This is a genomic window from Mucilaginibacter sp. UR6-11 (assembly GCF_020880695.1).
GTDB lineage: Bacteria > Bacteroidota > Bacteroidia > Sphingobacteriales > Sphingobacteriaceae > Mucilaginibacter.
In genome coordinates this window covers 288,356-346,026 of record NZ_JAJIWO010000003.1, presented here as the reverse complement: position 1 = coordinate 346,026, position 57,671 = coordinate 288,356, and the positions used below count along the sequence as shown (strand labels likewise).

Below are 57,671 nucleotides of genomic sequence, written 5' to 3'. Positions count from 1 at the left end.
GGCGTGAAGAGCTGATGCCGGTATCGTACTGCCGCACCGGATCGCTGCCCAGCATCCTGAAAATTGGCACGGGTATTTGTTTATCGGCGTGTTGCGCCGGCATATATGAGTTAATTTTGCTTGGGTAATAAGCCTGGTTCCAGTAGCCGCCCCAAAGTGTATAGCCATCGGTGCCGTATTGGTCCTTACAATTAGCCGATGCCACGATATGGTACTTTTCATACATATAATTTAAACTATGAGCGTCAATAAACCACGAGGCTACTGATTTTGGATAATAACCAAATATCTTCCTGAAATCGGCAAAATATACATCTATGATTTTTTCGCGCTCGGCAGGGGTATACCCGGTTGAGAAGCCGATGTTTGCGCGCCAGTCCCACGGGTAGCGGCCGCGCCATTTCATGCCCGCATTTTCAACCAGTGGCTGGGGGATCTCCCACCAGGCACCTATCTCAAATGTCCCTTTGGGCAAACTGGCCAATAAAGTTTGATAGCGTTTATCCATCAAAGCATCATACTGCAATAAAAAAGTGCCGCCTAGGTGGTACCGCTTCATTATCTCTACCTGTTTTACCACGGTCTGGTAAAGAACATCCTCGGTGATTTTTTCGTCGCGCGGCTCCAGCAGCCTGATAAAGTTTACTATATTGACGATTTTGGGCGATGGCTGTTGAATCTTGACGCGCTGCGCCATTGAACAAAATGAGCCCAGGCAAAAAATGCTGCATGCCAGGTAAGTTATCAGCATTTTACTGATATCGGTATTTTTAAAGGTCATAAGTGTAGCCGTATGTTGCTAATGGTTATTGAGAATTATGGTATGGTTAGCAAACTTAACATTAGCCAGGTAAAATGCCGTCCTGTACTGTCCTGATAAGCCGGTAACCGTTTTTTTGAATAAAAGTGCGTATTATTATCCGGTTTTTACCGCAAAGCGATTTACTAATCATACCACCGTTTTAAATGCAGGCAATAAAAATATATTCTATCGGTTTGCTAATTTTTATGGCGGGGATCTGCTTCGCCCAGCATCCTGTTTCGGTACAGCCGGCGGTTGAGGGTATCCGTATTGCATGGGACTATAATACATTAACCAAAGTATCGTCAAATACCGCCGGAAGATACTCGGGTTATGCCCGTTTAATACAACTGGCTGATCAATCTTTATTCTGTGTTTATGAAGCAGATGGTAATATCGTGGCCGTGAAGAGTTATGACACAGGTAAAACCTGGTCGGCACAGATCATGATCGCCCCTCGGGCAGATCATGTTAATATGTCTGCACCGGATATTTTGCAATTAAAAGACAGGTCGATATTGGTTTGCTATAACCCCAGGCCGCAGCGTGGCAGCGACACCTCCAAACACTTTGCCATTAAAACCACGAAAAGTTATGATGGCGGCCAAACCTGGACCGACGAGCGCACCCTTTACCGGGCCGATTACCGTTTTGAGAATGGCTGCTGGGAGCCATCGGTTATACAGCTGTCTGACGGCCAGCTACAGCTTTTTTTTGCTAATGAGGGCGTTTACTTAAAATCAAACGAACAAAATATTTCTATGGTGAGGTCAACCGACGGGGGCCTGCGCTGGTCGGCCAGGCCGCGGATAGTAAGTTTCAGGCCGCATTCGCGGGATGGGATGCCGGTGCCGGTATTGCTGCAAAATGGTAAAGAGATTGTCTGCGCGATAGAGGATAATGGCTTTAAAAACTTTAAACCCTATATTATCCGTAGCACTGTGAAAAACGATTGGCTGGCAACAGTGGGCGCTTCTGACCCAAACCGTCACTATGCCCTTGCCGAACCTATACCGGACAGTATTTACGCTGGGGCTCCATACCTGCGGCAGTTAAAAACAGGCGAAACGATCTTATCTTATCAAGGCACCGAGGGCCGTATCAATAACATGAACCACAGCGAAATGAAGGTAGTAATTGGCGATAACCGTGCGATGGACTTTAACCGTAAAACCGTGCCTTTTCATATCGCGCCCGGGAAATCAGGGCTGTGGAACAGTTTAAGTGTTTTAAATGACAGCAGTGTAGTGGCACTTACCAGTACCGGCAGCTTTAATGATGGCCACCGAGCTGAGGTGTGGATGATACGCGGCTATATTATCCCCGAACTGTCAATTAAAAAAGGAAAGATAGACATTGACGGAATGGAAAAAGAAAACGTGTGGAAAGGAGACATGCCCGTATTTATAGGTCATGAGGGCCCCGCCAACCTGGAGGCGGGTTTCGTTTATGACGATAATTACTTATATCTGTTTACCCAGGTAAATAAAGGGGCAGACGGTTCGTCGGCTATCGGCTTGTATCTCGATCCGCAAAATAAAAGTTATGATGCGCCGGCAAAAGGCGTTTATAAATTAAATATATCCGCAGACAATAAACTGGCAGTTTTTGACGGTGATAAGGGCGAATGGGCAATTCAAAAATCCACCGGGATTAAATCGGTGGCCATCATTAAAGTTGATGATTATGTGGTCGAGGCGGCTATTCCCTGGGCAATGCTTGGCGGCAGGCCATCCATTAACAAACGCATCGGATATAATATATCTTTAACCGCAAATACCGGCTATACAGAAAATATTGCAGCTAATGAGGCAGATAAGCCTTTTACCTGGTCGACACTTAAACTACATTAGTAACAAAATATAACACAACCATTTTAAACCATAATGAAAAAAATAACAAACCTGGTATTAGCCGGCGCAATATGCGTTTTAGGCAATTTAACCGCAAACGCGCAATCAGCACAAAAATTAAAAATCTGGTCGGCAGAGAAAGCAAACGAATGGTATGCGCAACAGCCCTGGGTAGCAGGGGCCAACTTTACCCCGAGTACAGCCATTAATCAGTTAGAAATGTGGCAGGCCAGCACGTTTGACCCCAAAACGATCGATACCGAGCTGGGCTATGCCGAAGGCATCGGCTTTAATACCATGCGGGTATTTTTACACAGCGTTGCTTATACCGAAGATCCGAAAGGATTTAAATCAAGGGTAAATCAATATTTAACCATCGCCGACAGGCACCATATCAAAACCATCTTTGTGTTTTTTGATGATTGCTGGAACCCCGAGCCCAGGCCGGGTAAACAGCCTGATCCAAAACCGGGCATCCATAACTCGGGTTGGGTGCAGGACCCGGGCATATCAGCACTTAAAGACCCAAAAGAAATGCCATTGCTGGAGCATTATGTGAAAGATGTACTAACCACTTTTGCACATGATAAACGCATTTTACTTTGGGATTTATTTAATGAACCCGGTAACAGTGGTAAAAGAGACGCTTCAATGCCTTTGCTTGCCGCGGTATTTAGCTGGGGACATGAAGTGCGCCCTGATCAGCCGTTATCGGCCGGATTATGGGATTGGAGCTTCGAAAAGCTAAACGCGTTCCAGGCGTTAAACTCAGATGTTATTACTTACCATAATTACGATGAAGTGCCGGCGCACCTAAACGTGGTGCGTTTGCTAAAAACGCACGGAAAACCACTGATCTGTACAGAATATATGGCCCGCCCGCGTAAAAGCACCTTCGGTACAGTTATGCCTATGCTGAAAAACGAAAATGTGGGCGCTATAAACTGGGGTTTTGTAGCAGGGAAAACCAACACCATTTATGCCTGGGATACCCCGATACCAAGCGGCGCCGAGCCTGCTTTATGGTTCCATGATATTTTCCGCAAAGATGGGTCATCTTATAAAACTGATGAAACTGAGCTGATTAAAAAGTTGACTTCAGAACCTAAAGTTCAAAAATAACATTACTGCAAACAAGAGCATGACAGTACAGGATGGATGATAATTTAACTAGTATTATTTTTGGTAAACTATAATGCACCGATATTGTAGTTTTGATTTATAAACCAACTCCATTATTATTAAATTATAATCTCATGAGCTTAAACAAAGCCTTATTGAAGTGCTCTTTTGTTTGTTTGTTATTTTCAGGATTTGCCGTTGATAGCGGCGCACAGGTTAAACAGGTGCCCAATGCCGCGATGACCAATTTTAAGTCGGTTGAAACCGGTTTCATTACCGTGCCTGATGACATCCAAACCAGTGTTTACTGGTACTGGCTGTCAGACAATATCTCAAAAGAAGGCGTGATCAAGGATCTGGAAGCTATGAAAAAGGTAGGGATTAACCGCGCCTTTATCGGTAATATCGGGATTGATGATACCCCCTTTGGCAAAGTGAAGATATTTACCACCGAGTGGTGGGATATCGTTCACACTGCTTTAAAAACAGCAACCCGGTTAAATATTGAAATAGGCTTGTTCAACAGCCCCGGCTGGAGCCAGTCTGGCGGCCCGTGGGTTAAGCCGGAGCAGGCTATGCGTTACCTTACCTCATCACAAACTATGGTGAAAGGCCCGTCTGTTTTTAATAAGACGCTGGACAAACCTAACCCCGTTTTTCAGGATGTAAAAGTGATTGCCTACCCGGTAGCGGCTGATTATGGTAACAGCATTAATGATTTAAAACCTGCGCTGTCATCAATACCCGAAGCCGGGTCATTAAACAATTTGATTGATAATGACGAAGCAACCAGCTTAAAAATACCCGGTGGACAGCCGTTTGTTTTAGATTTTAATACCAACCGGCCATTTACCGCGCGCAGCATAGTGATTACCCCCAGCCATAACGGGCTTAATTTTGAGGGCGAGATCCAGGTAAAAGTAAATGGTGCGTTTACCGGCATAAAACACTTCTCAGTCGACCGAGGTAACACGGCGCTTAATGTTGGCTTTTTGCCATTTGGCCCGGCGGCTATTTCTATACCGGTTACTACGGGCACTGATTTCAGGATAGTTTTTAACCATGTATCAAACAACTGCAAAATTGCGGAGATCAGGGTATCGGCAACGCCGGTGGTTGAAAACTATATTGAAAAAACCGAAGCTAAAATGTGGCCTACACCACACCCGTTCTGGGATGCGTACCAGTGGCAGCCGCAGCCGGTAATTGATAACGATAAATATGTGGTTGACCCGAATAAGGTTGTAGACATTACTAAATATATGGCGGCGGACGGTACGCTTAACTGGAAGGTGCCTGCCGGTAACTGGATCATTGAGCGTACCGGCATGACACCTACCAACGTTAAAAACTCTCCGGCTACGCCTGAAGGCACCGGTCTGGAAACCGATAAGATGAGCATCAGGCATATCGAATCGCATTTTGACGCTTTCCTGGGCCAGATCATAAAACGCATACCTGCCGAGGACCGCAAAACCTGGAAGGTTACCGTTGAGGACAGCTACGAAACCGGCAGCCAAAACTGGACAGATGATTTAATTGCCGAATTTAAAGCGGCTTACCATTACGACCCTGTGCCTTATATCCCGGTAATGCAGGGTAAGGTGGTAGGCAGTGCCGATCAATCTGACCGTTTTTTATGGGATTTGCGCCGCTTGATTGCCGATGATGTTTCTTATAAATATGTTGGCGGCCTGCGCGATATCAGCCATAAATATGGCTTAACTACCTGGCTAGAAAACTACGGACACTGGGGCTATCCCGGCGAATTTCTTCAATACGGCGGACAGTCGGACGAGATTGGCGGCGAGTTTTGGAGTGAAGGCGATCTGGGAGATATTGAAAACAAAGCGGCTTCATCATCGGCACATATTTATGGCAAGACCAAAGTGTCCGCCGAATCATTCACCGCGGCGGGAGATGCCTTTTGGCGCTACCCGGCCATGTTTAAAAAACGTGGCGACCGCTTCTTTACGGAGGGGATCAACAATACGCTACTGCATGTTTATATAGAACAGCCTACCGATAAACTGGTTGGCTTAAATACCTGGTTCGGGGTTGAGTTTAACCGGTTAAATACGTGGTTCTTTGATATGGACGTGTTTTTAAAATACTCCAAGCGTTGCAACATGATGCTGCAACAGGGGATTTATGTAGCTGATGTGGCGTACTTTATTGGTGAGGACGCGCCAAAGATGACGGGGATTGTTGATCCGGCATTGCCACAGGGCTACTCATACGATTATATCAATGGCGAAGTAATTAAGAACCGGCTGACCGTTAAAAACGGAAAGTTGACATTACCCAACGGCATTAATTACAGCATACTGGTACTGCCAAAGCTGGAAACCATCCGGCCGGAATTGCTTTTGAAATTGAAGGAACTGGTTGCACAGGGCGCGGTTATTTTGGGGCCAAAACCTAGCAGGTCGCCAAGCTTACAGGGGTTCCCGGCTGCTGATAAACAAGTGCAAAGCCTGGCTGATGAGCTTTGGGGCAAAATTGATGGCAAAACCACCAAAGTAAACCATTATGGTAAAGGCATGGTGCTATCGGGCATGGATATGCAGCAGGCGTTAAACTTGGTTAAAGTAGTACCTGACGCCAAAATAACACAAAGCGATTCTATCCTGTTTATCCACCGTGCTTTGGCTGATGGCAATATCTATTTTATATCTAACCAAAAAACAAGTACCGTAAAGATCTCTCCCGAGTTCAGGATCAGCGGTAAGCAGCCAGAGTTGTGGAACGCGGTTACCGGTGATATCCGAAGCCTGCCGTCATATTATCAGAAAGACGGCACAACCGCCGTTCCGTTGAAGTTGGCGCCGTATGAAAGTGCTTTCATTATCTTCAGGAAAGATGGCGCGAAAAAAGATACCAGCCTGACTAACTATCCGCAGGCAAAAAGCACCATCGCTATAAATAAACCATGGACCGTAAATTTTGACCCTGCCATGCGCGGCCCGGTTAACCCAGTAGTTTTTGAAACGCTGACAGATTGGTCTTTAAATAAAAATGATAGTATAAAATATTATTCGGGCACGGCTTTTTATCATAATAAATTTAATATAACTACTTTAGTAAAAGGAACCAATTATATCCTTGACCTGGGCCTGGCCCGGGCCATTGCAAAAGTTAAAGTTAACGGCGTTGATGTAGGTGGCGTATGGACACCTCCTTACCAACTGGATATTACCAGCGCCCTAAAGCCCGGTGTAAATACCATTGAGGTTAAGGTGGTAAACACGTGGGTTAACAGGCTGATAGGTGATAGTAAATTACCTGAGGCCCAGCGGCGGGCAACGGCAATTGTAATGCCTAATATGGGTAAAGGTTTAGAGTCGTCAGGATTATTGGGGCCGGTACAAATTTCAGCAGTTAAATATTAATCGCGACGGCGATTTATTATAAACTTAAATTGCCATGATATCCCTAAAAAGGTTAATGCTTGTTGCAGGGCTCTGCGCTGCGTTGTTGCCGGCTGCGGCCCAACAAAATAAACAACCGATTGATTATGCCGACCCGCTATTGGGTACGTCCGAATCGCGCTGGATGCTCAATCCGGGGGCTACCATGCCCTTCGGGATGGTGCAGCTGGCACCCGATAACCAGGAAGCTGTCTGGAAATCGGGCTATGAATATTCTATCAATAATATTGGCGGTTTTAGTCACATCCACTCGTGGACAATGGCAGGGCTGTCGGTAATGCCGACGGTAGGTATCTTAAATATTAAACGGGGTTCGGCAGATAACCCGACAACGGGCTGGACAACAGGCTACCGTTCACGCATCTATAAAGAAACAGAAAAAGCCAGCCCCGGCTATTATGCGGTTAAGCTGATGAACGGCGATATCACTACCGAGTTAACCAGCACTACCCGGGCCGGCTTTTTCAGGTTTACTTATCCTACTGACCTGGACGCTCATATTTTATTTAACCTTGACGTTCCTTTTGAGAACACGGCCGAGATACTGGATGCCAGATTTACTAAAATAAGTGACACCGAGATTGAAGGCTACTCGCACCAAAAATGGGGCTGGCAGGAATACACCGTACATTTTGTGGCGCGTTTTGATAAACCGATGGAAGGTTTTGGCGGCTGGGTAGGAAACAAAATATCCAGAGATATCAAAGAACTTAGCGGCAAAGGCCAAATGGGCGCTTATGCCGATTTTAAAACAAAAGCCGGTGAGGTAATACAACTGCAAACGGCTATATCACTGGTAAGCATTGAACAGGCGCGGCTGAATTTAAAAACCGAAATGGATCCGTTTAAATGGAGCTTTGCCGCGGTGCATAACAATGCCCGCATGGTTTGGAACAACCTGCTCAGTAAAATAAAAGTTGATGGCGGCACCGAAGAAAATAAAAAGAAATTTTACAGCAACCTATACCGCTCATACGTAGCGCGTACCACCTGGAGCGATGTAAACGGCAAATGGATCGATCCTAACGAAAAAGAAAGGCAGTCAGACCCTAACTCGCCCATCCTGGGTTCGGATGCGTTCTGGAACACTTTCTGGAACTTGAACCAGTTATGGGCGCTGGTTAACCCGGACATTGCCAGTAAATGGACCCGCTCGTTTTTGGAGATCTATAAAGCCGGTGGCTGGCTGCCCAAGGGCCCTGCGGGTATTGAATACTCCGGAATTATGGAAGCCTCGCATGAAATAGCTTTAATAACCAGTACCTATCAAAAAGGTATCCGTGATTTTGATGCCAACCTGGCTTTTGAGGCCATGATGCACCAGCAAACTACACCGGGTGTGGTAACGCCCGAAGGTGGTTTTGCCGGAAATAAATATTATAAATCGTACCTGGAGCTGGGTTATGTTCCTAACGAGGATGGCCAGGTTTCAAACACATTAGAATATGCTTATGATGATTGGTGCGTGGGGCAGTTTGCCAAAGCACTGGGCAAGACAAAAGAGGCCACCATGTTTATGGAACGAGCCGATGCCTTTAAAAAAGTCTGGGACCCATCGGTTAAATATATCCGTATGAAACACCGCGACGGCACCTGGGTGAAAGACTGGAGCCCGCTTTGCTGCACCGCTTTTAACGGGCCCGGATATCTGGAAGGTAACGCATGGCAATACAGTTTTTTTAAACCGCATGATGTGCAGGGCATTATTAATTTAATGGGGAAAGATGAATTTAACAATCGCCTGGATTCTGGTTTTGTAAAATCATCCAAATTTAGTTTTAATGCCGATGGTGATATGTATGACCTGGTGCCGGTTAACCACGGCAACCAGCCCAATATGCAGGCGGCCTGGTTGTTTAACTATTCGGGCAAGCCCTGGCTTACCCAAAAATGGACCCGCGAGATCATGACCAAATATTACGGCTCAACGCCTTATCACGGCTGGCTGGGCGATGAAGACGAGGGGCAAATGGGATCGTGGTTTGTAATGACAGCCATGGGTTTGTTTGAGACAGATGGCGGATCATCCACCAAACCATTTTATGAGATTGGCAGCCCGTTGTTTGCTAAAACTACCATCACTTTAGATAATCATTATTACAAGGGCAAAACTTTTACCATTGAGGCTAAAAATACATCGGCGGTAAATAAATACGTACAATCCGCTACCTTTAACGGCCGGCCGCTCACCAAACCCTGGATCTATCACCAGGATGCCGTAAACGGTGGGCACCTTGTACTGGTAATGGGGCCAAAACCAAATATGAACTGGGGCAGCAAGCCCGGCGATGCACCGCCATCAATGTCGGCGCCTGTTAATTAATAAATCATGAAAAAAATAAGGTATTTAACGCTGTTGATCATTAATCTTGGGTTGGCAGCTTACCGGCCATTGCCGGTAATAAATACGATTGCAGCAGGCAAACAGCCGCAGGTAAGCGTAGATAAGATCGGAACGGTAAGGGTGGTTTACGGATTAAATGACAATATATTTTGTGCCACATCCGGGGACCAGGGGCAAACTTTTTCAAGCCCGGTATTGGTTGCGCATGTGGCCGACATGCACCTGGGTATGGGTAGGGGGCCGCAGTTAAGCAGCTCGGCTAATTTTTCGGTAATAACGGCGATAGATAAAGCCGGGAACATCCACTGGTTTAAATTAAAAAACGGTTCAGAAAAATGGCAGGCCATGGGTGTGGTTAATGACCTGAAGGGCTCGGCGCCCGAAGGGATGATGGCAGTTGGCGCCGATAAAAAAGATAATTTTTATGCCGTTTGGCTGGATATCCGGTTGGGGCAGAAAAATCAAATATGGTTCTCGTCGTTATCCGCCCAATCCAATAAATGGTCGGCAAACCGCCTGGTTTATAAATCACCGGACATGCATGTTTGCGAATGTTGTAAACCCGGTATCTCGGTATCAGGCAGTGCGGTAGCAATTATGTTCAGGAACTGGTTAAACGGGTCAAGAGATCTGTATGTGGCCAGATCAGCTAACGGCGGGCAATCGTTTACCGCGGCGCAAAAAATGGGACTTGGTACCTGGAAACTGGATGGCTGCCCTATGGACGGCGGCGGGATCATCATCAGCCCGTTAAACATTGTTCAGACTGTATGGCAGCGAAAAGGCGAGATCTATTTTGCGCAGGGCGCCGATCCGGAAGTTTATATAGGCAAAGGCAAAACTTGCACTATTGCAGGTAACGCAATGCATACAGTTATAGCTTACCAAAGTAATGATACCCTAAAATTGGTTACCATTCCTGATAAAAAGATGACCACAATAGGCGAGGGGAATTTTATCAAATTAACGTCGCTGGCAAATGGCCATAATTTCTGTGTTTGGGAGCAGGATAGCCACATCAAATACCGATTATTATAAATTAGCTGGTAGAAATTTCTTAACGGCTATATTGCGTTACCATTAATAATTTTTATGAAGAATAACCGCAGGCAATTTCTGCAAAAGGTCGGGCTGCTTACTACTGCCGCGGGATTAAGTTATGTAACACCTGCTGTAGCGGCAATCCGTCCTCAGGAAACGCCGAAGGATAATAAGGTATTTGCATCAGCAGGTAACGCGGTTGCCAATACCAAACATGGTAAAGTACGCGGTTATACCCGCAATAATATATTAACTTTTAAGGGGATACCTTATGGCGCGCCAACCGGCGGCGCTAACCGGTTTATGCCCCCGCAGAAGCCAAAGAAATGGAAAGACACCCGTGACTGTTTGGTGTACGGCCCCATCTGTCCGCAAAAACCGGATATGGGTTGGTTGCAGCAGGAATATGGTTTTTTATACCAGTGGATTGACGGCATGCAGGATGAGGACTGCCTGCGTTTAAACGTTTGGACACCGGCGTTGGACGGTAAAAAGCGCCCCGTAATGTTTTGGATCCATGGTGGTGGCTTTGCATCGGGATCAAGCCAGGAACATCCGTCATACGATGGCGAAAACCTAACCAGGCTGGGCGATGTGATAGTGGTGTCTGTTAATCACCGCTTAAATATTCACGGGTTTTTAGATCTGTCAGATTATGGCAGCCAATATGCTGCATCGGGCAATGTGGGTATGCTGGATATTGTAGCGGCACTTGAGTGGGTGCGCGACAATATCGCCAACTTTGGCGGCGACAAAAACAACGTCACTATTTTTGGTCAGTCGGGCGGTGGCAGTAAGGTCATAACGTTGATGGCTATGCCCTCGGCAAAGGGACTGTTTCACCGGGCCATTTCACAAAGTAATTCTATTGTGCAAATGTCAACCCATGCCTACGCCACACAATTTACGGCTATTGTTTTGGCCGATCTGAACATCACCAAAGAAAACCTAGCCGACCTGCAACAGGTTAAACCGGCCCGTTTGCAGGAAGCGCTTGCTGTGGCCGAAAAAAAAATGGGTGGCACGGTCCCGGCGGACGTTGGTCGGGCGGGCTTACAGCCTGTTGTTGACGGGAAGATACTGCCAACGCACCCGTTTGACCCGATTGCGCCGGCCATGACCGCTAATGTGCCGTTTATGGTAGGCACTACCCGCAATGAAGCATCATACAGCATTAACAATGCACCGTTAGAAAACCTGGACGATAAGGGCCTGATAACTCGCCTTGCAGAAAAATATAAAACTAAAGCTGATTATATTTATCAAACACTGCGTAAAGCGCATCCTGATGATAAACCTATTGAACTGTTATCCTACGTAAGTGCGCAAAATCCAATGGCTTATTTACAGGCCAGCCGTAAAGCAGCGCAAAATGCCGCGCCGGCCTACCTGTACCTGTTTGCCTGGCATACGCCGCAACTGGATGGCAGGCCGCGATCTTTCCATTGCAGCGAGATCCCTTTCGCCTTTGCCAATACCGACGTTACCGAAAATTATACCGGCGCCAGCGAGGAGGCCCGTAAACTGGGCGATAAGGTAGCCAAAGCCTGGATAAATTTTGCGCGCCACGGCAACCCTAACCATGATGGTTTACCGGAATGGCCCGCGTTTACGGATACCAACGGAGCCATGATGGTATTTAACAATACCTGCGAGGTGCAAAATGATCCTGATGGCGAGTCGCGCAAAATGTTAACCCGCATATTTTATAATAAAGAGGTATAGTCTGCAATTAAATAATAACAAATAAAATCCGGTTATTGCGTTTATTGGTACTTGCATTACAATTTAAACCGTTTGCCAACCGCTGGCTGATAACTCAAGCGCCAAAAGAAATAACGCTGGTGCACAAAAAAAGGTGAGCCTTTCGGTCACCTTTTTGTTATTTAACAGGGGTATTGTATTATTATTTTTTCTGTTGTGAAAGAAACGTAACCAACGATGCCAGTTCTTTATAGGATAGCGGATTGGCCAGCCCGGTTGGCATCATAGAGGTTTCAAGTTCCTTACGGGTCAGGATATCGCTGGTTTTAACCGTGTAAACATCGCCGGTAATATTGCGCAGTACAATCTTATCTGCTGTTTGCTCGGTTACAAAGCCCATATAAGTTTTATTGCCTTTGGCGGTGATTACGTTGGTAGCAAAGCCCTGCGAAATAGATGCGTTAGGCTTCAGAATAGATTCGGCAATCTGCTCCTTGTTCATGATACCACCTATCTGGCCCATAAATGGCCCTTTTGGCTTATCACCCCTGTTAAGGCTATGGCAGCTGATACAGCCCTGGCGGGTAAACAAGGCGCGTCCTTCAACCGGATCACCCTCTATTTTGGCAACGGCTAACAAAACATCTTCGATAGAAGACTTGCCAACCTGCCCTTTTTGGTTCTTGATCTTCTCAAGGTCGATCTTTGGCTCATTAGCTGCTGCGACAGGTTTTTCTTCTACGCCAAATTCTGTTATCTCCATCCGGTGACGGAAGTTCAGGTCAGTAATAAACTGCCTGCCATTGGCATTTGATTTATCCCATTCGGTTTTTAAGAAACGTTCGATAACCGGCGACTCGCTCCAGAGCACGGCTTTGTAATACGGGCCATGAGAATCCGGGCGGGTACCCCACCACCATGAAGCATCATAAGGCGCTTCCTCTTTATAAAGACGTGATAGCGTAACCATGATCTGTGCTTTCAGGTTCTTGTCATTTGATTGCTTATAGGCTGCAATTAACCCGTTAACCGCCCGTTCATCATGCATATAACGCAATGCCCATAACGCAAGGGTCGAATTTTCTGTACCGATAGCGGCTACACAGGCATCAACAGCATTAAGCGCCAGCAAAGCCCTTACTGCCAGGTGGGGCAATACAATAGGCGAGTTAGGGGTGGCATGCGGGCCTTCGGCAACATCTTTGGCCGGCGCCACAAATGATGCCGGTACCGGGGTTTTTAACAGGGTTGATGCAACCCCGGGATTACCTAAGCGACCTAAACCTATAATTGAAACCGCCCTGACACGAAGATCAGGATCATTAAGCCCTTGTAAAAAAGGTTGGTCCGGTACGTTTTGCAAATAACCTTTTCTGTCGGTAAGCGCGCGTAACGCAAATTCGCGCATGGTGGCCTCCCGGGTGAAGTTAACCAAAGCGGGTGTAGCTGTTTCGCCTGCGGTTTGTGCGTAAGTATATAAGCCGGCTACACGGCTGTATAGTTGTAAGCTTTTGTCGGATGCGATTTTTAAAGCAGCCGCTGCAGACTGTTTGGCCGGCCGGTCCAACAGCTCCTGCGAGGCATTTAGGCGTGCCACGGCACTTGGCCATTTCAGCATTTCCGCCAGTTCTTTTACCGATAGTTTGGTAAGGTTAGGGAAGGCTTTGTATTTCCAGTCATTAGGTACTACCCTTACCACATAGCCTTTACTTGGGCTGCCGCTATAACCGGCTCCGTCCCATGCTGACAGGTATAACCTGCCTGACCCGTCGACGTCAAGGTCAGTGATCTGCGGCAGCTTGATAAACTCTTCGTCCTGTTGGGTAAAGGTTGGTCCGTCGGGCGTTACTCGGTGGATATAAAGCATGCTGCGTCCCCAGTCGGCCATCATAGGTACGTTGGTATATTTCTCGGGCCAGTTTGGTTCGGCCATATATAAAGCACCGGTTCCGGAGCCGCCGCCAACATCAACCAATGCTGGTAATATTTCATCGGTAAAATGCTGAAATAAGGTTGGATAACCATACTCGCCCGATTGGATATGGTGCGAAAAACGAATATTCCAGCCACCGCCATCATTGGTGTTTTCACGGGTAAAAATATTCATATACGGGTCTATAGCCAGGTCATATACATTTCGGGTTCCATGGGTATAAATTTCCATCTCCGTACCATCCGGCCTGACCCGTACAATGCCGCCGCCCAGCATGGTTAACTTTTTGCCTGATGCATCAACCGCGTTATAAAAACCAAAGTCGCCTACACCAATGTAAATCCAGCCGTCTATACCCATTCGTATGCCGTTTGTGGCATGGTCGGTTCCCCGTTCCTGCAGGTATTTGGTATTGCTAAAGTTACTGATCAATGTTTTTTCCGGCCCGTCTGCTTTTCCGTCGCCGTCTTTATCTTCAAAAACTACCAGCGCCATACCCGTAGCCATTTTTGTTTCTTTTGAAAAGGTAGTATGCAGTACGTAAACCTTATCACCTTTAGCAATTATGCCGCGTGGGTTATCAACCTCGGCAAATTCAATATGCTTATCTAATTTACCGTCATTATCGCTGTCAATCAGTTTAACAATTCGGCCCTTACCCGGGTCCTTGCCCAATGAGCCAATCATGTCCACCCCTACATATACCTCGCCGGTAGGCGCTACGGCCAAACAAGCCGGGCTTGGTGTAATATCAGGTCCGGTAAATTGTGTAATAGTTAATTCGGGTGGGTCAACCGGTTTGGGTTTGGTAAAAAAACCTTCCAATCCCATAAAAAGTATCAGGCTTGACGCCAGGCTTATCGATAATTTAAACATTTTATTTATTGTGTTGCGTGGTTATTGTTTTGCTACTCTTTTTTCTGACATCAGTTTCTCCACAACATCGTGAAGTTTTTTAGGGTCTTTGGCGTAGGGCTCTAAATCTATGATCTCAATTTTTCTGAAATCAGTAGGATGGCTTTCGCTTTGGATAGAAATAGAACCGCTTTTTAAAAACGTGCCTTCTTTCTGGCCTTTGACAGGGTCTGTTTGCGGCTTTTCATAGCGCATCACTTCCTCGCCGTTTACATAATGTATCACCAGCGAATCGGCCAGCACCAATACCTCAACGCGCACCCATTGGTCGCCGTTAAATGTTTTTGAATTAGAGTTGGTACAGTGCTGCGTAATGATTTTGCCGTCCCTTTCAAACTGGGTGCCGGGGGTACATAAGTTTGCCGTAGGGCGTTCGCCGCTGCCCGAGCCGCCAAGCAATTGAGCTTCCATTGAGTTTGGGAAATCCTGGTCCTTTTTCATGGTTTCGGGCGGTTGGCCATGAAACATGATACCGTTATTACGGTATGCCCAGCCTGGCCCGCCTTTTACCTGATCACCAACAAAACGATATTCAACGCCTATCAGGTAATGCGAATAAGGTTTTTTATAAAACAGGTGGCCGTAACGCTCATCAAATTTATCATACTGGTCATATCTTATTTCCAATAATCCATTTTCTATCCTGAAGGTGTTGCCGAAATTATCGTCAAGATCATGGTACCTGATTTTTGGGTGCCAGTCTTTAAGGTCCTTGCCGTTAAACAGCTGCTCCCATTCAGGGCGCGGATCTGCCGTTTTAACAGCAACGCCGGAAACTATAAAAAGTAAGCTTAAAAGAACCAGGTTTTTAAGCATAGGATATGTAAACATTGACTGGTGCGGTTAATAATTTTATAATAATTTTTTAATATTGGTAAGGGTAAACTTACAAATAAAAATCATATATCATTTTATCCTGCCGTTCTTGCCTGCTTCAGGATTTACGCAATCGATTGCATAATATACGGTGCGTGTTTCCCTTGCCTGTTATTCGCTTGTAGCATAATGATGAATTATAATGCAAAATGATTTAATTTCAGGCCATCAATATTTAAATATAAAACATGAACACTCCTGACGAAAATTTCGCGCAAACGGGTTTAAATCTCCCGCCTGCACCGACGCCACTGGGCGTTTATAAACCTTACCTGATAGATGGTAAATACTTGTATGTATCAGGCCATGGTACCGTTCGGGATGATAAAAGTTTGATCATAGGCCGCATTGGCGATACCATTAATATGGAAGATGGCAAGCTGGCAGCAAGACAAGTTGGTTTGGCCATTTTGTCAACCATTAAAACAAACTTAGGCAGTTTAAATAAAGTAAAAAGGGTAATTAAGGTTTTGGGCATGGTTAACTGTACGCCCGATTTTGAAAAACACCCCTATATCATTAACGGGTGCAGCGAATTGTTTGCCCAGGTTTGGGGGCCGGAGAATGGCATCGGTGTGCGCAGCGCGGTAGGTTTCGGGTCATTACCGGATAATATCCCCGTTGAAATCGAAGCCATGTTTGAGTTAGTATAACTGCGAACTGAAGAAGATTGGTTAACCATAACTGCAACCGCACGATCAATATTTAAAAACATGTTTATCATAGACGCCCACCTTGATTTGAGTATGAACGCGCTGGAGTGGAACCGCGATCTGACGCAGCCCCTTGTTGCGATTAACCGGCGCGAAGCGGGACTAACGGACAAACCCGACCGCGCAAAAGCCGTGGTGTCTCTTCCTGAATTACGTAAAGGCAATATAGGCCTGGTAGTAGCAACACAAATTGCACGGTTTGTAACGCCGGATAATATCCTGCCCGGCTGGCACTCGGCACAACAAGCCTGGGCCCAAACCCAGGGACAACTGGCCTGGTACCAGGCTATGGAAGAAGCCGGTGAAATGGTGCAGATAAACAACCTGGCTGCGCTTGATGCGCACCTTAAACTTTGGGCCGGTGATGATGACAATATGCATAAACCGGTTGGCTACATACTGAGCCTGGAAGGGGCAGACTCGTTGGTTACCGTTGGGCACCTGGAGCGTGCTTATAACAACGGACTGCGGGCGGTTGGGCCGGCACATTATGGCCCGGGCCGGTATGCGCAGGGTACAGATGCTACCGGTTTTATGGGGACGAAAGGCCACGAACTGTTAAAAGAAATGGAGCGGCTGAATATAATTTTAGATGCCACCCATTTATGCGAGGATAGTTTTTGGGAAGCCCTTGATCATTTTAACGGCCATGTTTGGGCAAGCCATAACAATTGCCGCGCGCTGGTAAACCATAACCGCCAGTACAGCGACGGGCAGATTAAAGTGCTGATTAACCGCGGCGCGGTAATAGGCGCGGCGTTGGATGCCTGGATGATGGTGCCGGGCTGGATCAGGGGTGAATCAACACCTGAGGCAATGAACTGTAGCCTTGAGGTGATGATTGATCATATCGACCATATTTGCCAGCTAGCCGGTAATTCGCTGCATATAGGCATAGGCAGCGACCTGGATGGTGCCTTTGGCCGCGAACAATGCCCTTACGATCTGGAAACCATAGCCGGCCTGCAAAAAGTTACCGGGCTGTTAGCGAAACGGGGTTATAGCAGTGCGGATATTGAAAATATTATGCATGGTAACTGGTTGCGCTTTTTAAGGAAGGCGTGGGGATAAAGTTACAGGTTGCCGTGAAAGTGGGTGTCATGACGCCGGTATAGGAGATGCCATTATCTACGGCCTATTTACATATCGCTGTTGCCGATTGTTGTTTAGCGGGGCTTAAATATGGGATATTTAAATTCAATCCTCTTAAAACAAACCAAAAACCCAGGCATATCATTAAATAGGGCATAGCGCTGTTAATTCTGCGTCGTACCGCCGGGCCCATGAAGCCCGAGCTAATTGTAGCCAGCAACATCAGCGGAAAGGTACCCAACCCAAAAAAAAACATGAATCGCGCTGCTGTTAACGGTGACACCGTATTTACCGCGCCGGCTAATGCAAGATAAACAAATCCGCAGGGTAAAAAACCGTTTAACAGGCCAACTATAAAATGACCGGCCTTATGCTGTAAAGCGTATTTTAATGATTTGTTTACCGGGATCAATAAAACCGACAGCGTTTTATTGCGGGCGAGACGTATCCGGAACAATCTGGCTATGCCGGCCATAATTACCAATAACCCCGTTAACAAACTTACGCCCTGTTGCAAACCCGATAACCATAACTGCCTGCCGGCAAAACCAATTAGCAGCCCTAAAAAAGAATAGGTAATTATGCGGCCCAGGTTATAAAGTAATTTATCTGCAACTATTAGCCACCAACGCGTGTGGAGGCTTGGTACAGCAAACGCCAGCGGGCCACACATGCCTATACAATGCACACTGCCAAACAATCCGATAAAAAAAGCTATCCAGTTAATGCTCATTTTATAAATACTTCTTTTTGAAACAGATAGGCCTTACGGTCACTTTCCCATTCAATTAGCAACTGCCATTTGCCTTTTTCAATCGAATTAAGTGGTAAATAGACTAACGGGCCGGCAAGGGTATCGATCTTAAAAATCCTGTCCTGGTATTGGTTTGACGGGCGCAGCCAGGTAATAGTGCCCACCGCAGGGCGCGCGAAAGCCAGCCTCATCACCTGGTTACGTATGGTTATTTTGGGCTCTGCATGGTCTTTTATAACCTGCACCTCTTTGTTATAGTCTTTATTAAAAGCTAACCCCTTTTCATAATACTGATGGTCATAATCGTCAGCAGGCAGCGCAAACATATAAATGCACATGCTGATGATAAAAAGCATAAACAATATCATGCCGCCAATAATTCCTTTTCCCCAGTTCATAATAATATTAATCGTTTGCCGGCCCAACAAAAGTTGTGCTTACGGTTTGTATAATTTTGTTGTCGCTAATCAGCTGCAGCCTTACATCAGTTTTGGGCGCGTGCAGGTTGCGTGCAGGTATGATGATAAAAAATACAGCTTTGGTCTCTTCACCTTTTTTTATAACGGCCGGTGGCTGTATATATTTAATGCTTATTGCCGGGTCGTCAGCCTTAATTATTACCGTTTTGGTTTGGTTGGTTTTATTAATGATCTCGGCATTATAAACATTGCTGATGTAGTTGCCTTTTTGCTCCTGATATAACATTCCCGCGCCACGCATAATGGTCATATCCATATCCTTGCGGCTGAAAATAAAAAAGCATAAAACGCCAATTAATATGGTAATTACTGCTGCATAACCCATCATACGCCCGGTAAAGGTTGGCTTTTCGTTGTTGTGGATCATGTTTTCGGAGTAGTAGCCTATCAAACTGCGCGGCCTGTGGATCTTATCCATTACTTCATCACATACATCAATACAAGCGGTGCAGTTTACGCACTCGATCTGTGTCCCGTTGCGGATATCTATCCCGGTTGGGCACACGGCAACACATAAACCGCAATCCACGCAATCGCCTTTTACATTAAATGGGTAGGGGTTTCTGGATAATTTTCCGCGTGGCTCTCCGCGGGTATCATTATAGGCTACTACCAGTGTATCCTTATCAATTAAAACACTTTGCAGCCTTCCGTACGGGCAAATTACGGTACAAACCAACTCACGCACCTGGCTGTAAACCAGGTAAAATACGGTAGTGAACACGCAGATACTGGCAAAGCCAACCCAATGCCGGCTAACCGGTTCGGTAATTATTCTGATCAGGCTTTCACTGCCAATAATATAGGCCAGGAAAGTATTGGCGATTAAAAACGACACGATAAAAAACACAATGTGCTTTACCCACTTTTTAATGATTTTTTCGTTGGTCCACGGGCCGGCGTCCAGCTTTTTGCGCTTGTTGGCATCGCCCTCTATCCATTCCTCTATTTTACGAAAAACCATTTCCATAAAAATGGTTTGCGGGCATATCCAACCACAAAACATACGGCCAAATGCAATGGTAAACAATACAATACAGACAATGAAAACCAACGATGCCAGCATAAACAGGAAAATATCCTGAGGCCAAAATACCTGGCCGAGTATTACAAAATGCCGGTTAATAAAATCAAGCAATAAAAACGGCTGCCCGTTTATCCGTAGAAGCGGTCCCGCAAAAAAAAACACCAAATAAAAATAACTTAGCCAGCTGCGCCAGCGATAATATTTACCTTTACGAAGGAGTGGATATTGCCATTTCCTCTCTCCTGATCCATTTCCTGCAACTAATCCGTCCATCGTTATGTTATTTTGAAGCTAGTTTATCATCTGTCTCTTTGGTTCCCTGCGCTTCTTTAGGATTTGCAGGATTGGTACCGTGTAATGATTTTACGTAGTTGGCAACATCAGCTATTTGTTTTGGCGATAGCTGTTTTTCCCAGGTTGGCATACCTTTATTCAGCACACCATATTTAATGGTTTTAAACAGGTCGGTTATTTTGCCACCGTGTAACCAGTAGTCGTCGGTTAAATTAGGTCCCACAACCCCTTGCGCGTTCTCGCCGTGGCAGGCTGCGCAATTCTGCTTAAAGATTGCTTTACCTGATGATAGTACGGCCGGATCAGTTACCAGTTTAACCGTAGTTTCATCAACGCGGTTGGCGCTTTTACTTAAAAATGCTTTTTTGGCGATATCAGCCTGGCTAATCTCTGTTTGATACTCTTCATACTGTAATTGGCCGGTATGGAAAACATGGTAGTTAAGTAAATAACCTATGGCAAAAAATATGGTTCCGTAAAAAAGGTACATGAACCAAGCCGGGGTAGGGTTATCCAGTTCCTGGATGCCGTCATAGGCATGCTCTATGATCAGATCTTTTTCTTCGGATAAAGGGCGCAACGACATGAGTTTAATCCAAACGTCGCCTTTAGCTTTTTTTACCGCTTTCTGGGGCTTTATTTCAGCTGCTATTTCCTGCTCGGTATATCCTTCTGATTTTAAGATGATGCGGGTTAGTATCAGGGTGGTTTTTAACAATACCAGCAATACAATAATGATTAGCAAAAGCGCAAATACAACGGCCCCAAAGCCTATATAATTCATTAAATCGCCAGGGATAAGATTATCGTCTGCGGCCCGGGCCGGCATATTTATAAATAGCAGTAATGCAATCGGTATAATTACCCTGTCGTATTTCATTTTATCAGGAATTAGTTGAATCAATTTGGTTGTCACTTAAAGGCAGCTGACTCATATGGTCTACATGTGGTTTCCGGATACGAAAAAGGACTATCGAAACCACGATGAAAAATACCAGGAATATAGCCAGCGAAAAAAGCAGGTATGCCTGATGTCCCGAAATGTTTTCTGTGAATTGTTTAAACATGATCTTATTTATTAGCGGTTTTATTGGCTTTGATATCCATGCCTAATCTTTGCAGATAAGCGATAATGGCGATAACCTCTTTATTACTTTTAACCTTGATATGATCCTTTGCCAGATCGGCAGCGATGGCCTTTGCCTGTTTATCTAAATCGGCATTTGCCTGGTTTTCATACCCAACCGGATACGGAACTCCTAAGGTGCGCATGGCGTTGATCTTGGCTTTTGTGGTTGTGGTATCAAGCGGTTGGGTCAGCAGCCAATCATAGCCAGGCATAATGCTTCCCGGCGACATCAGCCGCGGGTCCATCAAGTGGTTATAGTGCCAGGCGTTGCCGTATTTGCTTCCCTCGCGGGCCAGATCTGGTCCCGTACGTTTTGATCCCCATAAAAAAGGGTGGTCATACACAAACTCGCCGGCTTTGCTGTACTCGCCGTATCGCTCGGTTTCTGATCGAAATGGCCGTACGGTTTGCGAGTGGCAGTTTGAGCAGCCTTCGCGGATATACAAATCACGGCCTTGCAATTCTAACGACGTATAAGGTTTTACACTTGCTATGGTAGGTATGTTTGATGATATGGTTAAGGTTGGCATTAATTCTATAAAAGTTCCTATTAATATCACCACCAGTGCCGCTATCATTAACTGGATAGGTTTACGCTCAAGCCTCCGATGCCATGATGCTTCCCTGGCAACGGCATGCAGCGGTTCAAGCGGCATAGCCTGCGCCGGTTCGTCCGCAAGCAGGTTGCCCTGCAATGCCGTTTTAGTAAGGTTATAAGCCATTACAATTACGCCCAGCAAATACATGGCGCCACCTACAGACCGCATAATGTGCATTGGCAATATCTGTAAAGTAGTCTCCAGGAAGTTTGGATATTTCAACATCCCTTCGGGTGTAAACTCTTTAAGCATTAAGCTTTGGGTAAAGCCGGCCCAGTACATGGGCACCGCGTAAAAAATAATACCCAGTGTACCTATCCAAAAGTGGAAAGACGCCAGTTTTTTTGAGAACAGCTCGGTTTTGTAGATGCGCGGTATCAGCCAATACAGTATACCGAAAGTTAAAAAGCCGTTCCAGCCCAGTGCACCAACATGTACGTGGGCAATGATCCAGTCGCTAAAGTGGGCAATACTGTTTACCTGTTTTAGGGATAGCATTGGCCCCTCGAAAGTTGCCATACCATACGCGGTTAATGCAACGACCATAAATTTCAGGATCACATCATCCCGCACTTTATCCCAGGCGCCACGCAGCGTTAGCAAGCCGTTAATCATGCCGCCCCAGCTTGGTGCTATCAGCATGATTGAAAAGGCAACCCCTAATGATTGCGCCCAACCAGGCAACGTGGTATATAATAAATGGTGAGGGCCGGCCCAGATATAGATAAATATCAGCGCCCAAAAATGGAGGATACTTAGTTTGTAAGAGTAAACGGGCCTGTTAGCCATTTTAGGCAGGAAGTAGTACATCATGCCTAAATAAGGGGTGGTTAAAAAGAAAGCTACTGCGTTGTGCCCGTACCACCATTGTACCAGGGCATCCTGTACCCCGGCGTAAACCATATAGCTTTTAAAGGCCGACACCGGCAGCTCAAATGAGTTAACGATGTGCAATACCGCGATGGTTACAAACGTGGCTATGTAAAACCAAATGGCAACATACAAATGGCGTTCGCGGCGTTTAAATATGGTGCCGAACATATTAATGCCGAACACCACCCATATGATAGTGATAGCAATATCAATAGGCCACTCCAACTCGGCATATTCATGAGATGTGGTGAGCCCCAATGGCAACGTTATTACCGCAGATACGATAATGAGCTGCCAGCCCCAGAAATGTATTTTACTTAGCGCATCGCTAAACATGCGGGCCTTAAGTAAGCGCTGTAATGAATAGTAAACGCCCATAAAAATGGCATTGCCCACAAAAGCGAAAATTACCGCGTTGGTATGCAACGGGCGGATCCGGCCAAAGGTGGTGTACTGGTTATTCATATTGGCACCGGGATGGAATAATTGTATGGCTGCAATTAAGCCTACCGTCATCCCAATAATGCCCCAAATTACGGTTGCTATACCAAAGTTGCGGACGATCTTGTTGTCATAGTAAAATTTTTCTGGCTGCATATAGAGTGATTTTATGACGGTAAAATTATTGCTGTTGACAGGATGACAGCGTGATGATAGTTAGACAAAAAAGTGATTGGTGTCATTTTTCATCCGGCGGCTCTGTTCCATCCGGCTTTTCTTCGTCGTCTTCAATTAACATGCGCATTGATGGTGTAAACAGGTCATCATTTTGGCCGTTGCCCTGTGCCCAAAAAAAAGCGCCCAGAAACCCAAGCGCCAGTAAAACGCTGCATCCGATAAGGAAATAGAGTATGGTCATATTAATTTTCTTCTTTTTGCGGTGAACCGGGTTGCCAGGCTGGTAAAAGATATAATGGTTACCGTACTCAACGGCATTAATACCGCAGCAGTTAATGGCGATAAATTACCAGTTACCGCATAACTTAAACCGGCCAGGTTATAGGTAAGGGATATCAAAAACGAACAATGTATAATAGCAACCGTGTCTTTTGAAAAACGCAAAAAAGCCGGCAGTTTATCAAATGATCGCCCGTCAAGTATGGCATCACTGCCGGGCGAAAAATTATTTACATTATCGGTTATCGCAATACCCAGGTCGCTTTGCTTTAAAGCCCCCGCATCGTTTAACCCGTCACCAATCATCATCACCGTATTACCCGCTTGTTGGAGGGCTTGTATAAAGTCAAGTTTGCTTTGGGGCGACTGGTTAAAATACATGCTGTTTGCTTTCGGGAAAAACCTCTCAAGCTCCCGGCGTTCATGATCCAGGTCGCCTGACAGTAAATACAGATCATAGTTATCAGCAAGCGCAGTTACATCGCTCATGCCTTCGCGGTACTGATGTGAAAAAGAAAAATAACCCAGATATTTCTCGTCGATAACCAGGTGTACTTTGGTTTTGGTTGATGGTTGTTCCGTGCAATCAAGCACAAATTGTGCATTACCTATTTTTACACCATGGTTATCAACAATCGCTGTTAAGCCGTTAGCGGCAATTTCCCGGTATCCCCATATTTGCAATTTGGCCGGGTTGCTTATATACTGGCAAATCATCCGGCTTAGCGGGTGGTTTGAATTACTGCAAAGGGTATAAACCAGTTGTTTTTGGTAGTCCGTCAGGTCTGCCTCCAGTTTAATGTTATCCGCTGCGCCCAGGGTTATTGTTCCTGTTTTATCCATCACAATGGTATCAATAGCGGCCAGTTGTTCAACCACGGCCGTGTTTTTCAGATAGAAATGGTTGCGGTCAAAAATGCTTAGCGCTGCCGACATGGTAAACGGTGTGCTTAAGGCCAGCGCGCAGGGGCAGGCAACTATCAAAACGGCGGTAAAGGCAGCCAGCCCTCTTTTTGCATCGGTTGGCAGCCAAAAAATCAGGGTAGCAAACGCTATTGACAGCAACACGATAGTGAAGTATTTGCTCACTCTTTCGTTAAAGGTTTGCATGCGTTTATCCCGGGTGCGGGCAAAGGCCTCATTGTTCCATAACTGGGTAAGGTAACTTTGCGAAACCGGCTTTACTACTTCTAATTCTATCGCCTCGCCGGTTTGCCTGCCCCCGGCATAAATAATTTCGCCAAGGGTTTTGTTAACCGGAATGGCCTCGCCGGTAACAAAGCTAAAATCAATCAATGCTTCACCTTTTAACAGGATGGCGTCGGCGGGTATGATCTCATTGTTTCTGATAACCATGCGGTTGCCGATATTTAAAGCGGAAAGCGGAAGCGGTTTTTCTCTGCCGTTTTCAATCACATGTACCGCTACCGGGAAGAAGGACCTGTAGTCGCGCTCAAAAGATATATGGTGGTATGTTTTACGCTGAACAAATTTACCCACCAGTAAAAAGAATACTAAACCACACAGCGTGTCGGCAAAGCCTGCCCCGCTATGGGTGAGGATCTCAATTACAGTACGGCCAAATAAAACAGCAATGCCAAGCGCCAAAGGGAAATCAATATTTAACACCTTGTTCTTTAGGTTTTGCCAGGCCGAAACAAAATACCCGGTGCCGCTATACAGTACTATCGGCAATGAAAATAAAATGTTTAGCCAGCCAAAAAAATGCCTGAATGTTTGTTCAAGTCCTGATAACCCAAAATATTCGGGGAAGCTTAGCAGCATTACATTGCCGAAACAAAAGCCCGCAACCGCAATTTTTGATACCAGGTTATCTTTATCGGCGGTGTTTTGTTTTTTGATCACATCATGCAGGCTTATCACCGGCTCGTAACCAATGCTGTCTAAAAGCTCAACTAATTGCTGCAGATTCATCCGCTCATGATCATAGCGGATATTGAGTTGTTTCTTTAAAAAGTCAACCCGGCAATATTGAACAGCCGGATTAATTTTGTTCAGCTTTTCTAATAGCCAAAGGCATGAACTGCAATGAATATGCGGAATATAAAAGGTGACAATAGATATGTGCCTGTCCTGGTAATCTATCAGTTCGGCAGCAATAGTCGGGTCGCTTAAATAATCAAAACGCTTGTCTGTACGCCCGCGTGTTGCACCGGGATGCTCGTTATAGCTGTAATAACTGCAAAGGTTATCGGCCGATAATATTTCATATACGCTTTTGCAGCCATGGCAGCAAAAGGTTTTGTCTTCGATTTGGTAGTCGGTGGTTAAGCAATCATCACCGCAATGGTAGCAGGCTGTTTTTTTAAGGACAGGGCTTTTAAGCATCGTAAATATCTTTCCCCAAAACTGCCTCGTTATATCACGATAAAGAATGACACCTAGCGCGTAAAAAAGTGACCTTCGTCAGTTTTATAGGCAACAAAGGTCTTATGTTGTCTCAGGCAGGTTGCGACCGAAAATTTTGAATTTTTTCCTGGAGAACTTGCGTAAAATGGTGTTTTAGAAAAACAATTCAATGATTAGCCGCGATCCCAGCCCATTCAAAAGCCTTCTGGTTGTTCGCAAATGAATGAAATTCTAAAACCCGGCTATCTTTTATCATAAACCCATCTGCTATTCGTGCGTCGGCCCATTCCGATTTATTTTTAAGCCGGACTTTAATATGAACGGTAACAACAATCTTATTTCCATTAGCAAAAAAATCGACAGGCTCACATGTTCCTTCTGCCCAGGTGCTCCTTCCGTTGATTAGATGCTGCCGCAAATCGGTGTGCCCCGTGTAGGTGCCGGCTGCCGGAAATCCTTCCGGTTCAATGCGAGTGATACCGACATCCATTAGATTCAATACAAAATCGATATCGTTTCGGTTTATACCGGAATAAACCTGCCTGATGATTTCAATATCTCCTTCAGACCCCGAATGTTTAAATGATGTCATTTGATCCATGTAAAGTTTGATTAGTCAAAAAGCAATTTTCGCAAATATCGTAATCTTTTCCTTGCTATGGCTTAACGGTATTTCTTACAATGCGCTTCCCCGATACCGCTGTTGATAACAATCCAAAAGATCATATAAAAGGAAATCAAACTATAAAAAAGCGGTTTGTCAAAATTGAGCTACAAAAAATCGCTTATAACTTTTTGATTTATGGCATTTACAGGCATAAAAAAAGGAGCCAACAAATATATGTTGTCTCCTTAAGTAGCGGGGAGCAGGATCGAACTGCCGACCTTAGGGTTATGAATCCTACGCTCTAACCATCTGAGCTACCCCGCCGGGGGTGGTATTATTGCTGATAGTAAGCCTCTTGACATTTTTATCATGATAGCTTTTCTTAGCTTACAACTTATTAAAGGTTGCGCTTTTCGGTCAGCGGAGCACAAAGGTAAGAAAACCCATGTTATATTCTAAATTTTTTCACTTTTGTTCCCATTGAGGTTCTTATTAACTTACCTGTATGGAAGTTAGTTGTTTTGAAGACAGGTCTTCTTTGCGATGATTGATAGATTGGAAACTTTCAGGCAAATAATTTCAAATACACAGGCCGACGTTTACTATCAGAGATGAAGAATAAATACCCGTAGAAAGACCAACTCACTTTTTGCAGATCTATTGTCTCATTATTAAAACCAAATATACTCCAATTTAATATAATAATAATATTAAGATCACTCTAAAATAGAATCTGTTAGCTATGTTAGTTTGAATAACATATATATCGTATATGACCCAAACCTTCTAAGCGCATGAAAAATAACTTCCTTATAACTCTTCTAATATGCGCGGTTTTTTTCATCTCGCCCTCGTGCAAAAAGAAGAATGTATCCCCTTTATCGAAACTGCCCGCTGCCACACAAACCGGCGCTAATACTTTTGGCTGCTTGATAAATGGAGCGGCCTTTACACCTCATAGAAGATTCTTTTTAAACAGCGATGTTCAAGCTAACTACATTTATTATAATGGAGAATATTATCTTACTATTGCTGCCTCTAATGATAGTGACGATAAAAATTTAATTTCCGTTGATTTAGGAACCACCAAATTACCAATCATTGAAGGCCAAACATTAAATCTGGCAAGATATAATATAACCGGGGAGGCATTTGGTCGACTAGCCTATATTCCGACCTTAGGAAACATAAACGAATATACCACAACATCCGTTTCAAGCGGCCAGCTACATATTACAAAGTTCGATCAAAACAGGCAAATTATATCGGCTACCTTTTCTTTCGATGCTCTTAACAGCAGCGGTGAAACAGCACATATCACGGATGGGCGGTTTGATATGAAATATACTCAATAGAAAAAAAATCAATCTTATCTTATCAGATAAAATACCTTTTAAAAACTGCTGTTAAACCTCTAAGCACATGAAAAATAACTTCCCTATTACTCTTCTTATATGCGCGGTTATTTTCCTCTCGCCCTCGTGTAAAAAGAAGAGTGTAGCCCCTTTATCGAAACTGCCCGCTGCCACACAAACCGGCGCTAATACTTTTGGCTGCTTGATAAATGGAGCGGCCTTTACACCTCATACCAAGTCGTTTTTAAACAGCGCTTTTCAAGCCAATTATGTTTATTATAATGGCGGATATAATCTACTGGTTTCAGCCTCAAATGATAGTAACACTGATTATGTTAAAGGTGTTTTTTTACAGACTACTAATTTAGCTGTTACCGAAGGTCAGACATTAAGTTTAGAAAATTATAACCAAAACGGGAAGGCGTTTGCTGTATACGGAATTTTTTACAACCTCCAGCCACCAAACCAGTATCAAACAACTGATAAAGTCAGTGGCCAGTTGCATATCACTAAGTTCGATCAAACAAGGCAAATTATATCCGGAACATTTTTTTTCGACGCAATCAACGGTAAGGGGGAAACTGTCCATATAACTGATGGCCGGTTTGATATGAAGTACACGCAATAGAAAAAATCTAACCATATATTTCAGGCAGGCCAAGTGATTAGACAGGGATTTAACCTTTGGGCTGAAAGGAGGATTTAAAGTCGCGTTTTGTTAACGGTTTAAGATGGCTTAACCTGAACGTAAGCTTATGAATACTACCCTCTAACCATCTGAGCTACCCCGCCGGGTACATTCGTCAAAACTTGTTTTGACTATGGTTTGTTTTTTAAGAATGCAATCAGGCTACCCCACGGCCTACCCTTAAAAAAGGTTTGCAAATATAGCAGAAATTCGTTTCCTTTAAAAAAAATGTTAATATTGCGACTTAAGCCTGATTTATAAACCCCGTATGTCTGAAAAGAAGAAGTTTAATATTGAGTATGAAATAAAGTCGTCACCACGAATATTATATACTTTCTTAAATGAGCCCAACGGGCTTACCCAATGGTTTGCTGATGATGTAAGTGTGCGGGACCAGGTTTATACCTTTACCTGGGATGGTGAGCAGCAAAAAGCTAAATTAATTGCTATTAAAGAAAACAAGCTGGTACGGTTTAAATGGGATGATGACGAGCCGCAATGCTATTTTGAAATGGAGATAATTCAGGACGAACTTACCAATGACGTTGCCCTGAGTATTACTGATTTTGCTACCGAAGAAACCATTGGCGAACGCAAATTGATCTGGGATAACCAGATCCAATACCTCATTAGCGTACTAGGCGCATAAAGGTTTGTTTTTTTCGTTAATTTTGTATTGTGAAAAAGCTGCACCTTTTACTGATCAAATCATTTATAAGGCCATTTTTGGTGACCTTTATGATAGTAATGTTTGTGTTGTTAATGCTGTTTCTGTGGAAATACATTGACGACCTGATAGGCAAAGGGTTTGAATGGTACGTTATACTTGAGCTGATGCTTTATGCGTCGGCTACCAACGTGGCCATGGCGCTGCCCCTGTCGGTACTGCTTTCCTCCATCATGACTTACGGCAGCCTTGGCGAGAATTATGAGCTGGTTGCTATCAAATCGGCCGGTATATCATTAACCCGGGCCGTAGCACCCATGTTTGTAGTGGTTATTTTTTTAAGTGTCGCTGCGTTTTTCTTTTCAGATTACATGCTGCCGAAAGCAAATCTCAAGTATTATTCATTACTATATGATGCCCGTGAGCAAAAATCAGCCAATTTCCTGCCTGAAGGGGTATTCAGCAACAGTTTCCCTGATTTTACCATACGTGTTGACCGGAAAGATGAAGACGGGCAAACACTGCACGGTTTAACTATCTACAAAAAAACAACCAATAATGATCCGGCTTACGTTTTAAAAGCTAAAACCGGTAAAATGTATCGCTCAAATGATAACCGTTTCCTGGTTATTGAGATGGAAGACGGGATCCGCTATGAAGAGCGGCCGGGGGGCAATAATTTTAATCCAAATCCACGGCAGATTTTGACACGGTTCAGGTTTAAATCGGCCCAGAACAAACTGGATTTAACCGGCCTGGCGTTTAAACGTACGGATGAAAATGGTTTTAAAGGCGCTTTCCAGATGATGGACCGCCGGCTGCTTCAGGATACGATGAAGCGGATAGGCCATTTTATTGACAGCAGTGGCCGGGTTAACCTGCCATTGCTTACAGCCTATATTAAATATTATAATATCCCCACAAAATCAGATGCGGTAAAAACTTATGCAAAATATAAGGCGGGGGTTATGGCCTATGGCACCAATCCGCAAAAAGCAAATTATGTTACTAATGCACTAAGCGAGGCCAGGTCAATCCATGACCTGATGCGGGTACGAGCCGACCGTATGGACGAGCTCGTAAAAAATATGCGCAGCGCCTACGCCCAATATCAGGTTAAGTTTACACTTTCGGTATCCTGTATCGCGTTGTTTTTAATCGGGGCGCCTATGGGGGCTATTATCCGCAAGGGTGGCCTGGGTTTGCCGGTAGTAATCTCGGTTATATTCTTCCTTTTATTTTATATCATAAAAACCATTGGTGAGAAGGCGGCTCATGAGGGCAACATGTCCGGCATAGCGGGGGCGTGGATCTCTATTTTCGTGATAACGCCCGTCGGGATATTCCTGTCTTATAAAGCTGCTACAGATTCTGCGCTGTTTGATATGGAGTACTATAAGCGGTTTTTTGACAAGCTTTTCAAGCGTAATAAAGACGATACTGTTTAAGCGCTGCTCAAGAGCATTGATGAACTCTTTTTTTAATGACAGCAAAATTCAATAGTAAACCTGTAAATAAGGTCTGGTGGCTTTTCGGGATTGTTTTACTGGTAAATATTGTTCAGTCATTTTCCTCGGCGCTATTAAATGATGAGCCTTATTATTGGCTTTATGCCCAATATTTGAGCTGGGGATATTTTGATCATCCGCCTATGATAGCGCTTTTAATAAAGGCGGGCAGCACATTGCTGCACGGCGAAATAGGCGTAAGGCTATTAACCTCCGTTATCGGTAGTTTAACGTTTTGGCTTATCTATAAAATTATTGAAGACGAGGCGGAGGGGCCGGTTAATTTCAAACTGGCGGCGCTATTGCTGGTATCGTCGATATTTTTAAATCTATACTCGTTTTTGGCTATTCCTGATACACCGATGCTCTTTTTTGCAACCCTGTTTCTGTATGCCTACCGTAAATATTTAAACGCTGATACTCTTTTAAACGCCGTAGCCCTTGGCGTGGTAGCGGCCTTGCTTTTATACTCAAAATACCATGGCATACTGGTGATTGGGTTTACGGTATTATCAAATCCACGCCTGGTTTTTAGGAAAACCTTTTATTTGATTATTATTATTACAACGGGCCTTTACCTGCCGCACATCAACTGGCAGGCTGAGCATGATTACCCTACCATTCGTTTCCAGTTTCTGGAGCGGGCCAATGCATTTAGCATCCAGCATGTTTTAAGTTATATAGGTGAACAGGCAGCAGTTACCGGGCCGGTTATTTTGTTGCTTTTTGGGATGTTATACCGGCCAAAAAACCAGTTCCAGAAAAGTTTAAAGTATAATGTAGCCGGGGTATTCCTGTTCTTTTTATTTTCTTCATTTAAAGACATGGTTAATGTACACTGGACAGCAATTGTCTGGCCGGCTATGCTTTGCCTGGCTTATTTATATATAGCTGAACTTAAAATATATAGGAAACCCATCGTGGGCCTGTTAATAGTTAACTTAATGGCAGTAATAGTTTTGCGGGTAAATCTGGCGATGGACCTTTTCCCTATCTCCAATTTTAATGATAAAAATCCACGGTTGATGGCGGCGACATTAAAAAAAGAGTCGGGAGGTTACCCGTTGGTTTTTGCCGATACCTATAACGATCCCGCCTATTTTAGCTTTTATAGTCACGAAGAAAGCTTCGCGGTAAATGATATCTGGTACAAAAAAACACAATACAATTATTTGCCGCAGCTTGAACAGAAGTTTCAGCATAAAACAGTTAACTATGTATCAGACGGGCCGGTTAGCAAAATAAGCCGTAAAATTATAATCCCCCACGGGAAAACATATTACCTGACCACGGTGCCCGATTTTTCATCTTTTACTAATTTAAAAGTAGATGTATTAGATGCCACCCCGTTCAGGGCCGGGGCACCGGGTATTGTCCGGTTATCTATTGATAGTAAACTAAGCTTTATTGAGCGTAAACAGTTTAAAATTAAAGGGGGTTACCTGGTGCTAACTTTTATCAATAATAAAACCGGTGCCGCCCTGTATTACAGATACCCTATGCCATTAGCTATTGCCGACAAGGCCCCTTTCAATTTTAAGTTTATAGCCCCGGCAATAAAAGGCAGTTACAGGTACCTCCTGTCTGTACTCACACAGGACCATATCGGTATCGGCTTCAACAGCAACGTGTATAATTGCCGGGTAGATTAACCCAGCCATCAGCAACATATTACAAAGCGCAGACGGGAATAATTTTATTAAGCGTTAACTTTGCTCATATAAGCTGCGTATTGATCATACACGCTATCAAATTATTAAAGATGCTAAACACCATACCAGAGGCTATAGAAGCAATAAAAGCGGGCAAAATCATCATAGTTGTTGATGATGAAGACAGGGAGAATGAGGGTGATTTTTTGACATCAGCGCGTTATGCTACGCCTGAAGCAATAAATTTTATGGTACGTCATGGCCGCGGATTGGTTTGCGCGCCTATTACCCAGCAACGCGCCACCGAACTGGAATTAGAGCCCATGGTTAGCCATAATACAACATCATACGAAACCAATTTTACCGTTTCTGTTGATTTGCTGGAAGGCTGTACCACCGGTATCTCGGCAACGGACAGGTCAAAAACAGTAATGGCTTTAATTGACCCGGCAACCAAACCGGAGGATTTAGGCAGGCCGGGACATATCTTCCCGCTGATAGCAAAAAACGGCGGCGTATTGCGTCGCGCGGGGCATACCGAGGCTACCGTTGACCTGGCTGTATTAGCAGGCCTGGAGCCAGCAGGAGTGATCTGTGAGATCATGACTGAAAATGGCGATATGGCCCGCTTACCCGATTTGTTGAAAATAGCAAAAGAGTTTGACCTTAAAATTGTATCAATAAAAGATCTTATCGCTTACCGGTTAGACGCCGAAACCATGATCAGAAAGGAAGTAGCCGTACGGCTGCCTACAGAGTGGGGAGATTTTGAAATGATAGCTTATACCCAGTTAAATACCGGCGAAAACCATATCGCCCTGGTAAAAGGTACCTGGGAGCCTGATGAACCCATCCTGGTACGTGTACATAGCTCGTGTGTTACCGGTGATATTTTTGGCTCATGCCGTTGCGATTGCGGCCCGCAGCTGCATAAAGCAATGGAGATGATAGCCAATGAGGGTAAAGGTGCAATTGTATACATGAACCAGGAAGGCCGTGGCATTGGATTGGTTAACAAACTAAAAGCCTATAATTTACAGGATAATGGCTTTGATACCGTTGAAGCTAACCTGAAACTGGGCTTTGATATGGATGAGCGCGACTATGGCATTGGCGCCCAAATATTGCGTAGCCTGGGGATCTCAAAAATGCGGTTAATGAGTAATAATCCGAAAAAACGGGCTGGGTTAATCGGTTATGGACTTGAAGTGGTAGACAATGTACCTATTGAGATAGCGTCAAACCCGCATAATGAAGCATATTTAAGAACAAAACGCGACAAGATGGATCATACCATTATGCGCGATCATTAATCTTCTTCTTCCTCTTTTTTTACAGGTTGCGTAGGCGTAACAGGTGTAGTTGTCGGCGTACCGCCCGATAATGGCGTGGTTGTAGGTGTTGGCAGCGGCGTTGCCGGTCTGTTTCGGTTATACCTGCGCCTGCTGAATATATACTTTATAAACTCACCAAAAGTATCAAAGTCACGCTGATAAACCAGGCCCAGGCCATTTACATATTGTGGGGCTAGCTGATCAATATAATTTAGCGTCGTGGTATTTAACACCCGGTATGAATAACGCGCGGTAAGCGAGCCATCTGAGCGCACAAGATATGATGTTTCAAAATCTTTGGTTAAGTTGCTAAAGTTTGAGTTGAGCAGGCTGGTGTTGTTAAACAAGTTTGCACCACCTGTACTGTTATTAAATAGGCTTCCGTTAATTACCAGCCTGTCATTTAAAAACTTCAGGGACGCGCTGGCGTCATTAAAAGATCGGATGTTAAAATCAAAATATTTAATATTTGATTGCGCTATCAGGCTGTTTATTTTATTAAAAGCAAACTCACTAACGGCGCTGCTCGCCGTGGCAACAACCTGGTTAGTTAAATTACTTCCCGTGCCCGAATTAAAGTTGCGTCGAACAATTACACTTAATGCCTGCTGGTTTCGGTTGTTGTTATCGGCCAGGTAGGTGCCCACGTCATCTTTAACCGAAGGGTCAGTCGGGAAGTTAAAATCAAAGTTAATATCCGGTTGTATCAGGGACTTCGTAAGCAGTAACTCGGCCTGTACAAGTACCTGCTCGTTTCCTTTAGGCGATTGCAGGCCGGCAGCAGTATAAAGCGGTGCAATGTCTGTACGTACCTCATAGGTGGCTTTTAAATTTATTTCGGCATTGGTTGGGTTGCCCGTCCAGCGGATGGTACCCCCCTGATTAACTGTAAAGTTTTTGCTGATAAAGTTTTTGGCCGTGAACTCAAACTTACCTGATGTAATGGTAAACTCGCCAAACATATCAAAATCGCCCAGGCTGTTGATCCGCAGCGCCAGGTTTCTGGCTTGCCCGCTGCCCTGCAGTACCCCATAATCAGTTGTTATTTTTACAATTGTCTTTTCATCAACGGTCAGGTTAAAGTTAAGTGTTACTCCGTTGAAGGCCTTTATTTTATCCGCTTTGGAGGTTGTGGTGTCTTTATGGCTAACAAATTTTATAAAGTCATAATCGCTTACGGTAGAGGAGGTATTAAGCGGAATATTAAATACGGTACCGGCCTGGGTAGATGCTGTGATATTAATATTCATGTTGTCAACCGGGCCGTTAAAGCTAAATTTCCCGGTGGCAAATGCGGTACCAAAGTAAAGGTGATTGTCTTTAAATGTTGTATTTAATGCCATCAGGTTGCGGGCAGTAAGGTCAATGTCAATAAGTGGATTTGACAAATTGTTCAGATCAACCTTGCCGGTAGCGGTTCCCTGCCCGCCGTGAATATCTGTCAATATCATGTCGTTAATATTGATCACGCTGTTGGTTACACTCAGCTTGTCATTTACTTTATAAGCCGTTTTTAAATAATTTACGGTGATACCTGTATTGGCCAAAGTGATATCGCCGTTTAGCTGGGGTTTTGACAGGGACCCCGTTAATTTAAGATTGGTGGATATGGTCCCGTTCAGGTCTGATACCAGGTTCTTAACAAAAGGCTCGAAAATTATAGCCTCGGTTTGGGTCATTTTAACATCAAAGTCAAGTTTGTCGTCAGTTCCTTTGCCGAGGTAATACGCACCGCCGATGTTAAGTGTTTCAAGCCCGCGGTTAAGTATGTTTATATTGACGTTGGCCTGGCTGCGTTCATTGTCCAAATTGGATACCACCTTTATATTGCCCACCATTGTTTGGTTCATCTTAAATGAATCAATATTTAAATGCGCATCAACCCCGGGCGACTTAATGATGGAGCTAAACAGGATGTCTCCGTTCAGCGTTCCGTTTAACTCAACACCGGATGCTTTAGTAAGCTCATTTAGCGTACTCATACTAAATTTGATAAACGACAGCTTTAACTTATCCGCTGGATTGTCTGAAATGAAACCGTCTATCCTGGCTCTTTGCTCCCCGTTTGAAAGTTCAAAGCCAGATACCTGGGTTTTGCCGTCAAGCAAGCGTATCCTTACCTGTTCCTGTAACCGCCATTTCTGATGCTCAAGCACAATATCTGATGGCAGTAACTTTAGTTTGGCGGTAGTATCCCTGCCAAATTCAACAAGGCCATAAAGGTCAAGCTGGTTGGTCGCGTCTTTATCTGCCAGTTTTACGTTAAATTTTAAACTGTCATTTGATAGAAAATTGGTAATATCAATGTTTTTAATAAACAGGTCTTTGGCAAGGTCGATTTGCCTCAAGGACATGTTTATCCCCAGATTCTCATCGCTGGTGCTCTCATCCAAAATAAAATCGTGGAAAACGATCTTTTTATATTTGATGGTTTTAATGTACCCGTTAATGGTGGCCGTTTTGTCAGCCGAATTAAATTTACCGATGAAAGTACCCTGCTCGGGTATTTTAAGGTCGGGCAGAAAAATAGCTGTTAAGGGGTCAAGATTTTTTATTTTCACGTTCAACTCAAAGTTTTGCGGTTTGGGCTGTACAATCTCTGTTTTAAGGGATGGTATGTATTTTTTAACAATAGTTTTAAAGTAGGATGGCAGGGTAGCCAGGTCATAACGGCCTTTAATACTGCCATCCAGCGCGTCAGATCTTAAAGCTATTAACCTCGTGTCGCCCTTGCCGCTGGCCGACAGGTATACCGAGTCAAGCAAATAATTGTTACGCGGATCAATGATCCGGATGGGCGACAGCAGGATATTGCCTTCCAGGTTTTTTAAGTCATTGCCTGAAAACGTGGTGCGTATTTGTGCGCTAATGGTAATGGTATCTTTTAGCAACTTTAACGTGCGCAGGTTAGCATCATGAACCCCGGCTGTGAAATTATACACCGGTAAAGCCGGGTTAAGATCAAGGCTGCCGTTGCCATCAAACTTTATATTTTTATCATTGATGGTTAACTTGGCATTGATTTTTTTTGCGGCATAAGTGCCGTTCACGGCTATGTTTTTGTAATCGTAACCTTTAAAGTTGAGGTAGCTGATATTGGCGCTTACGTTTTCATTCAGGTTTTTAAGCGCATCGCCGCTGCCTTTAATATTGGCTTTAAATGTTGTACGGCCTATGGTGGCATTGTCAACCAAAACGCCAAGATTAAAGTTATAGGCATCAATTGTGCCGGCATAAACCGGTGTGCCGGCCTTATTTATTTTAAGTTTAATATCAGGGTCAAACCTGCCTAATTGTGTCTTGAATGTGCCCGATGCCGCAAAATCATTTTGCAGGCCTTTAAACTTTCCGGTGAAACTTATATTACCAAACTTGCCAAGTATTGCAGGCGCAGCAGCATTGGGCGAGCCGGTAAAATGGCTGTATAAAAAGTCAAGATCTTTTTTGTTGGAAGCTAGCTGGTCAAATTTCAGATCCAGATAGGTGTTATTCCAGTCAGGCAATCCTTTTAAGGCAAAATCTCCTTTTATAAAGGTGGCCTGGCCGGCGGTAACTGTCAGGCTTTTTGCCTTCAAATTATTTACCGTGCCCAGGATGCGGCCATCAATGCCCAGTTCAAAATTTATTTTTTCAAGGCTGCTGCTAAAATAAGCTATATCTGTTGATGAGATATGCGACGTCCTGAAATTGCCGTCCATATTTATCCTGGTTGTAAAGTCGCTGAAATCTTTAAACGACTTAAACCGCATATCAAGCCGGTTGCGAATGATGGATCTGGGCGTTTGTATCAGCAGGTGTTGTGCTAATATATGGTTAGTATCAATAGTGGTAACTGCAGTATAGTTTTTTAAATAGAAGCCACCTTTTTCATGCAAGGTTAAATGTTGCACATCACCCATAAAGGTATGATGTTTAAGGTCCATATTATTTACGGTAACGCTTAGGTTATATACGTCTAGATCAGCAAAATTTATCCCGTTAACCACCTCGTGTTTTTTAAGATCCTTATACCTGAAGTGGAAATTGTTGACCACGTTTTTTTCAAAGGTCATGGTCCAGGGTTTGCCCGGAGCGGTTTTGGTGGTGTCTTTGGATTTTAAGCTATCCAGCACAAATTGCAGGTTGGTTTCGCCGTTTTTTTGATTTTTAATATAAACCGACCCGTTATCCAGTTGGATCAGCTTAAAATCAATTTTACGGGCGCCGATACTGCTAAAGATTGAGAACCCGTTAAGCTCCACGGTTAATTTGGGTGTACGCACTAACGTATCCCGCTGCTTATCCAGTACATAAAAATCTTCCAGTACTACTGATGTAAAGGGCTTGATGTAAAGGCTTTTTATATTAACCTCGGTACCCAGTTTTTTTGAAAGATAGGCCGTTGCCTTTTTAGCCGCCCAGGTTTGAACAGGTTTGTACTGAAACAGCAGCACCAATATGCTCGCAGCCAGCAGCACAAACAAAACTATACTTAGGGCTATTTTTAGTGCTTTTTTAATAACTTTGTTCTTTAATTCTAAATTCAAAAGTAAAATTCAAAAACGCGTAAAGTGTTTTACTTTTTGAATTAATAATATAATATTTTTTATTCAAGAGCATTAGTCGTTTTGACGTTTTACTTTTGTTTTTTTTGACTTGTAACCGTGCCCGTAATATTAGCCATCGAATCTTCCTGTGATGATACCTCCGCATCAATTTGTGTTGACGGAGTGATATTGAGCAATATCATCGCCAATCAGTCTGTTCATGAAGCCTATGGCGGTGTTGTCCCCGAGCTTGCCTCGAGGGTTCATCAGCAAAATATTGTTCCGGCTGTACAACAAGCATTAATAAAAGCAAAAGTAAGCAAAAATGCCGTTGATGCAGTAGCTTTTACACGCGGCCCCGGACTTTTAGGATCCTTGCTGGTTGGCGTGTCGTTCGCTAAGGCCTTTGCACTGTCAAAAAACATTCCAATTATCGAGGTTAACCATATGCAGGCCCATGTGCTGGCGCATTTTATTGCCGCGCGTAAGCCGTCCTTCCCGTTTTTATGCCTTACGGTATCGGGCGGGCATACGCAGGTAGTTTTAGTGAAAGACTATTTTGATATGGAAGTTGTGGGCCAGACGCTGGATGACGCCGCAGGCGAGGCCATGGATAAAACCAGCAAGATACTGGGCCTGCCATACCCCGGAGGGCCATTAATTGATAAACACGCACGCCTGGGTAACCCCAATGCTTATAAATTCCCCGAGCCGCAGATCCCCGGTTTGGATTTCAGTTTTAGCGGATTAAAAACATCCATCCTTTATTTTATAAGGGATAATGTGGCCGGTAACCCTGATTTTATTGCCGAAAATATAAATGATATTTGTGCCTCGGTTGAAAACCGGATAGTTACCATATTGCTGAATAAGCTAAAAAAAGCGGCAGATTTTTATGGTATAAAGGACATCGCTTTAGCGGGCGGCGTATCAGCAAACACAGGTTTGCGCCTGGGCCTGCAGCAAATGGGCGATAAAAACGGCTGGAACTGTTTTATACCCGAGATGCAATACTGTACCGATAACGCCGGCATGATAGCCATAGCCGGCTACCACAAATATTTAAAGGGCCAGTTTGCCGAACAAAGCATAGCGCCGCTGGCGAGGATGCCGATGTAGCTATTGGCTATGAACCATTAACGATTAACTGAAAACAATGTCAATACCATCTCTTATATTCTGGACAATTTTTGTAATACCACTGGTTGTGTTTTTAATCTGGCTGATGCGCCAGGACAAACGTAAGGGGTGGATAGGGCTGATTGTATTGGCCATTACCGTTATCGGGGCAATAGTTTATACGATAATCAAGAATGACGGTAAACCCACCGAGAAAGATACTATTCAAACCACCCAACATCCAGGCTCTTAAACTCATAGCCCTGCTTACTCCAATATTCCAGTGCTTTAGGTAAAGCATACTCAAGCCGCTCAAAAGCTTTCAGGCTATCGTGAAATAATACGATATCGCCCGGACGGGTGTTATTAATTAAATTATCCAGGCATCGCCCAGGTTTAAGGCTGGTGTCAAAATCGCCGCTCAGCACGTTCCACATAATCAGCTTCAAATTAGGTTTTGCCTTTTTTAATAATTTGGCCTGCGATCTTTTTATCCGGCCGTAAGGCGGGCGAAAAAGGTTGGTATTGATAAACCTGTCCGCCAGCAAAAAATTATCCAGGTAGGCGGTGTCGTCAGTATCCCAACCTTTTAAATGATTATACGTATGATTGCCCACGGCATGGCCCCCGGCTTTCACTTTTTCAAAAATATCCGGATGTTTGCGTATATTATCGCCAATACAAAAAAAGGTAGCCTTTGCATTGTACTGCTTTAAAATATTTAATACAAAGGGTGTAACAATGGGTATAGGTCCATCGTCAAACGTCAGAAAAATGCAGCGGTCGGCCTTGTTGGTATCCCACGTTAACCGGGGATATAGTTTTTTAAGCAACCAGGGGGTTCTAACCAGATACATTTTTCAGCTATAAGATTTTTAGATATGGGGTATGACATTCAAAGCTAACATCTCAAAGCTAACATCTCAAATAATTGTACGAATAAGTTTATGACGAAATTTATAATAAAAAAAGTAAGTATTTTAAGTGTGTTTTGTATGACCCTGATCGGTTTTGCAGCAACGGCGCAGGAGAAAATAACATTACAAATGGCGGTCGACCGTACATTGGCAAACAACCTTACCATTAAGCAGGCGCAGGTTAATGAAGTGGTAGGGAGTGTCGACCTGGAACAGGCAAAGAACAATTTACTGCCAAGTTTAAACGCCAGTTCATCAGGAGGATATAATTTTGGTCGCAGCCAGGTGGGTGGGCAATTGCTTTATACTACTTCAACATCATTTAACGCCAGCGGCGATGCGCAAATGCAGGTAACCCTTTTTCAAGGCGGGCAATTGCGTAATCAGATCATTCAAAACAGGTTGGCGCTTGATGTTAATAAGGGCCAGACAGCTAAAGTTAAAAATGATTTGATATTGAGTGTTGTAACCACCTATCTGCAAATACTAACCAATCAGGACCTGGTTGTTGCCGCAAAGCAGCAACTAGAATTGGCCAATCAAACTTTAGACAGATCAGACATAAGTTTTAAAGTAGGAAACCAAACACTGGCAGACCTGTCTCAGGCTAAGGCGCAGGTGTCAACTGCTACCTTAAGTTTAACTACGGCTCAAAATCAACTTGATCTTTCTATGTTGATATTAAAGCAATATATGGAAATGAATCCCTATACGCCTATCGAGATTGAAAGACCTGATATAAGCAAATTAACAGATATAAAAACGCTTTACGATGCTAACGAGGTGGTTCGTACTGCTTTAACCGTAAATCCGGATATTCGTTTAGCTGAGTTACAACAAAAAACATATCAGCAAGCTATTAAAGTGGCTAAAGGATATTATTACCCAACGGTGAGCTTGTATGGAGGTTTGGGGTCAAATTATTCAAATAAGATTGTCTCAAAAACGACTAGTTTTACCGACCCTGATTATGAAGTAATAGGCCGTGTGGCGGGTACTTCTACAAACGTTTTAACCTTAGATAAAGTGAGCCATCCTATTAGCGGTCCGTATTCGGCATTTGATCAAATCCGCGATAACTTTAATCAAAATATAGGGCTAAATATCCAAATCCCCATTTTTAATAAATTTAACACCCGTACCACTGTGCGTAAGGCGGAGCTTAATTTGCAGAGTGCACAGCTAAACACACAAATTGCAAAAAACAATTTAAGTAAAACCATTATACAGGCTGTGCTTGATCTGCAGGCCGCCGATAAGCAATATCAATCGGCGACACAAACGTTTGAAGCTAATAAAGAGGCATTGAATGTTACCAAACAACGTTATGATGTAGGCCTGGTAAACTCACTTGATTATAATACCGCAGTTACCAACTATAATAAATCGCAAAACGATATGATAGCAGCAAAATATACAGTCATATTCAGAAGCAAAATAATTGATTATTACCTAGGTAACACCATCACACTTTAAAATAAAAAATCCTGAATCATCATGGGAAAGACTACTAAATATATTCTGATAGCCGTTGGGGCAGTTATTGTATTGCTGATAATAGGTAAGTTAACAGGCGTTATCGGCAAATCAGATAAAACGCAGGTTGCCACTGAAAAAGCTGCCGTACGTGATATTAATGAAACGGTATCAGCCAGTGGTAAAATCAAACCGCACATCGAGGTTAAAATAAGTCCCGAGGTATCCGGTGAGGTGGTTGAGTTGCCGATTAAAGAAGGCGATGTGGTAAAAAAAGGCCAGCTGATCTGCAAAATACGCCCGGACATTTTAAAATCGGGCTATGAACGCGCGGTTGCATCATATAACTCGCAAAAAGCAAGTGTCGGCAATTCAAGCCAGATGTTAAAGCAAGCGGAGGCAACATTTGCCAATCAATCGGCGATTTACAAACGCAGCAAAGAGCTCTTTGACAAAAAGGTACTCACCGCTGCCGAGTTTGATAATGCTAAAGCCAGCTATGAAAATGCCAAAGCCGGCCTTGAAGCGGCAAAGCAAAATGTAATCGGATCGCGTTATGGCCTGGCGCAATCATCAGCAACGGTTAAAGAGGCGCAGGACAATTTGTATAAAACAACTATTTATTCGCCGGTTGACGGAGTGATCTCAAAATTATCCATTGAAAAAGGCGAACGCGTATTAGGTACCGCGCAGTTTGCCGGCACGGAGATCATGACCATATCTGATCTTAGCCAAATGGATGTTAACGTTGACGTTAATGAAAATGATATCAACCGCATTGTCGTAGGCGACTCGTCAAAAATAGAGGTAGATGCTTTTTTAGGCAAGAAATTTAGCGGTGTGGTTACAGAAATAGGCAGCTCGGCAAACGTGGTAGGCACAACGGCCGACCAGGTTACCAATTTTACCGTTAAAGTGCGGATCGATCCAAAATCATACCTGGACCTGTTGAAAAAGACAAGTAATAACCCTTCGCCTTTCCGCCCGGGGTTAACAGCCACCGTTGATATTAAGACCAACCATACCAACGCACTATCGGTGCCCATACAGTCGGTAACTACCCGCGAGGAAAAGAAAACTGATATAGGTGGCAAAAAAACCACCGGCACCACGCCTGTTAAAACTGCCAGCAGCGCGCCAATAAAAGAATACGTATTTGTCTACAGCAACACCGGTAAAGTTAAGCAGGTACAGGTTACCACCGGCATCCAGGATGACATGTATATCCAGATTTTAACCGGCCTTAAGCCGGGCGACGAAGTGGTATCTGCACCCTACCCGGCTATAGCTAAAACACTGAAAGATGGCGCTATGGTTGAAAAGGTAGATAAATCAAAACTGTTTGAAAACAAGGATTCCAACTAAGATTTAGTTTTTCAATAAGCAGGCTTGCATCTGAATTGATTAATGGCTGACCGGCGGGTTGGCCATTTTTATTTGTTGCCTTAAACATCTGCACGGCCCTTGTCCGCATATTGCGTATTCACTTATCTACACATCTATACATTTTCATTAACTTTGATGCCGTCAGCTAAAACTGGCCGTACTATTAATGCAGAATAAAAATAACAGGATCTTGGTTGTTGGTGGCGGTAGCTGGGCTACTGCTAATATTAAAATGCTTACCGATAACAGCGTTGAAAAAGAAATTTTTTGGTGGATGAGAAACGCACAGGCGGTTGAGCATGTGCATAAATTTGGTCACAATCCCAATTACCTGAGCTCGGTTGAAATCAAGGTCCCGGCTGCTAATATCTCCACAGACTTAAAAACGTTAATAAAACAAGCTGATATTATTTTGCTTAATGTGCCCGCCGCTTTTTTAAAAGAAGCATTAACGGATATAACAACCGAAGACTTTGCGGGGAAGAAAGTGGTATCGGCTATAAAGGGTATAGTGCCTGATGAGAACCAGATCATTGGCGAGTTTTTGCATAAGAAATATGATATCTCGTTTGATGACTTCGCGGTGATAAGCGGCCCCTGCCATGCCGAGGAGGTTGCGTTAGAAAAGCTATCCTACTTAACTATAGCATCGCGCGACCCTGCCCTGGCTGCCTGTTTTGCCGGGATGCTTAATACGCGCTATATTAAAACCATTGTATCTGACGATATTTACGGTACCGAATACGCCGCCGTACTAAAAAATATCTATGCCATTGCCGGCGGCATTTGCCACGGGGTGGGGTATGGCGATAATTTTCAGGCGGTGCTGATATCAAATGCCATACGCGAGCTGATGCGTTTTGTTGACGCCGTGCACCCCATAACGCGCGATATTAAAGAATCTGCCTACCTGGGCGATTTGCTGGTTACCGCCTACTCACAGTTTAGCCGTAACCGCACCTTTGGTAACATGATAGGGAAGGGCTATACCGTTACTTCGGCCCAGTTGGAGATGAACATGATTGCCGAGGGTTACTATGCCGTAAACTGCCTGCACGAGGTTAATAAGCAATACAATGTAAGCATGCCTATTGTTGAAGCAGTTTATGCTATCCTGTATCAGAAACGTTCGCCGGCTATGGAGATGAAGCGCCTGGCCGAACATCTGAATTAGCAGCTATTCAATATCATACCGGCATCACTCATTTAACCGGTAGTAATTTCAAGTGTTTTTAGGGCATTGCGCCTGTTGCCGGTAGTAATTTTTGGTGTTTTTAGGGCATTAGCCATTTTACCGGTAGTAATTTTTGGTGTTTTTAGGGTATTGTGGGTTATGCCGGTAGTAACTTTTTAACCAAAAACTGCCCTGGTTGACTGTAAACCGCCTTTTTCTTAAACCGCCGTGTTAAACGCTGTTATTTTATCGAATTTATAAGATGCCATTTGTTATCAAAATAAAAACCGGGCAACCTCAAATATACCAAATCCAGGTAGCGCTGTTGGTGGCGGTAATTTGGCAGTAATTTAAAAATGCACTGCATTAAATAACCTACATCGGCTACCAAACAGTACATCAACTATTTCTTTAACAGAAACTATATTACGCTGCATGCTATAAATTAAGTGTTTATGTCTAAAGATGGTGATTGGCAAAGAAATTGTATATAAGCTATTTAAATAAAACAATCATGAAAAATACATTCAAAATAGCTTTGCTTTCGGCCGGAATATTTGCGGCAAGCCAGAGTTTTGCTCAACATCATGAGCCTGTTACCAAAAAAGTGGGCCATGCAGCTAAAGACGTAGGTCATGCAACAGCGGTAGCCGCTAAAGATGTAGGTCATAAAACATCAGAAGTTTCTGTTAAAGGGGCAGTTGCCGTTACGGGTAAAAGATATGATGGCCACTGGGCTCCAACCGGCGAATTGGTTTATATCGACAAACATTCACGTTATTATTATGTAGATAAACGTGGTCATTATCAGTACCTTAAAAAATCTCAGTTAAGAACCACTAAACCTGACAGGCACTAAGGGGTCGTACCGGTACACAACATCTATATCTATTGCCATGAAAACATATGTACTAATAGCCATTCACATATTGTCTGCCCTGTTATTATTCAGCATGTCCTGATTGGCTGTAACGCTTAGTATAAAGATTAAAGATTAGTTAATAGAGATTAGTTGAAAGACCTACTGATCTTTAATCTTTTATATCCCATCCTCTCTAAAAACAAAAGCCCCTCCGATCAATCGAAGAGGCTTTGTTAACTAAACTAACTAAAAAACTATCTTTATAAAGATTGAAGATTAGTGATTAAAGATTAGTTATACTCCTAATCTTTAATCTTCAATAACTAATCTTTGTGCTTAGAAACGACGTTTACGTTCCGGGCGATCTTCGCGGCGTTTGCCTGAAAAATCACGGAAACCTGCGTTGCCTGGATTGCCCGAGCCCCTGTTTCCACCTTCACGGCGCTCGCCACCACCACTACGGTTGTAGCCACCGCCACCTTCACGGCGTTCGCCACCACGATGACCGCCTTCGCGGCGCTCGCCACCGCCACTGCGGGTAGTGCTTGTGCCTTCGCCTGACACTTCAATACGTACTTCGCGACCCTTAAATTCAACACCTTTAAAGTTGTTGATAACGGCTTCTGATTCGGCATTAGGTACTTCAAAGAAAGAGTAAACTCCTTTAACATCTATTTTGCCTACGGTGCGGCCGCTTATTTTACCATTAGTGCAAATGTAACCCAGCAAATCGCCGCGGTTAAATTCATCAACAGAACCTAAGTTTATAAATAAACGGGTGTATTCTGATTTACCGCCTTCGCCACGGGGTGCGCGTTCGCCACGTTCTCCGCGTTCGCCACGTTCGCGGTCGAAACGGCCTTCTTCAATCGGCGCGTTCAAATCAGGTGCGTTTTTATAATAGTCTAAAAAGCGGTTAAACTCGATAGATGCAAAACGTTTAATAAAATCTTCTTTGGTCAGGTCCTTAAACTCTTCCATTATGCGTGGAAGATATTGTTCGATCTGCTGCTCGTTAACCTCTACGTCATGTATTTTATGTACGATAGAGAATAATTGTTTCTCGCAAACATCAAACCCGGTAGGGATCTCGGCCTTAACAAATTTTTTGCCTAAGCCCCGCTCAATCTGGCGGATCTTACCTAATTCTTTTGCGTTGATGATTGAAATAGATACACCTGTTTTACCGGCACGGGCAGTACGTCCGCTACGGTGGGTATAATTCTCAACCTCATCAGGTAATGAATAGTTAATTACGTGGGTAACGTCGTTAACGTCAATACCACGTGCGGCAACGTCAGTAGCTATTAACAGCTGCAGGTTACGCTCGCGGTAGCGTTTCATTACTTTATCGCGTTGTTGTTGTGACAGGTCACCGTGTAATGAATCGGCATTGTAGCCGTCTTTCATTAATGACTCGGCAATATCCTGGGTCTCAATTTTGGTACGGCAAAATACAATACCAAAAATGTCGGGGTTAAAATCAACAATACGTTTAAATGCGGCATACTTATCACGGGCACGTACAATGTAGTACTCGTGCTCGATATTAGCGTTGCCGGTATTTTTAGTACCCATGGTAAGCTCAAATGGCTCGTTCATGTACTTTTTAGCTATGCGGCGCACTTCGGCCGGCATAGTTGCAGAAAACAACCAGGTTTTCTTAGTGTCCGGGGTGGTAGACAGGATACTGTCAATATCTTCCTGAAAGCCCATGTTGAGCATTTCATCAGCTTCATCCAATACTACAAATTTCACCTTTGTAAAATCGATAGCCTTACGGTTGATAATATCAAGCATACGGCCAGGTGTGGCTACAACAATCTGTACGCCGCGTCTTATCTGGCGTAATTGGTCAGAAATACTAGCTCCGCCATAAACAGCGACAACGTTAACGTTGCCCATTTTTTTGGAGTAGTTCTTAATGTCGTTAGTAATTTGTAAACAAAGTTCACGTGTTGGGCATAAAACAAGCGCCTGTGGATGATTTTCTTCGAAATCCAACAGTTCTAATAATGGTAGGCCAAAGGCAGCAGTCTTACCGGTCCCGGTTTGGGCTAATCCGACAAAATCGTTGCTGCCTGTTAACAATACCGGAATTGACTGTTCCTGGATTGGTGTAGGGTTTTCGAACCCTAACTCAGAGATGGCATTAACAATATCATGACGGATTCCCAGATTAATAAATGGGTTCATGAATTTAAATAACGAATCTGGCTACATCGCCAAATCGGCCGCAAAGGTAGCGTTAATTTTCGGTATTTCAAACTGTGATTTTGTTTAAAAAGGTAGGTTTGTAATAGAAGATTATTTTATTTTATATTTAATAAGTTTATTGCTATGGATATTCAGGCTGAAAAATTAGATTTAATAAGGTGGCTTACACAAGTGACTGAGCCATCGACAATTAAAAGGTTTATGGCTTTAAAGCAAAAAGAGCAGGGTGATTGGTGGGATGAAATAAGCGAGAGTGAAAAGTTAGAAATTGAAGAAGGATTGGCTCAGGCTGATGCAGGCAAAGTACTTCCTCATAAGGAAGTGATGGCTAAATATGAAAAATGGCTTTCGAAATAGTCTGGACGAAGCGTGCTGCCGAGGGCTATGATAACATTATTAATTACCTGGAAGCTAACTTTGCCGACAGGTAGGTCTCAAACTTTATCAGGGAAACAAATAAGTTTTTTGAAACCTTAATGCTTCATCCCGAATTATTAAGAAAATCTACAAAAATAAGTGGTTACATAGGGGGCCAATAAATAAGCTCACCATATTAACTTATCGCATTAAACCCAAAAGCAAACTAATAGAATTGATCAATATAAGAGGAGCAAGGCAAAAGCCGTTGCCTTAATATTGATTATACTATAAAGCGTCTTCCACATTATCCGGCCTTATTAACCCTTTATTCTTACTGGTATAAGCTATAAACAATCCAATCACCCCGGCCGTTATACAAACGTCGGCTACATTAAAAATGCCGGTGCGCAGGTCGCCGATACCCATGTTCATAAAGTCGGTTACCCGACGGTCGTAAATTATACGGTCGATAACATTCCCTACTCCACCTGCGATGATCAGCGCAAAGCAAAATAATTTAAAGTTGCCAAACCTGTTTAAATGCTTCATTACATAACCGAAAAATACAGCTAAAACAACTAACGGCACCATGCTTAAAAGCCAGAAACTGGCTGTTTTGGGCAATTCGTCGCCAAAGCTTAGCGCCGCCCCTGTATTTTCAGCATATTCAAAACGGAAGGTATCATGAAAATAGGACCGCGGCTGGCTAAACATTAAATGCTCTTTAGCCAGTTGCTTGGTTACCCTGTCGGCCGATATCAATAAAAGACAGCCGATACAGAACAGTAAAATTTTTACCCAGGTTTTCATAGGAGATAAATTTGAAGTCCTTTTTTTTGGAAAAGGATGCAGGCGAGATTTTTATCTAAGCCTGTCGGCTGATTTTACCAGCTTCTCATCTTTTTGTATAGATTTTTGCGCCAGTATGATTAATACAATGCTTAACGAAAGCAAGATGATGCCTATACCATAATTGCTCATGTTTAAGTAAGCGCCGCCAATAGCGTTTTTAACCACCTGCGCCACCCAGTAGCTGTAGGCTATTATTACCAGCATTAAGCCATAACATAAATTAATTTGCTGCCTGCGGTTTTTATACATAAAAACAGTAATTAACGGCAGCAGGGCCACTATGGCTGTACCTACGGTAAGCGCGGTAAAAAAATCTGTATGGGCTGATTGCCCGTTAACATCCTGGTAAATACCGGTAACCATTACCGTTATGGCTTTGCCATTTACATAAACGCCGTGTACCAGCGGGAATACAAATAGTGCTGCTATTATCAGGCCTGCAAATAAAAGGTATATAGATTGGATACGTTGTAGCATGATGATCAAAAATTATGCAGCAAATATAATTGCGGCTATTGATAAAATTGCCATAACGCAATACATTATTTAATTTGTAAATAAAAATGTATTTTAGCCTACCTTATTTATTATCATCATGGCCGATACCCCTGACGAATTACTTACACCAAAGGAAGTAAAGTTTGAAGATCATCTTCTGAAAAAGATGTTTCTTGAACATCTTAACAGCATTTATTTTGGTAAGCAACACCTGTTTGAATTTTTTAATGAGATTGAATTAATTGCGTCGCTGAAACAACTGAAACTGGCTATTGACGAATTGCGCGACGACACCAATACCCAGATCCGTCAAATGGATGAGATCTATCAATCTATCGGGAAGCAACCAACCAAAACAACGGTATTAGGAATGAAAGGAATGACACTGGAAGCCTATCTTTCGGTTATCCGTTCGGGCAAATCGCCGCTTGAGCGTGATGTATTTATATTATTTTACCTGCAGATAATTGAAGGCATAGAAATAACCTACTATAAAGTTTTGAAAAACCTGGCTAAGTCAATTGGTTACAGCAATACGTTTTTAGACCAACCCTTTGATACTGCTGTCGAGAATAAGTTTTTATTCGAAGCGATTTATACGGAGTATATCAGTTAATTTTAAAGATTGGTAATTAAAGATTAGTGAGAAGGTACTAATCTTTAACAACCAATCTCTAATCTTCAATTGCTACCTTTGCCCCGTGGCAAACAATCAACGCTATTTTATTGAACTGGCTTATGACGGTACCAACTATCATGGCTGGCAAACACAGCCTAACGCGGTTACCGTGCAGGAGGTTTTGGATAAGGCGCTTAGTACTGTTTTGCGCCAGCCGATTGAAACCCTGGGCTGCGGCCGTACCGATACCGGCGTACATGCCAAAGAGTTTTTCGCGCATTTTGACCTGGTTGACAGTTCGGCGTTAACGGATCAGGGTACATTTCTGCGCAGTATCAATTCCGTTTTGCCGCATGATATCGCCATCAAAAACATCATCCCGGTACATGCCGGTGCGCATGCGCGGTTTGATGCCGTGCTGCGCTCATACCAGTACCATATCCACTTTAATAAGGACCCGTTTAAACACGGCTACTCGTGGTTGCTGCGCGACGTGCCCGATTTAAAGCTGATGAACGAAGCGGCCCGGATCATTATGGAACATACGGATTTTAGCTGTTTCAGCAAATCAAACACCCAGGTTAAAACCAACAACTGCAAAATAAGCCGAGCGGAATGGGTGAAGGAAGATGATAGCATTGTCTTTCACATCTCGGCCGACAGGTTTTTACGCAACATGGTGCGCGCTATTGTAGGCACGCTGATAATGGTTGGTAAAAATGAGATAACACCCGATGCTGTCCGGGATATTATAGAAAGCAAAAACCGCAGCAATGCGGGCGCATCTGTGCCGGCTTGCGGGTTATATTTAACAGCGGTACGATATTCTTTTTTAGGCGAAAGGTAAAAGGTTAAAGGCAAAAGGTTTTAACTTTGTTATTCATACACTCAATCAATCATCACAATGGCCGAAGTTACCGGAAAAGCATTTGACTGGAGGCTGCTAAAGCGGGTAATGCATTATGTTAAACCGTATAATACTACGTTTATCATATCTGCATTTTTGACGGTGTTTTTGGCCGCGAGTGCTTTGGTGCAGCCTATCCTTATCAAAAAAACGCTGGATGAGCATATCATGCTGAATGATTATAACGGCCTGGTATTTATGGCCGAGCTGATGATAGGCTTGCTCATTATCCAAACGTTTGCACAATACTACCAAACCTATTTAACCAACGCGCTGGGGCAGTCTGTGATCCGCGATTTGCGGATCGATATTTTTAATCATATCACCAGCCTCCGCTTAAAATATTTTGACCGCACGCCTATCGGGATGCTGATTACCCGTACGGTATCTGACCTTGAAACCATTGCCGATATCTTTTCGGAAGGGCTGATCTCTATCATCGGCGATTTGTTGTTAGTGTTCGCTGTTATTATCTACATGCTGGTGCAGGATTGGAAACTGGCGCTGATCACCCTGATACCGATGCCGTTTTTATTTGCATCAACGTATGTGTTTAAAGAGGCTATCAAATCATCGTTCCAGGAGGTGCGTACACAGGTGGCCCATTTAAACACATTCCTGGCCGAGCATATTTCGGGCATCAGTATTATCCAAAACTTTGCCCGCGAAGAGCAGGAGATGCGTAAGTTTAAAGCGGTTAACTTAAAATACCGAGACGCCAATATCCGGTCAAACTGGTATTATTCTATTTTTTTCCCGGTGGTTGAGATTTTGTTTGCCATTTGTATGGGATTATTGGTTTGGTACGGTTGCAAGCGCATCCTGTCAGATGGGCAGCTGGCTTTATTATCTGCTTCAAATAAAGGTATCACTCCCGGTGTTATCACCGAGTTTATTTTGTTGCTTAATATTCTGTTTCGCCCTATACGCCAGCTGGCTGATAAATTCAACACCCTGCAAATGGGCATGGTAGGCGCCGACCGTATTTTTAAAGTGCTGGATACCGATGAGGTAGCCGTTAATACGGGTACACTAAGGCCTAAACGTTTAGACGGCGAGATAGAATTTAAAGATGTTTGGTTTGCTTATAACGACGAGAACTGGGTTTTAAAGGATATTAACTTCCACGTAAAACCCGGCGAAACGCTGGCCCTGGTTGGCGCTACCGGTGCGGGTAAATCATCAACCATAAATATCCTGAACCGGTTTTATGAAATAGGTAAGGGCGAGGTTAGTGTTGACGGGCACAATATCATGAAGTATGATGTTAATTATCTGCGGTCGCAAATTGCTACGGTTATACAGGACGTGTTTTTGTTTACCGATACCATTGCCAATAATATCAGCCTTAACAATGAGCTGATCACCCGCGAACAAATCATCGCGGCAGCAAAAGACGTAGGCGCGCATGATTTTATTGAACGCCTGCCTGGCGGTTATGATTATAATGTGATGGAACGTGGCGCAACCCTGTCTGCCGGTCAGGCGCAGCTGATCTCTTTTATCCGCGCGCTGGTTTATGATCCGGCTATTTTGGTGTTGGACGAAGCCACATCCTCGGTTGACACGGAAACCGAGGTATTAATACAAAATGCTATTAACAAGCTGATGCAGGGCCGTACCGCTATTGTTATTGCCCACCGGTTATCAACCATACAAAATGCCGATAAGATCATCGTGCTTGATCATGGCGAGATCAAAGAAATGGGCACCCACCAGGAACTGTTGCGTATTGAACATGGTTATTACCGCAAGCTGTATGATCTGCAGTTTAACTCGACGGGGATAGCGAGGTAGTGTGTTGAAAGTTACAGCTTCTAAGTTGTATGGTCATTCAACCTGCAACCTATAACTTATAACTAGTCTTTTTTTCCCGGCCCAACCGGCTGCTCTTCGTTTTCGTGTTTAGTGGCTATATCGCCTCCATGGGGCTTATCCGCGTCATAGCGTTTATCCGCGTTGCGCACTTTGGCTTTGCCGCCGTTATCGTTGGGCCTGTGGGTAGGGGTATCTGCTGGTGATGCTTTATCTGTTGAGTTTGCTGGCTTTGTCATATACAGATAACAGGTTAGGATGGGGATTGTTTATTTTTTCCGCCTTGTCTTTTCGAGCTAGAGAGCGGAGAAATCTTAAACGGGCGACTATCCTTGCGTAGAGCTAAATATTGTTAAGCTTCGCCCTTGGTGGTGATATCACCAAAGTATTATGCAGATTGTTAGTTATCGGGATGAGTTAATGAGCTAAAATAAGATTCTTTTTTTTAGCCAGTCGTTCTATTTCGGGGAGTTGTTTTTTATAGCTTTCAGTATTCCAGTCTTTAACATATTCCTGCATGGGTGGCATGCCCATTGCTTTGCGTCTTTTATCCAGATTGTCAACATCAACTATTGGATAAATATATTTCTTCCCGGTTTCGCTGTCGGTAAAACCCTGGCTGCCATAAGCCTGTTTTTTACCCTCCCGCATATTAATCCTGTCTTCAAGGATAGCCAGGTTACTTGATAATATTTCGCCTTTCTTCTCAGCCTCCTTTATGATGGGCAGGTAGCGTTGCTGTGTTTTCAAATCGGCATGCTGTATCACCAAAAATAACCCCTGGGCACCATTAAAACCAACTTTTTGCGGGCTTAACCAGCCGTGTTTTTTTACAATATAATTAACCGCGATTAAGTTCTCCCGATCTGTTTTCCGCAACACCCTAAGTAAGCTGTCCGTTACAGGTGTCGCAAGGTTGAGTTCCCTGGCCCTGATATAATCCATTCTTACCAACTGATCCAGTTTATAGATAGAGTCAAGTTGCGCCGCCAACGCGTTATCAAGGTTGGCTTTGTCAATATTAAACGAGATTACCTGGGCGGTGGAAACGAAGCTTGATATAATAGTCAGAAATAAAAGTGACAGTGTTTTCATAGCACTAATATACCTCACCTTTAGGATGTTGTATTTGTTTTAACAAAACTTAACAAGGTATAGGCTGAAGGGGGCAGATCGTTAAATGGATTATCTTTGAAAGGCAAAAGAAGTTGATATAGCGAAGAATCTTCAAAAAATGACAATTAGTAAGCTGACAGGGCGTATAAAACCTTTCGCAATGTTTTGGATGGCAACGACGTTAAATTTTGTTAAACTACCCACAAAACCAAATTAATAAAATATAAACTTTTACCTTTAGGCAGGGTTTCTTAATTTCGCAGAAACTAAGACTAGGCTATGGAAGAATTTGAAGTAAGCGAATCGGCAAATAAAACAAAGACCATATACATATCTACTGTATTTGGCATAGCGATGGTATTGCTGATGATTGGCTTGCTTGGTTTGATCCTGGTACATGCCAATAACCTTTCGCGTTACGTAAAAGAAAATATCGTACTCAATATTTTTGTTGACGATGCCGCGCACGAAACAGATGTGCGCCAGCTGCAAACCCAGTTGGAGAGCAACCGTGCGGTTAAGCAGGCTATTTACGTAAGCAAGGAACTGGCCGCCCGCAACCTGCAAAAAGACCTTGGCGAAGACTTTGTTAAGTTTTTAGGTTATAATCCGCTATCACAATCGTTAGACGTGTACCTTAATGCTGATTATGCCAACAATGCCGAAATCACCAAGTTTAAAGCCGAGTTATTAAAAAACCCGTTGGTAAAAGAGGTTAAATACCAGCAATCGCTGGTTGACCAAATGAACCAGAACCTTACCTCGATAAGCTTGGTTATCCTTGCTTTTACTGGCATATTTGTGGTGGTATCGGTTGCGTTAATTAACAATACCATCAGGCTGGCCATCTATTCGCAGCGCTTTTTAATAAAATCAATGCAACTGGTTGGTGCAACCAAGGGGTTTATACGTAAGCCATTTTTGCTTTACGCGATATGGCACGGCCTGTTAGGCAGTTTAATAGCCGTAATAATTTTGGTGGGTACTTTATACCTGGCCAATTTAGAGATACCTGACCTGGTGATCCTGCAAAACAATGCCGAGTTTGCCGTTGTGTTTTTAGGAGTGATTGGCCTGGGGATCTTCATTTCGGCATTCAGTACTTTCCTGGCGGTAAATAAATTTTTACGTTTAAAAATATACGATCTTTATAGGTAAGGTGAACGGACAACGGTAAAGTTACCTCAATCCGCTAAATCACGCATTCACGCATTCAATAATTAAGACAGATGGCAAAGACCACACAACCGGCAGCAAAAGCACCGGCTAAAACACCGGCAAACACTACGCCCGTAAAATTTATATTTGATAAGAGTAATTATACCTGGTTTATCATCAGCATTGCTGTTGTGGCATTGGGTTTCGTACTGATGTCAGGCACGACGGATATTTACAGCACTACAAAAATAGTTATTGCGCCAATAGTTGTATTAACCGGCTTTGGCATCGGCTTTTATGCCATACTTAAAAAGTCGGATGCTAAATAACCGTTCAGGCTATTAAAACTTATCTCCCCTAAATGAATATTATTCATGTAATCGTCCTTGCTGTTATTGAAGGACTGACCGAGTTTTTACCCGTATCATCAACCGGGCACCTGGTTGTGGCCAGTGCCATAATGGGGATAGGCAAAGACGAATTTGTTAAACTTTTTGAGATCGTTATCCAGTTGGGAGCTATCCTGGCGGTAGTGGTGCTTTATTTTAAACGCTTTTTCCGGTCGGTTGATTTTTATATAAAACTGATCATCGGTGTGATCCCGGCTGTAATTTTTGGTTTGCTGTTAAAAAAGAAAATAGACATTCTTTTAGAGAGCCCCCTGGTGGTGGCGGTTGCCTTCGTTATAGGCGGCGTTATCCTGCTGTTTGTTGATGAGTGGTTTAATAAACCAACCATTGACGACGAAAAAGAAATTACCTATCTCACAGCGCTTAAAATAGGCTTGTTTCAATGTTTGGCTATGGTGCCGGGTGTGTCACGTTCGGGCGCTTCAATAGTAGGCGGTATGACCCAAAAGCTGAGCCGCAAGGCCGCCGCCGAATTTTCGTTCTTTTTAGCAGTGCCAACCATGTTTGGTGCAACCCTCAAAGATCTGTATGATTTTTACAAGCACGGAAATATGGCCGCTGCCGATCTGCATCAGGATATCAAATATCTTTTAATAGGCAGCGCTATCGCTTTTATTGTGGCTTTATTGGCCATCAAATCGTTCATTACTTTTTTAGAGCAGAAAGGCTTCAGGCTGTTTGGTATTTACCGCATATTGGCAGGCATAGTTATTATTATATTGTACTATTCTGGCAACGTATTGCACACAGTTTAAGACACTTAAGTATATAATAAGAGAGCGCCGGCCATAAACCAGCGCTCTTTTTTATGCGTGGGCAGGCGTGTAACATTAGTGTTATAGCTACAATAAGTACAATTAATTATTCGGCACAGCGTTTGTAACTTATTATTCAGCAAATCGAATTAACGTAATGTGCTGATTTGATGTAATTCAGAAAAGCATATCTTTCTCATATATTGGTTTATAATTGGTTAGTAAGAGCTCCTGCCCATCAGGAGCTCTTCTTTTTTATATCAAATTGTAAATTACGGCCGGTTAGCCGCCTGTTAGCTTTTTTGTAAAGATTTCCCGATATTACACAGGCATTGCTTTATGGAGCTTGTTTAACAGTTGTTTTTATTACCCGATATGAAATATTTAAAACTCTCCTTTTTATTGTTCCTTGCCACTTCAACGGTTGCACAAACTACCATACGGCAGGATGCCGTTATTAAACAGATGGTTGATGAAGTATCGTCGAAAAATATCGAAGCCATTGTGCGTAAGCTGGTAAGTTTTAAATCACGTAATACGCTTAGCGATACCACCGGCAAAACAACGGGTATCGGCGCCGCCCGTAACTGGATAAAAAGCGAAATGGAAAGCTACGCTGCCGCTTCAAACGGAAGGATGACGGTGGCATTTGATGCCTTTGTACAACCTGCCGGCGGCCGTTTTGATAAACCAACCGTATTAAAAAACGTATTGGCCATATTAAAGGGTACGGACCCCGCCGACACACGCGTATATATCGTATCGGGCCATTATGATTCCAGGGTTACAGATATGATGAATGCAAACGCGGTTGAACCCGGGGCGGTTGACGATGCATCCGGGACAGCGGTATCTATGGAAATCTGCCGGGTAATGGCCGGGCGCTCATTCCCCGCTACGATAATTTTTATGGCGGTGCCGGGCGAGGAGCAGGGCCTTAACGGATCGGCGCATGTTGCCAAACGCGCTAAGGACGAGCACTGGAACGTGGATGCTATGCTGAACAATGATATTGTTGGCAATACGCACGGGCAGGATAATGATTTGAAGGATAACAGCCGTGTACGCGTGTTTAGCGAAGGCATCCCTTCTGTCGACGCTGTTTTAAAAGGTGATACCAGTCGCCGTGTAGCTGCGGCTATAAGCGCCCTGATAGGCAATGGCGGCGAAACCGACAGCCCGTCGCGCCAGCTGGCCCGTTATACCAAAGAGATTGCCGAGCGTTATGTAGATCAGCTGGATGTGAAACTGATCTATCGCCGGGACCGGTTTTTAAGGGGCGGCGATCAAACGTCATTCCAGCTGCAGGGTTTTACTGCGGTCAGGCTGACAGAAATGAATGAAGACTTTACCCACCAGCACCAGGACCTGCGCACCGAAAAAGGAGTAATATATGGCGACCTGCCCGAGTTTGCAGATTATGACTTTATCCAAAAAGTGGCGCG

Annotated in this window: 47 protein-coding genes and 1 tRNA gene (2 of these 48 running past the window's edge); 28 read left to right on the top strand and 20 right to left on the bottom strand. The window is 43.8% G+C overall.

All coding sequences use genetic code 11. The annotated features are described in order from the left end of the window. Nucleotides 1-781: the 5' end (the start) of a hypothetical protein gene (locus LJ658_RS10450; RefSeq protein WP_230546447.1), read on the bottom strand. It extends 914 nt beyond the left edge of the window; only the first 781 of its 1,695 coding nucleotides appear in the window; the start codon lies at nt 779-781; its stop codon lies off the left edge, out of view. A 185-nt stretch (nt 782-966) separates the two neighbouring features. Here LJ658_RS10450 and LJ658_RS10445 point away from each other — a divergent pair, with 185 nt between their 5' ends. From LJ658_RS10445 to LJ658_RS10420, 6 genes are all read left to right on the top strand, one after another. Continuing rightward, entirely contained in the window at nt 967-2,655 is a 1,689-nt protein-coding gene (locus LJ658_RS10445) for a sugar-binding protein (RefSeq protein ID WP_230546446.1), read from the top strand. A 33-nt stretch (nt 2,656-2,688) separates the two neighbouring features. Then, nucleotides 2,689-3,777 carry a 1,4-beta-xylanase gene (locus LJ658_RS10440; protein WP_230546445.1) on the top strand — a complete coding sequence of 363 codons (1,089 nt, stop codon included), beginning with the start codon at nt 2,689-2,691 and terminating at the stop codon, nt 3,775-3,777. Between the two features lie 134 nt (nt 3,778-3,911). Beyond that, nucleotides 3,912-7,169: a glycosyl hydrolase gene (locus LJ658_RS10435; RefSeq protein ID WP_230546444.1), complete on the top strand. Its 3,258-nt coding sequence runs from the start codon at nt 3,912-3,914 to the stop codon at nt 7,167-7,169. Between the two features lie 34 nt (nt 7,170-7,203). Next, entirely contained in the window at nt 7,204-9,531 is a 2,328-nt protein-coding gene (locus LJ658_RS10430) for a GH92 family glycosyl hydrolase (RefSeq protein WP_230546443.1), read from the top strand. Nucleotides 9,532-9,537: 6 nt separating this feature from the next. After that, entirely contained in the window at nt 9,538-10,590 is a 1,053-nt protein-coding gene (locus LJ658_RS10425) for a hypothetical protein (protein ID WP_230546442.1), read from the top strand. Between the two features lie 54 nt (nt 10,591-10,644). Next, on the top strand, nt 10,645-12,318 hold the full coding sequence (locus LJ658_RS10420) for a carboxylesterase/lipase family protein (protein ID WP_230546441.1): 1,674 nt from the start codon (nt 10,645-10,647) through the stop codon (nt 12,316-12,318). Nucleotides 12,319-12,499: 181 nt separating this feature from the next. On the opposite strand, the gene LJ658_RS10415 is transcribed toward LJ658_RS10420, so the two are convergent. Both LJ658_RS10415 and LJ658_RS10410 read right to left on the bottom strand, forming a co-directional pair. After that, on the bottom strand, nt 12,500-15,106 hold the full coding sequence (locus LJ658_RS10415; RefSeq protein ID WP_230546440.1) for a c-type cytochrome: 2,607 nt from the start codon (nt 15,104-15,106) through the stop codon (nt 12,500-12,502). Nucleotides 15,107-15,127: 21 nt separating this feature from the next. Continuing rightward, nucleotides 15,128-15,976, bottom strand: coding sequence for a DUF1080 domain-containing protein (locus LJ658_RS10410; RefSeq protein ID WP_230546439.1), 849 nt, complete (start codon nt 15,974-15,976; stop codon nt 15,128-15,130). 233 nt (nt 15,977-16,209) lie between these two features. Between LJ658_RS10410 and LJ658_RS10405 the strand changes: the two genes are divergently transcribed. After that, nucleotides 16,210-16,674 (top strand): RidA family protein, encoded by a 465-nt coding sequence (locus LJ658_RS10405; RefSeq protein WP_230546438.1) that lies wholly within the window; start codon nt 16,210-16,212, stop codon nt 16,672-16,674. 60 nt (nt 16,675-16,734) lie between these two features. Beyond that, a complete protein-coding gene (locus tag LJ658_RS10400) occupies nt 16,735-17,805 on the top strand; it encodes a dipeptidase (protein ID WP_230546437.1) in 1,071 nt (356 codons plus the stop codon). A gap of 64 nt (nt 17,806-17,869) precedes the next feature. Here LJ658_RS10400 and LJ658_RS10395 read toward each other — a convergent pair whose 3' ends face one another. The 10 genes from LJ658_RS10395 to LJ658_RS10350 all read right to left on the bottom strand — a co-directional run bounded on the left by LJ658_RS10395 (nt 17,870) and on the right by LJ658_RS10350 (nt 27,179). After that, entirely contained in the window at nt 17,870-18,559 is a 690-nt protein-coding gene (locus LJ658_RS10395; RefSeq protein WP_230546436.1) for a sulfite exporter TauE/SafE family protein, read from the bottom strand. After that, nucleotides 18,556-18,978: a FixH family protein gene (locus LJ658_RS10390; protein WP_230546435.1), complete on the bottom strand. Its 423-nt coding sequence runs from the start codon at nt 18,976-18,978 to the stop codon at nt 18,556-18,558. Before LJ658_RS10390 ends, LJ658_RS10395 begins: the two co-directional genes overlap by 4 nt. Nucleotides 18,979-18,985: 7 nt before the next feature. Beyond that, nucleotides 18,986-20,359 carry a cytochrome c oxidase accessory protein CcoG gene (gene ccoG / locus LJ658_RS10385; RefSeq protein WP_230546434.1) on the bottom strand — a complete coding sequence of 458 codons (1,374 nt, stop codon included), beginning with the start codon at nt 20,357-20,359 and terminating at the stop codon, nt 18,986-18,988. 7 nt (nt 20,360-20,366) lie between these two features. Beyond that, on the bottom strand, nt 20,367-21,260 hold the full coding sequence (locus tag LJ658_RS10380) for a cbb3-type cytochrome c oxidase N-terminal domain-containing protein (RefSeq protein WP_230546433.1): 894 nt from the start codon (nt 21,258-21,260) through the stop codon (nt 20,367-20,369). Nucleotides 21,261-21,264: 4 nt separating this feature from the next. Further along, nucleotides 21,265-21,447 carry a hypothetical protein gene (locus LJ658_RS10375; RefSeq protein ID WP_230546432.1) on the bottom strand — a complete coding sequence of 61 codons (183 nt, stop codon included), beginning with the start codon at nt 21,445-21,447 and terminating at the stop codon, nt 21,265-21,267. A gap of 4 nt (nt 21,448-21,451) precedes the next feature. After that, on the bottom strand, nt 21,452-23,578 hold the full coding sequence (gene ccoN, locus LJ658_RS10370; RefSeq protein ID WP_230546431.1) for a cytochrome-c oxidase, cbb3-type subunit I: 2,127 nt from the start codon (nt 23,576-23,578) through the stop codon (nt 21,452-21,454). Nucleotides 23,579-23,660: 82 nt separating this feature from the next. Then, the gene (ccoS, locus tag LJ658_RS10365) at nt 23,661-23,840 is read right to left on the bottom strand and encodes a cbb3-type cytochrome oxidase assembly protein CcoS (RefSeq protein ID WP_230546430.1); all 180 of its coding nucleotides are present in this window, start codon (nt 23,838-23,840) and stop codon (nt 23,661-23,663) included. Further along, entirely contained in the window at nt 23,837-26,227 is a 2,391-nt protein-coding gene (locus tag LJ658_RS10360) for a heavy metal translocating P-type ATPase metal-binding domain-containing protein (RefSeq protein WP_230546429.1), read from the bottom strand. The genes ccoS and LJ658_RS10360 overlap by 4 nt, the downstream gene beginning before the upstream one ends. A 187-nt stretch (nt 26,228-26,414) precedes the next feature. Further along, a complete protein-coding gene (locus LJ658_RS10355; RefSeq protein ID WP_230546428.1) occupies nt 26,415-26,840 on the bottom strand; it encodes a nuclear transport factor 2 family protein in 426 nt (141 codons plus the stop codon). A gap of 265 nt (nt 26,841-27,105) precedes the next feature. After that, nucleotides 27,106-27,179: transfer RNA gene (locus tag LJ658_RS10350), tRNA-Met, on the bottom strand. 470 nt (nt 27,180-27,649) lie between these two features. Between LJ658_RS10350 and LJ658_RS10345 the strand changes: the two genes are divergently transcribed. The 6 genes from LJ658_RS10345 to LJ658_RS10320 all read left to right on the top strand — a co-directional run bounded on the left by LJ658_RS10345 (nt 27,650) and on the right by LJ658_RS10320 (nt 34,038). Beyond that, nucleotides 27,650-28,210, top strand: a complete 561-nt coding sequence (locus LJ658_RS10345) for a DUF6252 family protein (protein ID WP_230546427.1) — start codon at nt 27,650-27,652, stop codon at nt 28,208-28,210. Between the two features lie 67 nt (nt 28,211-28,277). After that, nucleotides 28,278-28,838, top strand: coding sequence for a hypothetical protein (locus tag LJ658_RS10340; RefSeq protein ID WP_230546426.1), 561 nt, complete (start codon nt 28,278-28,280; stop codon nt 28,836-28,838). 328 nt (nt 28,839-29,166) lie between these two features. Next, the gene (locus LJ658_RS10335) at nt 29,167-29,547 is read left to right on the top strand and encodes an START-like domain-containing protein (protein WP_230546425.1); all 381 of its coding nucleotides are present in this window, start codon (nt 29,167-29,169) and stop codon (nt 29,545-29,547) included. Between the two features lie 29 nt (nt 29,548-29,576). After that, nucleotides 29,577-31,013, top strand: a complete 1,437-nt coding sequence (locus LJ658_RS10330) for an LptF/LptG family permease (RefSeq protein ID WP_230546424.1) — start codon at nt 29,577-29,579, stop codon at nt 31,011-31,013. A 35-nt stretch (nt 31,014-31,048) separates the two neighbouring features. Continuing rightward, nucleotides 31,049-32,725: a glycosyltransferase family 39 protein gene (locus LJ658_RS10325; protein ID WP_230546423.1), complete on the top strand. Its 1,677-nt coding sequence runs from the start codon at nt 31,049-31,051 to the stop codon at nt 32,723-32,725. A 110-nt stretch (nt 32,726-32,835) separates the two neighbouring features. Continuing rightward, on the top strand, nt 32,836-34,038 hold the full coding sequence (locus tag LJ658_RS10320) for a bifunctional 3,4-dihydroxy-2-butanone-4-phosphate synthase/GTP cyclohydrolase II (protein ID WP_230546422.1): 1,203 nt from the start codon (nt 32,836-32,838) through the stop codon (nt 34,036-34,038). Here the strand turns inward: LJ658_RS10320 and LJ658_RS10315 are convergent. Further along, nucleotides 34,035-38,585, bottom strand: a complete 4,551-nt coding sequence (locus LJ658_RS10315; protein ID WP_230546421.1) for a translocation/assembly module TamB domain-containing protein — start codon at nt 38,583-38,585, stop codon at nt 34,035-34,037. The genes LJ658_RS10320 and LJ658_RS10315 overlap by 4 nt on opposite strands. Before the next feature lie 117 nt (nt 38,586-38,702). On the opposite strand from LJ658_RS10315, the gene tsaD reads away from it, so the two are divergent. Next, on the top strand, nt 38,703-39,704 hold the full coding sequence (tsaD, locus tag LJ658_RS10310; protein ID WP_230546420.1) for a tRNA (adenosine(37)-N6)-threonylcarbamoyltransferase complex transferase subunit TsaD: 1,002 nt from the start codon (nt 38,703-38,705) through the stop codon (nt 39,702-39,704). Between the two features lie 37 nt (nt 39,705-39,741). Further along, complete coding sequence (locus LJ658_RS10305; RefSeq protein WP_230546419.1) at nt 39,742-39,957, top strand: hypothetical protein; 216 nt, start codon at nt 39,742-39,744, stop codon at nt 39,955-39,957. Here LJ658_RS10305 and LJ658_RS10300 read toward each other — a convergent pair. Continuing rightward, complete coding sequence (locus LJ658_RS10300) at nt 39,926-40,561, bottom strand: polysaccharide deacetylase family protein (RefSeq protein ID WP_230546418.1); 636 nt, start codon at nt 40,559-40,561, stop codon at nt 39,926-39,928. The genes LJ658_RS10305 and LJ658_RS10300 overlap by 32 nt on opposite strands. A gap of 90 nt (nt 40,562-40,651) precedes the next feature. Here LJ658_RS10300 and LJ658_RS10295 point away from each other — a divergent pair, with 90 nt between their 5' ends. The 4 genes from LJ658_RS10295 (at nt 40,652) to LJ658_RS10280 (ending at nt 45,516) form a co-directional block, all read left to right on the top strand. Then, nucleotides 40,652-42,097, top strand: a complete 1,446-nt coding sequence (locus tag LJ658_RS10295) for a TolC family protein (RefSeq protein ID WP_230546417.1) — start codon at nt 40,652-40,654, stop codon at nt 42,095-42,097. A 21-nt stretch (nt 42,098-42,118) separates the two neighbouring features. After that, complete coding sequence (locus LJ658_RS10290; RefSeq protein WP_230546416.1) at nt 42,119-43,462, top strand: efflux RND transporter periplasmic adaptor subunit; 1,344 nt, start codon at nt 42,119-42,121, stop codon at nt 43,460-43,462. A gap of 187 nt (nt 43,463-43,649) precedes the next feature. After that, complete coding sequence (locus LJ658_RS10285; protein ID WP_230546415.1) at nt 43,650-44,657, top strand: NAD(P)H-dependent glycerol-3-phosphate dehydrogenase; 1,008 nt, start codon at nt 43,650-43,652, stop codon at nt 44,655-44,657. A 514-nt stretch (nt 44,658-45,171) separates the two neighbouring features. Continuing rightward, nucleotides 45,172-45,516, top strand: coding sequence for a hypothetical protein (locus tag LJ658_RS10280; protein WP_230546414.1), 345 nt, complete (start codon nt 45,172-45,174; stop codon nt 45,514-45,516). 339 nt (nt 45,517-45,855) lie between these two features. Here the strand turns inward: LJ658_RS10280 and LJ658_RS10275 are convergent, their stop codons facing one another. Next, on the bottom strand, nt 45,856-47,715 hold the full coding sequence (locus LJ658_RS10275) for a DEAD/DEAH box helicase (protein ID WP_230546413.1): 1,860 nt from the start codon (nt 47,713-47,715) through the stop codon (nt 45,856-45,858). A 144-nt stretch (nt 47,716-47,859) separates the two neighbouring features. On the opposite strand from LJ658_RS10275, the gene LJ658_RS10270 reads away from it, so the two are divergent. Then, a complete protein-coding gene (locus LJ658_RS10270) occupies nt 47,860-48,093 on the top strand; it encodes a hypothetical protein (protein WP_230546412.1) in 234 nt (77 codons plus the stop codon). Nucleotides 48,094-48,381: 288 nt separating this feature from the next. Here LJ658_RS10270 and lspA read toward each other — a convergent pair whose 3' ends face one another. Both lspA and LJ658_RS10260 read right to left on the bottom strand, forming a co-directional pair. Continuing rightward, nucleotides 48,382-48,906: a signal peptidase II gene (gene lspA / locus LJ658_RS10265; RefSeq protein ID WP_230546411.1), complete on the bottom strand. Its 525-nt coding sequence runs from the start codon at nt 48,904-48,906 to the stop codon at nt 48,382-48,384. Between the two features lie 51 nt (nt 48,907-48,957). Next, nucleotides 48,958-49,425, bottom strand: a complete 468-nt coding sequence (locus LJ658_RS10260) for a DUF4293 domain-containing protein (RefSeq protein WP_230546410.1) — start codon at nt 49,423-49,425, stop codon at nt 48,958-48,960. A gap of 118 nt (nt 49,426-49,543) precedes the next feature. On the opposite strand from LJ658_RS10260, the gene LJ658_RS10255 reads away from it, so the two are divergent. From LJ658_RS10255 to LJ658_RS10245, 3 genes are all read left to right on the top strand, one after another. Beyond that, nucleotides 49,544-50,062 (top strand): DUF892 family protein, encoded by a 519-nt coding sequence (locus LJ658_RS10255; RefSeq protein ID WP_230546409.1) that lies wholly within the window; start codon nt 49,544-49,546, stop codon nt 50,060-50,062. A gap of 85 nt (nt 50,063-50,147) precedes the next feature. Further along, on the top strand, nt 50,148-50,912 hold the full coding sequence (gene truA / locus LJ658_RS10250; RefSeq protein WP_230546408.1) for a tRNA pseudouridine(38-40) synthase TruA: 765 nt from the start codon (nt 50,148-50,150) through the stop codon (nt 50,910-50,912). A gap of 57 nt (nt 50,913-50,969) precedes the next feature. Continuing rightward, complete coding sequence (locus tag LJ658_RS10245) at nt 50,970-52,769, top strand: ABC transporter ATP-binding protein (RefSeq protein WP_230546407.1); 1,800 nt, start codon at nt 50,970-50,972, stop codon at nt 52,767-52,769. A gap of 62 nt (nt 52,770-52,831) precedes the next feature. Here LJ658_RS10245 and LJ658_RS10240 read toward each other — a convergent pair whose 3' ends face one another. Together LJ658_RS10240 and LJ658_RS10235 are read right to left on the bottom strand one after the other, a co-directional pair. After that, nucleotides 52,832-53,026, bottom strand: coding sequence for a hypothetical protein (locus tag LJ658_RS10240; protein ID WP_230546406.1), 195 nt, complete (start codon nt 53,024-53,026; stop codon nt 52,832-52,834). Between the two features lie 178 nt (nt 53,027-53,204). Then, nucleotides 53,205-53,882, bottom strand: a complete 678-nt coding sequence (locus LJ658_RS10235; RefSeq protein WP_230546405.1) for a DUF6624 domain-containing protein — start codon at nt 53,880-53,882, stop codon at nt 53,205-53,207. A 300-nt stretch (nt 53,883-54,182) separates the two neighbouring features. On the opposite strand from LJ658_RS10235, the gene LJ658_RS10230 reads away from it, so the two are divergent. The 4 genes from LJ658_RS10230 to LJ658_RS10215 all read left to right on the top strand — a co-directional run. Then, a complete protein-coding gene (locus LJ658_RS10230) occupies nt 54,183-55,061 on the top strand; it encodes an ABC transporter permease (RefSeq protein WP_230546404.1) in 879 nt (292 codons plus the stop codon). Nucleotides 55,062-55,132: 71 nt separating this feature from the next. Then, nucleotides 55,133-55,390, top strand: coding sequence for a DUF3098 domain-containing protein (locus LJ658_RS10225; RefSeq protein ID WP_230546403.1), 258 nt, complete (start codon nt 55,133-55,135; stop codon nt 55,388-55,390). 32 nt (nt 55,391-55,422) lie between these two features. Further along, entirely contained in the window at nt 55,423-56,226 is an 804-nt protein-coding gene (locus tag LJ658_RS10220) for an undecaprenyl-diphosphate phosphatase (protein ID WP_230546402.1), read from the top strand. A 375-nt stretch (nt 56,227-56,601) separates the two neighbouring features. Continuing rightward, nucleotides 56,602-57,671, top strand: the 5' portion of a protein-coding gene (locus LJ658_RS10215; RefSeq protein WP_230546401.1) for a M20/M25/M40 family metallo-hydrolase. 307 nt of this gene lie beyond the right edge of the window; the window shows 1,070 of its 1,377 coding nt (coding positions 1-1,070); its start codon is at nt 56,602-56,604; its stop codon lies beyond the right edge, outside the window.

What these genes read in the sequence shown, in the direction of transcription:
- LJ658_RS10445 (WP_230546446.1), top strand. Translation starts at nt 967, where the DNA reads ATGCAGGCAATAAAAATATATTCTATCGGTTTGCTAATTTTTATGGCG.
- LJ658_RS10440 (WP_230546445.1), top strand. Translation starts at nt 2,689, where the DNA reads ATGAAAAAAATAACAAACCTGGTATTAGCCGGCGCAATATGCGTTTTA.
- LJ658_RS10435 (WP_230546444.1), top strand. Translation starts at nt 3,912, where the DNA reads ATGAGCTTAAACAAAGCCTTATTGAAGTGCTCTTTTGTTTGTTTGTTA.
- LJ658_RS10430 (WP_230546443.1), top strand. Translation starts at nt 7,204, where the DNA reads ATGATATCCCTAAAAAGGTTAATGCTTGTTGCAGGGCTCTGCGCTGCG.
- LJ658_RS10425 (WP_230546442.1), top strand. Translation starts at nt 9,538, where the DNA reads ATGAAAAAAATAAGGTATTTAACGCTGTTGATCATTAATCTTGGGTTG.
- LJ658_RS10420 (WP_230546441.1), top strand. Translation starts at nt 10,645, where the DNA reads ATGAAGAATAACCGCAGGCAATTTCTGCAAAAGGTCGGGCTGCTTACT.
- LJ658_RS10415 (WP_230546440.1), bottom strand. Translation starts at nt 15,106, where the DNA reads ATGTTTAAATTATCGATAAGCCTGGCGTCAAGCCTGATACTTTTTATG.
- LJ658_RS10410 (WP_230546439.1), bottom strand. Translation starts at nt 15,976, where the DNA reads ATGTTTACATATCCTATGCTTAAAAACCTGGTTCTTTTAAGCTTACTT.
- LJ658_RS10405 (WP_230546438.1), top strand. Translation starts at nt 16,210, where the DNA reads ATGAACACTCCTGACGAAAATTTCGCGCAAACGGGTTTAAATCTCCCG.
- LJ658_RS10400 (WP_230546437.1), top strand. Translation starts at nt 16,735, where the DNA reads ATGTTTATCATAGACGCCCACCTTGATTTGAGTATGAACGCGCTGGAG.
- LJ658_RS10395 (WP_230546436.1), bottom strand. Translation starts at nt 18,559, where the DNA reads ATGAGCATTAACTGGATAGCTTTTTTTATCGGATTGTTTGGCAGTGTG.
- LJ658_RS10390 (WP_230546435.1), bottom strand. Translation starts at nt 18,978, where the DNA reads ATGAACTGGGGAAAAGGAATTATTGGCGGCATGATATTGTTTATGCTT.
- ccoG (WP_230546434.1), bottom strand. Translation starts at nt 20,359, where the DNA reads ATGGACGGATTAGTTGCAGGAAATGGATCAGGAGAGAGGAAATGGCAA.
- LJ658_RS10380 (WP_230546433.1), bottom strand. Translation starts at nt 21,260, where the DNA reads ATGAAATACGACAGGGTAATTATACCGATTGCATTACTGCTATTTATA.
- LJ658_RS10375 (WP_230546432.1), bottom strand. Translation starts at nt 21,447, where the DNA reads ATGTTTAAACAATTCACAGAAAACATTTCGGGACATCAGGCATACCTG.
- ccoN (WP_230546431.1), bottom strand. Translation starts at nt 23,578, where the DNA reads ATGCAGCCAGAAAAATTTTACTATGACAACAAGATCGTCCGCAACTTT.
- ccoS (WP_230546430.1), bottom strand. Translation starts at nt 23,840, where the DNA reads ATGACCATACTCTATTTCCTTATCGGATGCAGCGTTTTACTGGCGCTT.
- LJ658_RS10360 (WP_230546429.1), bottom strand. Translation starts at nt 26,227, where the DNA reads ATGCTTAAAAGCCCTGTCCTTAAAAAAACAGCCTGCTACCATTGCGGT.
- LJ658_RS10355 (WP_230546428.1), bottom strand. Translation starts at nt 26,840, where the DNA reads ATGACATCATTTAAACATTCGGGGTCTGAAGGAGATATTGAAATCATC.
- LJ658_RS10345 (WP_230546427.1), top strand. Translation starts at nt 27,650, where the DNA reads ATGAAAAATAACTTCCTTATAACTCTTCTAATATGCGCGGTTTTTTTC.
- LJ658_RS10340 (WP_230546426.1), top strand. Translation starts at nt 28,278, where the DNA reads ATGAAAAATAACTTCCCTATTACTCTTCTTATATGCGCGGTTATTTTC.
- LJ658_RS10335 (WP_230546425.1), top strand. Translation starts at nt 29,167, where the DNA reads ATGTCTGAAAAGAAGAAGTTTAATATTGAGTATGAAATAAAGTCGTCA.
- LJ658_RS10325 (WP_230546423.1), top strand. Translation starts at nt 31,049, where the DNA reads ATGACAGCAAAATTCAATAGTAAACCTGTAAATAAGGTCTGGTGGCTT.
- LJ658_RS10320 (WP_230546422.1), top strand. Translation starts at nt 32,836, where the DNA reads ATGCTAAACACCATACCAGAGGCTATAGAAGCAATAAAAGCGGGCAAA.
- LJ658_RS10305 (WP_230546419.1), top strand. Translation starts at nt 39,742, where the DNA reads ATGTCAATACCATCTCTTATATTCTGGACAATTTTTGTAATACCACTG.
- LJ658_RS10300 (WP_230546418.1), bottom strand. Translation starts at nt 40,561, where the DNA reads ATGTATCTGGTTAGAACCCCCTGGTTGCTTAAAAAACTATATCCCCGG.
- LJ658_RS10295 (WP_230546417.1), top strand. Translation starts at nt 40,652, where the DNA reads ATGACGAAATTTATAATAAAAAAAGTAAGTATTTTAAGTGTGTTTTGT.
- LJ658_RS10290 (WP_230546416.1), top strand. Translation starts at nt 42,119, where the DNA reads ATGGGAAAGACTACTAAATATATTCTGATAGCCGTTGGGGCAGTTATT.
- LJ658_RS10285 (WP_230546415.1), top strand. Translation starts at nt 43,650, where the DNA reads ATGCAGAATAAAAATAACAGGATCTTGGTTGTTGGTGGCGGTAGCTGG.
- LJ658_RS10280 (WP_230546414.1), top strand. Translation starts at nt 45,172, where the DNA reads ATGAAAAATACATTCAAAATAGCTTTGCTTTCGGCCGGAATATTTGCG.
- LJ658_RS10275 (WP_230546413.1), bottom strand. Translation starts at nt 47,715, where the DNA reads ATGAACCCATTTATTAATCTGGGAATCCGTCATGATATTGTTAATGCC.
- LJ658_RS10270 (WP_230546412.1), top strand. Translation starts at nt 47,860, where the DNA reads ATGGATATTCAGGCTGAAAAATTAGATTTAATAAGGTGGCTTACACAA.
- lspA (WP_230546411.1), bottom strand. Translation starts at nt 48,906, where the DNA reads ATGAAAACCTGGGTAAAAATTTTACTGTTCTGTATCGGCTGTCTTTTA.
- LJ658_RS10260 (WP_230546410.1), bottom strand. Translation starts at nt 49,425, where the DNA reads ATGCTACAACGTATCCAATCTATATACCTTTTATTTGCAGGCCTGATA.
- LJ658_RS10255 (WP_230546409.1), top strand. Translation starts at nt 49,544, where the DNA reads ATGGCCGATACCCCTGACGAATTACTTACACCAAAGGAAGTAAAGTTT.
- LJ658_RS10245 (WP_230546407.1), top strand. Translation starts at nt 50,970, where the DNA reads ATGGCCGAAGTTACCGGAAAAGCATTTGACTGGAGGCTGCTAAAGCGG.
- LJ658_RS10240 (WP_230546406.1), bottom strand. Translation starts at nt 53,026, where the DNA reads ATGACAAAGCCAGCAAACTCAACAGATAAAGCATCACCAGCAGATACC.
- LJ658_RS10235 (WP_230546405.1), bottom strand. Translation starts at nt 53,882, where the DNA reads ATGAAAACACTGTCACTTTTATTTCTGACTATTATATCAAGCTTCGTT.
- LJ658_RS10230 (WP_230546404.1), top strand. Translation starts at nt 54,183, where the DNA reads ATGGAAGAATTTGAAGTAAGCGAATCGGCAAATAAAACAAAGACCATA.
- LJ658_RS10225 (WP_230546403.1), top strand. Translation starts at nt 55,133, where the DNA reads ATGGCAAAGACCACACAACCGGCAGCAAAAGCACCGGCTAAAACACCG.
- LJ658_RS10220 (WP_230546402.1), top strand. Translation starts at nt 55,423, where the DNA reads ATGAATATTATTCATGTAATCGTCCTTGCTGTTATTGAAGGACTGACC.